General features: G+C 67.5%; 44 protein-coding genes (1 of these 44 running past the window's edge). 20 read left to right on the top strand and 24 right to left on the bottom strand.

The window, feature by feature from the left end; genetic code table 11:
• On the top strand, positions 1–188 hold the 3' end of the coding sequence (locus tag EET13_RS06390; RefSeq protein WP_122441485.1) for an acetyl/propionyl/methylcrotonyl-CoA carboxylase subunit alpha. Its footprint begins 1,609 nt before the window's first position; the window shows 188 of its 1,797 coding nt (coding positions 1,610–1,797); its start codon lies off the left edge, out of view; the stop codon is at positions 186–188.
• 231 nt (positions 189–419) lie between these two features.
• Complete coding sequence (locus EET13_RS06385; protein ID WP_425294008.1) at positions 420–815, top strand: STAS domain-containing protein; 396 nt, start codon at positions 420–422, stop codon at positions 813–815.
• On the opposite strand, the gene EET13_RS06380 is transcribed toward EET13_RS06385, so the two are convergent.
• On the bottom strand, positions 786–1,574 hold the full coding sequence (locus EET13_RS06380) for an RNA polymerase sigma factor SigF (RefSeq protein WP_122441483.1): 789 nt from the start codon (positions 1,572–1,574) through the stop codon (positions 786–788). The genes EET13_RS06385 and EET13_RS06380 overlap by 30 nt on opposite strands.
• Positions 1,571–2,008, bottom strand: a complete 438-nt coding sequence (locus tag EET13_RS06375; RefSeq protein ID WP_122441482.1) for an anti-sigma factor — start codon at positions 2,006–2,008, stop codon at positions 1,571–1,573. The genes EET13_RS06380 and EET13_RS06375 overlap by 4 nt, the downstream gene beginning before the upstream one ends.
• Positions 2,009–2,166: 158 nt before the next feature.
• Here EET13_RS06375 and EET13_RS30220 point away from each other — a divergent pair, with 158 nt between their 5' ends.
• Entirely contained in the window at positions 2,167–2,316 is a 150-nt protein-coding gene (locus EET13_RS30220; protein ID WP_168991240.1) for a hypothetical protein, read from the top strand.
• Positions 2,317–2,470: 154 nt separating this feature from the next.
• On the opposite strand, the gene usfY is transcribed toward EET13_RS30220, so the two are convergent.
• The 4 genes from usfY to EET13_RS06355 all read right to left on the bottom strand — a co-directional run bounded on the left by usfY (position 2,471) and on the right by EET13_RS06355 (position 5,163).
• A complete protein-coding gene (gene usfY, locus EET13_RS06370) occupies positions 2,471–2,782 on the bottom strand; it encodes a protein UsfY (protein WP_122441481.1) in 312 nt (103 codons plus the stop codon).
• A gap of 50 nt (positions 2,783–2,832) precedes the next feature.
• Positions 2,833–3,225 (bottom strand): hypothetical protein, encoded by a 393-nt coding sequence (locus EET13_RS06365; protein WP_122441480.1) that lies wholly within the window; start codon positions 3,223–3,225, stop codon positions 2,833–2,835.
• Between the two features lie 83 nt (positions 3,226–3,308).
• On the bottom strand, positions 3,309–4,658 hold the full coding sequence (lat, locus tag EET13_RS06360) for an L-lysine 6-transaminase (protein ID WP_122441479.1): 1,350 nt from the start codon (positions 4,656–4,658) through the stop codon (positions 3,309–3,311).
• Between the two features lie 52 nt (positions 4,659–4,710).
• A complete protein-coding gene (locus EET13_RS06355) occupies positions 4,711–5,163 on the bottom strand; it encodes an Lrp/AsnC family transcriptional regulator (protein WP_122441478.1) in 453 nt (150 codons plus the stop codon).
• Between the two features lie 30 nt (positions 5,164–5,193).
• On the opposite strand from EET13_RS06355, the gene hglS reads away from it, so the two are divergent.
• From hglS to nei2, 5 genes are read left to right on the top strand one after another with little or no spacing between them, the layout of a single operon-like run.
• On the top strand, positions 5,194–6,444 hold the full coding sequence (hglS, locus tag EET13_RS06350) for a 2-oxoadipate dioxygenase/decarboxylase (protein WP_122441477.1): 1,251 nt from the start codon (positions 5,194–5,196) through the stop codon (positions 6,442–6,444).
• Positions 6,441–7,955, top strand: a complete 1,515-nt coding sequence (gene amaB / locus EET13_RS06345) for an L-piperidine-6-carboxylate dehydrogenase (protein WP_122441476.1) — start codon at positions 6,441–6,443, stop codon at positions 7,953–7,955. The genes hglS and amaB overlap by 4 nt, the downstream gene beginning before the upstream one ends.
• A 48-nt stretch (positions 7,956–8,003) precedes the next feature.
• Complete coding sequence (locus EET13_RS06340; protein WP_122441475.1) at positions 8,004–8,681, top strand: TetR/AcrR family transcriptional regulator; 678 nt, start codon at positions 8,004–8,006, stop codon at positions 8,679–8,681.
• 30 nt (positions 8,682–8,711) lie between these two features.
• The gene (locus EET13_RS06335; protein WP_122441474.1) at positions 8,712–13,265 is read left to right on the top strand and encodes an ATP-dependent helicase; all 4,554 of its coding nucleotides are present in this window, start codon (positions 8,712–8,714) and stop codon (positions 13,263–13,265) included.
• 3 nt (positions 13,266–13,268) lie between these two features.
• Positions 13,269–14,033, top strand: coding sequence for an endonuclease VIII Nei2 (gene nei2, locus EET13_RS06330; RefSeq protein ID WP_122441473.1), 765 nt, complete (start codon positions 13,269–13,271; stop codon positions 14,031–14,033).
• Positions 14,034–14,113: 80 nt separating this feature from the next.
• On the opposite strand, the gene EET13_RS06325 is transcribed toward nei2, so the two are convergent.
• The 4 genes from EET13_RS06325 to pstS form a co-directional block, all read right to left on the bottom strand.
• Positions 14,114–15,031: a CE1 family esterase gene (locus EET13_RS06325; protein WP_122441472.1), complete on the bottom strand. Its 918-nt coding sequence runs from the start codon at positions 15,029–15,031 to the stop codon at positions 14,114–14,116.
• Between the two features lie 64 nt (positions 15,032–15,095).
• Positions 15,096–15,902, bottom strand: a complete 807-nt coding sequence (locus tag EET13_RS06320; protein WP_122441511.1) for an MBL fold metallo-hydrolase — start codon at positions 15,900–15,902, stop codon at positions 15,096–15,098.
• Positions 15,903–16,134: 232 nt separating this feature from the next.
• Positions 16,135–17,262 (bottom strand): PPE family protein, encoded by a 1,128-nt coding sequence (locus EET13_RS06315; RefSeq protein ID WP_122441471.1) that lies wholly within the window; start codon positions 17,260–17,262, stop codon positions 16,135–16,137.
• Between the two features lie 130 nt (positions 17,263–17,392).
• Positions 17,393–18,475 carry a phosphate ABC transporter substrate-binding protein PstS gene (gene pstS, locus EET13_RS06310; protein WP_244603793.1) on the bottom strand — a complete coding sequence of 361 codons (1,083 nt, stop codon included), beginning with the start codon at positions 18,473–18,475 and terminating at the stop codon, positions 17,393–17,395.
• A gap of 433 nt (positions 18,476–18,908) precedes the next feature.
• On the opposite strand from pstS, the gene EET13_RS06305 reads away from it, so the two are divergent.
• Positions 18,909–19,262 carry a DUF732 domain-containing protein gene (locus tag EET13_RS06305; protein ID WP_122441469.1) on the top strand — a complete coding sequence of 118 codons (354 nt, stop codon included), beginning with the start codon at positions 18,909–18,911 and terminating at the stop codon, positions 19,260–19,262.
• Between the two features lie 30 nt (positions 19,263–19,292).
• Here the strand turns inward: EET13_RS06305 and EET13_RS06300 are convergent, their stop codons facing one another.
• From EET13_RS06300 to EET13_RS06290, 3 genes are all read right to left on the bottom strand, one after another.
• On the bottom strand, positions 19,293–22,196 hold the full coding sequence (locus tag EET13_RS06300; protein ID WP_122441468.1) for a sulfatase-like hydrolase/transferase: 2,904 nt from the start codon (positions 22,194–22,196) through the stop codon (positions 19,293–19,295).
• Positions 22,193–23,047, bottom strand: coding sequence for an RluA family pseudouridine synthase (locus EET13_RS06295; protein ID WP_122441467.1), 855 nt, complete (start codon positions 23,045–23,047; stop codon positions 22,193–22,195). Before EET13_RS06295 ends, EET13_RS06300 begins: the two co-directional genes overlap by 4 nt.
• A gap of 78 nt (positions 23,048–23,125) precedes the next feature.
• Positions 23,126–24,148 carry a magnesium transporter CorA family protein gene (locus tag EET13_RS06290; RefSeq protein ID WP_425294227.1) on the bottom strand — a complete coding sequence of 341 codons (1,023 nt, stop codon included), beginning with the start codon at positions 24,146–24,148 and terminating at the stop codon, positions 23,126–23,128.
• A gap of 225 nt (positions 24,149–24,373) precedes the next feature.
• Here EET13_RS06290 and EET13_RS06285 point away from each other — a divergent pair, with 225 nt between their 5' ends.
• Together EET13_RS06285 and EET13_RS06280 are read left to right on the top strand one after the other, a co-directional pair.
• Positions 24,374–28,864, top strand: coding sequence for a cation-translocating P-type ATPase (locus EET13_RS06285; RefSeq protein ID WP_425294226.1), 4,491 nt, complete (start codon positions 24,374–24,376; stop codon positions 28,862–28,864).
• A gap of 78 nt (positions 28,865–28,942) precedes the next feature.
• Entirely contained in the window at positions 28,943–29,551 is a 609-nt protein-coding gene (locus EET13_RS06280) for a DUF5994 family protein (protein WP_122441466.1), read from the top strand.
• Between the two features lie 68 nt (positions 29,552–29,619).
• Here the strand turns inward: EET13_RS06280 and EET13_RS06275 are convergent, their stop codons facing one another.
• From EET13_RS06275 to EET13_RS06265, 3 genes are all read right to left on the bottom strand, one after another.
• Positions 29,620–31,083: an FMN-binding glutamate synthase family protein gene (locus tag EET13_RS06275; protein ID WP_122441508.1), complete on the bottom strand. Its 1,464-nt coding sequence runs from the start codon at positions 31,081–31,083 to the stop codon at positions 29,620–29,622.
• A gap of 68 nt (positions 31,084–31,151) precedes the next feature.
• Positions 31,152–32,903 (bottom strand): glycerol-3-phosphate dehydrogenase/oxidase, encoded by a 1,752-nt coding sequence (locus EET13_RS06270; protein WP_122441465.1) that lies wholly within the window; start codon positions 32,901–32,903, stop codon positions 31,152–31,154.
• A 78-nt stretch (positions 32,904–32,981) separates the two neighbouring features.
• A complete protein-coding gene (locus tag EET13_RS06265) occupies positions 32,982–34,412 on the bottom strand; it encodes an NAD(P)H-quinone dehydrogenase (protein ID WP_122441464.1) in 1,431 nt (476 codons plus the stop codon).
• Between the two features lie 154 nt (positions 34,413–34,566).
• On the opposite strand from EET13_RS06265, the gene EET13_RS06260 reads away from it, so the two are divergent.
• Positions 34,567–35,046: a gamma-glutamylcyclotransferase family protein gene (locus EET13_RS06260; protein ID WP_122441463.1), complete on the top strand. Its 480-nt coding sequence runs from the start codon at positions 34,567–34,569 to the stop codon at positions 35,044–35,046.
• 60 nt (positions 35,047–35,106) lie between these two features.
• Here the strand turns inward: EET13_RS06260 and EET13_RS06255 are convergent, their stop codons facing one another.
• Complete coding sequence (locus EET13_RS06255; RefSeq protein ID WP_168991069.1) at positions 35,107–35,751, bottom strand: DUF5134 domain-containing protein; 645 nt, start codon at positions 35,749–35,751, stop codon at positions 35,107–35,109.
• Positions 35,752–35,876: 125 nt separating this feature from the next.
• On the opposite strand from EET13_RS06255, the gene EET13_RS06250 reads away from it, so the two are divergent.
• Positions 35,877–36,176 carry a DUF1490 family protein gene (locus EET13_RS06250; RefSeq protein WP_122441461.1) on the top strand — a complete coding sequence of 100 codons (300 nt, stop codon included), beginning with the start codon at positions 35,877–35,879 and terminating at the stop codon, positions 36,174–36,176.
• Between the two features lie 55 nt (positions 36,177–36,231).
• Entirely contained in the window at positions 36,232–38,550 is a 2,319-nt protein-coding gene (locus tag EET13_RS06245; protein ID WP_122441507.1) for a copper-translocating P-type ATPase, read from the top strand.
• 287 nt (positions 38,551–38,837) lie between these two features.
• Here EET13_RS06245 and EET13_RS06240 read toward each other — a convergent pair whose 3' ends face one another.
• The 4 genes from EET13_RS06240 to EET13_RS06225 form a co-directional block, all read right to left on the bottom strand.
• Positions 38,838–39,746, bottom strand: a complete 909-nt coding sequence (locus EET13_RS06240) for a hypothetical protein (protein WP_136623121.1) — start codon at positions 39,744–39,746, stop codon at positions 38,838–38,840.
• Between the two features lie 815 nt (positions 39,747–40,561).
• Positions 40,562–41,227 carry a hypothetical protein gene (locus EET13_RS06235; protein WP_122441459.1) on the bottom strand — a complete coding sequence of 222 codons (666 nt, stop codon included), beginning with the start codon at positions 41,225–41,227 and terminating at the stop codon, positions 40,562–40,564.
• A gap of 785 nt (positions 41,228–42,012) precedes the next feature.
• On the bottom strand, positions 42,013–43,182 hold the full coding sequence (locus EET13_RS06230) for an amidohydrolase (protein WP_122441506.1): 1,170 nt from the start codon (positions 43,180–43,182) through the stop codon (positions 42,013–42,015).
• A complete protein-coding gene (locus EET13_RS06225) occupies positions 43,179–44,366 on the bottom strand; it encodes an amidohydrolase (RefSeq protein ID WP_122441458.1) in 1,188 nt (395 codons plus the stop codon). Before EET13_RS06225 ends, EET13_RS06230 begins: the two co-directional genes overlap by 4 nt.
• 127 nt (positions 44,367–44,493) lie before the next feature.
• On the opposite strand from EET13_RS06225, the gene EET13_RS06220 reads away from it, so the two are divergent.
• Positions 44,494–45,309: a purine-nucleoside phosphorylase gene (locus EET13_RS06220; RefSeq protein ID WP_122441457.1), complete on the top strand. Its 816-nt coding sequence runs from the start codon at positions 44,494–44,496 to the stop codon at positions 45,307–45,309.
• Positions 45,310–45,339: 30 nt separating this feature from the next.
• Positions 45,340–46,917, top strand: a complete 1,578-nt coding sequence (locus EET13_RS06215; protein ID WP_122441505.1) for a phospho-sugar mutase — start codon at positions 45,340–45,342, stop codon at positions 46,915–46,917.
• A gap of 1 nt (position 46,918) precedes the next feature.
• On the opposite strand, the gene upp is transcribed toward EET13_RS06215, so the two are convergent.
• A complete protein-coding gene (gene upp / locus EET13_RS06210) occupies positions 46,919–47,542 on the bottom strand; it encodes a uracil phosphoribosyltransferase (protein ID WP_122441456.1) in 624 nt (207 codons plus the stop codon).
• 88 nt (positions 47,543–47,630) lie between these two features.
• Between upp and EET13_RS06205 the strand changes: the two genes are divergently transcribed.
• The 3 genes from EET13_RS06205 (at position 47,631) to EET13_RS06195 (ending at position 53,618) form a co-directional block, all read left to right on the top strand.
• Entirely contained in the window at positions 47,631–48,515 is an 885-nt protein-coding gene (locus EET13_RS06205; RefSeq protein ID WP_122441455.1) for an alkaline phosphatase family protein, read from the top strand.
• Positions 48,516–48,563: 48 nt separating this feature from the next.
• Entirely contained in the window at positions 48,564–49,943 is a 1,380-nt protein-coding gene (locus tag EET13_RS06200) for a primosomal protein (RefSeq protein ID WP_122441454.1), read from the top strand.
• A 414-nt stretch (positions 49,944–50,357) separates the two neighbouring features.
• Positions 50,358–53,618, top strand: coding sequence for a helix-turn-helix transcriptional regulator (locus EET13_RS06195; RefSeq protein ID WP_122441504.1), 3,261 nt, complete (start codon positions 50,358–50,360; stop codon positions 53,616–53,618).
• 34 nt (positions 53,619–53,652) lie between these two features.
• On the opposite strand, the gene EET13_RS06190 is transcribed toward EET13_RS06195, so the two are convergent.
• Positions 53,653–55,002, bottom strand: a complete 1,350-nt coding sequence (locus EET13_RS06190) for an APC family permease (protein WP_122441453.1) — start codon at positions 55,000–55,002, stop codon at positions 53,653–53,655.
• Entirely contained in the window at positions 55,002–56,105 is a 1,104-nt protein-coding gene (locus EET13_RS06185) for a TauD/TfdA family dioxygenase (RefSeq protein ID WP_122441452.1), read from the bottom strand. The genes EET13_RS06190 and EET13_RS06185 overlap by 1 nt, the downstream gene beginning before the upstream one ends.
• Before the next feature lie 164 nt (positions 56,106–56,269).
• Here EET13_RS06185 and EET13_RS06180 point away from each other — a divergent pair.
• The coding region (locus tag EET13_RS06180; RefSeq protein ID WP_136623120.1) for a PE family protein at positions 56,270–57,671 on the top strand (1,402 nt) is incomplete at its 3' end.

Here is a 57,671-nt window from a genome sequence, read left to right as displayed (position 1 = left end):
AGGGCACCGTGGTGAAGGTCGCTGTCGAAGAAGGACAAGAAGTCGTCACCGGCGATCTTGTGGTGGTCCTTGAGGCGATGAAGATGGAAAACCCGGTCACCGCCCACAAGGACGGCGTCATCACCGGCCTGGCGGTCGAGGCCGGGGCAGCCATCACGCAGGGCACGGTGCTCGCCGAGATCAAGTAGCCGATCACCGAGCCAAACCCCGTCTGACCAGCGATTCTCTGAGTCAGATCGGAGAACGTTGTCGCCCCGGCACCCGCCGGGTAGCCTCGAAACAGGTTGAGTTCACAGCCGCCCGGAGCTACGTCCTGTCAGTGCGTCAGGGTCGCCAGGAAGGCAAACTCCCTGTATAGCGGTCCCGCGCAGACGCGGCGTGGTCGACAGCAACAAACGCTCGATGGATGGAGTCCACGATTGTCTGTGATCCAATCCTGGCAGAAATGCGGAACCGCTGACTTCACTGCCAGCTATGGGCCGTCGGCCGGCGTGATCACCGTGGAAGGTGAGCTCGACGCCGCCAATGCCGATCAGCTCACCGGATACGTGCAGCAGTGCGTGCGGTCTTGCCGGTGGCTGACCCTGGACCTACGCCACCTGGAATTCATTGGTACTGCCGGGTTTTCCGCTCTTCACCGAATCAACGTGGTCTGCTCGGCGGCAGACATCCGGTGGGCGCTGGTGCCCAGCCGGGTCGTGTCGCGGTTATTGGAGATTTGCGATCCCGACGGCGCGCTGCCCGTCATAGAGGCGGTGAACGGTGCACCGGAGGGGGACCTGCGCCTACTCGAGCTGGTCGCGGAGCCGCGCTAGCGACTTGGCCAGCAACCGCGATACGTGCATCTGCGAGATGCCGACCCGCTCGGCGATCTGTGTTTGCGTCATCGACTCGAAAAACCTGAGTATCAACACCGTTCGCTCGCGCTCGGGCAGCGCTTCGAGCAATGGGCGCAGCGACTCCCGATCTTCGATGCGGTCCAGGCCGGTGTCCATGTCACCGAGCGTGTCCGCGATGGCACGGGCGTCGTCGTCTTCATTACCGCCACCGCTGTCAATGGACAAGGTGTTGTAGGAGCTGCCCGCCACCAGCCCTTCGACAACTTCGGTGCGATCCATACCAAGTTCGGCGGCAAGTTCGGTGGCGGTGGGCGCCCTGCCGAGCCGTTGCGACAGGTCTGCGGTGGCGGTGCCCAACCGCAGGTGCAGTTCCTTGAGCCGGCGGGGAACCTTGACCGACCAACTGTTGTCTCGAAAGTGCCGGCGGACTTCGCCCATGATGGTGGGCACGGCGAACGAGACGAAATCCGACCCGGTCTCGACATCGAAGCGGACGACGGCATTGACCAGTCCGACCCGGGCGACCTGGATCAGGTCGTCGCGCGGTTCGCCACGGCCCTCGAACCGCCGGGCGATGTGATCGGCCAGCGGCAGGCAACGCTCCACGATCTTGTCGCGGTGGCGCTGGAAGTCCGGTGAGTCGGCCTCGAATCCGGCCAACTCACGAAACATCTCCGGCACATCGGCGTATTCGTTCGGCCGTGAAGCAGAACCGCCGCCAGGTCGCGGCGTCACCTGCCAGAGGCCGCCCGTCGGGCCGTCAACACAATGCCGAACACACTGCCGGCGGCGTCGGGCAAGCGACCATCGTGAAACGTCTGGACGTCGTCGGCCAGCGAGGTCAGGACATGCCAGCTGAAGCTGCCCGGCGCCACGACGTCATGGGTGTCGCAGATCGCCGACGCCTCGACGACGAGTTCGTCGTCGCGCGGATCGACTACCAGCGTCAGGGTCGCGTTCGGCGTGGCTGAGCGGATCAACCGGGTGCACACTTCGTCGACCGCCAGCCTCAGGTCGGCGACGGCATCGAAATCCAAGTCCTCGAAGGTGCCGATGGCACCGACCAGGGTGCGCAGGATGGCCAGATTCTCCAAGCGCGCAGCAACGTTGAGCTCGACGGCGCGGTCGCCGCGTTGGTGCCTGTTGAGACGCGCGTCGGCATCGCTCATGTGGCCTCCCGGCAATTTTTGACCGACACTACTACTACTGATGTGGGTCCCGATTTGGCTGTCGATTTCGGTCCCTTCTCGATTGCCTTCCGGAGGCCCGGTGTGGGCCGCGCGTTCTAACCGGTTGGTCACGGCTGGCACCGGGTATTCAACCAGCTATGCACGAACGCGACGTGACGGACACCATCCAGGCACGCCGGCTCAGGCGCATCGCGGTGATCGCCGGCATCAGCCTGGTGGTGTTGATCGCTGTCGCGGCAGCAATCTATGTCGGTGCTTACGTGATTCTGTCCCCCATGATGGGGTAACAGCGCCGACGCGGCACAGCCAGTACTCGTCATGGTTCACACCTGATACCCCGTCGGCGCCACCGGTAAAACAAACTGCCGACTCGGGTTTGTGGTGACGCGGCAGCCGGTGCCGCCCGGCCAGGATCAGCGGCCGGTGCCGTACCTGTCACTGCTAGCTGGCCAACCGTTGGCGCGGTACCTCGGGGTGTTCGGCGTACCACCGCTCGGCGATCCTGCGTACCCGGCGGTGCTCGACGGCCAGCCACACCAGCCCGGCCACGGCGACCACGAGCGCCGCGACGCCGGCGATCATGCCCTGCACGTCATGCCCGGTGCCGAAGGCGGCCAGAGAGCCGACGATGCCGATCACGCCGGCCACCACCAGCAGGTACCCGGGCCAGTGCAGCACGTCGATCAGTGACTCGCCGGCCAGGGGCCGCGTTGTATGCAGATGGTCGACGGGGTCGCGGTAGGTGTCGCCCATGGCTTCTCCTCGTTCGTCAGCGGCCGGACTCGCGGGACAGGATGGAGCGATCAGAGCCAACTCACCGCCAGGGCCGGGCCGGCGATGGGAGACACCCCCATGGATACGGCCACCACCATCAGCGTCAACAAGAACCATCCGGCGCCGTGCCACCCCCACCAGGTGCCACGGGCACGCCAGACCTGATAGGTGCGGACAAAGGCCCAGACTCCACCGGCCAACAGAATCAGCGGTCCGCCGAAGGCCAGCAGGGTCCGTTCCGGTGGGCCACAGGCCACCGTGTCCAGGCCCGCTTCCCCGCACGTGCTGACCCACAGGGCCGCCATGATGACGAACCCCACACCGGCGCCGGCGGCCAGGACCGCGAACCGGATGGCGGCGCGAACTTCGGCGTCGTCCTGTCCAAGTCGATCACCATGTGACCGTTCGCGTGTCTTCTGCATTCCTGAACCCCAATCCCGCGTTCGCGGAGTACAACGCTTTCATACCCCGCGGTCAGCCCAGGTAAACGGTGCACCGGGTCCGACTAGGTCACAGCCGTCAACGCGGCACGCACACCGGCGATCGCGGCGTCGATCTCGGCGCGCGTGACGGTCAACGCCGGACGGAAACGCACGCCGTCGTCACCCGCTGGCAACACGATCACCGCACGTTGCCACAGCCGACGGATCACCTCGTCACGGTCCGCGGTGGTCGGCAGGCTGAAGGCACACATCAGCCCCCGGCCGCGCGGATGCAGAACCAGGCCCGGGAAATCCTCGGCCAGCTCGTCGAGCCGGGCGCGCAGATGGCGGCCCTGGCGGGCCGCGTGTTCGAATAGTCCTCCGCCTTCGATCACCTCCAGAATGCGGCGCGCCCGCACCATGTCGACCAGGTTTCCGCCCCACGTCGAGTTGAGCCGGGACGTGACCGCGAACACGTTGTCGGCGACCTCGTCGACCCGCCGACCCGCCATCACCCCGCACACCTGCGTCTTTTTGCCGAATGCCACGACGTCGGGCGCCGCACCCAATTGCTGGTAGGCCCACGCGGTTCCGGTGATCCCACAGCCGGTCTGTACCTCGTCGAAAATCAGCAGCGCGTCGTGTTGGTCACACAGCCGGCGCATTGCGGTGAAGAACTCGGGCCGGAAGTGGCGGTCGCCGCCTTCGCCCTGAATGGGCTCGGCGATGAAGCAGGCGATGTCATGCCGGTGCGCCTCGAACGCCGCGCGGGCCTGCCGCAACGCCTCGGCTTCCAGCGCATCCATGGCCGACTCGCTTGAACCCGGCCGGATATAGGGTGCCTCGATGCGCGGCCAGTCGAATTTCGGGAAGCGGTCCACCGTAACGGATTTGGTGTTGGTTAGCGACAGGGTGTAGCCGCTGCGGCCGTGAAATGCCCCGCACAAGTGCAGCACCCGGGTGCCCAGTGCCGGATCGATGCCGCGCGCCTGGTTGTGGCGGCTCTTCCAGTCGAATGCGACCTTGAGCGCATTCTCGACCGCCAACGCGCCGCCCTCGACGAAGAACAGGTGCGGCAGCGCCGGGTCGCCCAGGACCCGTACGAAGGTCTCGACGAAGCCTGCCATGGCCACTGAGTACACATCGGAGTTGCTGGGTTTGTTCAGCGCGGCTTCGGTGAGTTCGGCACGGAATTCCTCGTCGCCGGTCAGCGCCGGATGGTTCATGCCCAACGCCGAAGAGGCGACGAAGGTGAACATGTCGAGGTAGCGGCGACCGGTTCGGGCGTCGACCAGATAGGAGCCGGCCGATCGGGACAGGTCGAGCACCAGATCGAGCCCGTCGACCAAAAGGCTGCGGGCGAGCACTTCCTGGACCTGGTCTGGCGCTACCTGCCGGCCGGTGCGCGCAAACGATCTCACGGCGGCAGTCATCCCACCATGCTAGCCGTAGATTTCCGGAGATAGTGGACTTATGCAGGAAAGATTATGGTATGAACTGGCGGTCGCTGTAAAAAGTGTTCAGGATGATGGTGCTTCGAGTGCGCACGTTGGCGGCGGTCCGGATGCGCTGCAGCAGGTCTTCCAGTGCCCGGGCGGACTCGACGCGCACCACCAGGACGTAACTTTCTTCGCCCGCCACGGAGTGACAAGCTTCGATTTCCTCGATGTGCTCCAGCCGCGCGGGCGCATCATCGGGCTGGGAAGGATCCAAAGGAGTGATGGCCACGAATGCCGACAACAGATGCCCGACGGCCTCCGGATTGATCCGCGCCGAATACCCGGTCACCACGCCGCGCGATTCCAGTCTGCGCACCCGAGACTGGACCGCGGAGACCGAGAGGCCCGCGCTGGCAGCCAGCTGCGAGAGGGTGGCACGCCCATCGGCGACCAGCTCACGCAACAGGATCCGGTCGATGTCGTCGAGCCTGTCACCCATGCGCGGAGACTATCCCAGGCACGGCGCCCGATGAGCCCGGTCACGAGGCTGGACACCTGGCAACTTCGGGCCCGCTTCGCGGCCGGCTTGTCGGCCAGCTATGCCGCCCAAGTTCCCGCCTACACCACGCTGGTGCAGGTGAGCACTCAGGTCAACGCCGACTACGCGGCGCGCCATGGCGACGCGCAACGGTTGGGCTCGCTGCGGCGGGTTACCGCCGAACGCCACGGCGCCATCCGGGTGGGCACCCCGGCCGAGCTCGCCGCCGTCGCCGAGTTGTTCGCCGCGTTCGGCATGGAACCGGTCGGCTTTTACGACCTGCGCTCGGCACCGTCGCCGATTCCCGTGGTCTCCACCGCGTTTCGCCCGATTCAAGCAAATGAACTAGCGCGCAACCCGTTTCGGGTGTTCACGTCGATGCTGGCCACCGGCGACAGCCGGTTCTTCGAGGCCGGGCTGCGCAACCGCGTGCAGAACTTCCTGGCGCAGCGGCAGTTGTTCGATCCCGCGCTGCTGACCCGGGCGCGGGCGATCGCGGCCGACGGCGGCTGCGACGCCGCGGAAGCGCAGGTTTTCGTCGCAGACGCAGTGGCCGCATTCGCGCTGTCGCGGGAACCGATCGACAAGTCCTGGTACGAGGAGCTGTCCCAGGTGTCGGCGGTGGCGGCCGACATCGCCGGGGTCGGCACCACCCACCTCAATCACCTGACGCCGCGGGTCCTGGACATCGACGAGCTGTACCGGCGCATGACCGCGCGCGGGATCACCATGATCGACACCATTCAGGGCCCGCCGCGCACCGACGGACCCGCGGTGCTGTTGCGGCAGACCTCTTTTCGCGCGCTGGCCGAACCGCGGTGGTTTCGCTGTGCCGACGGCCGCATCACCGAGGGCAGCCTGCGGGTACGGTTCGGCGAAGTCGAGGCGCGCGGTGTCGCGCTCACCCCGCGCGGGCGCGAACGCTACGACGCCGCCATGGCGCAGGCGGACCCGGCCGCCGTGTGGGGCAACTACTTCCCGTCCACCGACGCGGAGCTGGCCGCGCAGGGCCTGGCCTATTATCGCGGCGGCGACCCGGCGGCGCCCATCGTCTACGAGGACTTCCTGCCCGCCTCGGCGGCCGGCATCTTCCGCTCCAACCTGGACCGCGACAGCCGCACTGGTGTGGATGTCGGCGATGATTCCGGCTACGACAGGCAGTGGCTGGCCGGGGCCCTCGGACGCGATATCCACGACCCGTACCCGCTGTACGAAGCACAGGCCAAGGAGGCTGCCGCATGACCAGCACCAGCGAGCTACGCGACCGGGTCGTGGCGGCTTTCGACGCGATCGGAGTGACCGCCGCCCTCGGCGAGCCGGGCGGAGCAGGGACGCCGGTCAGCACCCCGATCACGGGCGAGGCGTTGTGCACCCTCGCCTACACCACGCCCGAGCAGGCCCGCCGGACGATCGCCGAAGCGGCACAAGCGTTTTCGACGTGGCGCGAGACACCCGCCCCGGTGCGCGGCGCGCTGGTAGCCCGCCTCGGCGAGCTGCTCACCGCGCACCAGGATGACCTCGCCACGCTGGTGACCGTAGAAGTCGGCAAGATCACCGCCGAAGCGCTGGGCGAGGTCCAGGAAATGATCGACATCTGCCAGTTCGCGGTCGGGTTGTCGCGCCAGCTCTACGGGCGCACCATCGCCTCGGAGCGGCCGGGACATCGATTGATGGAGACCTGGCATCCGCTCGGCGTGGTCGGGGTGATCACCGCGTTCAATTTCCCGGTTGCGGTGTGGGCGTGGAATAGCGCGGTGGCGCTGGTGTGCGGAGACACGGTGGTGTGGAAGCCCTCGGAATTGACGCCATTGACGGCGCTGGCCTGTCAGGCGTTGCTGACCCGCGCAGCCGCCGACGCCGGCGCCCCGCCCGCGGTGAGCGGCCTGCTGCTGGGTGAGGCCGACGTGGGCGAGCTGCTCGTCGACGACCCGCTGGTGGCGCTGGTCTCGGCGACCGGTTCGGTGCGGATGGGCCGGCAGGTCGGTCCCCGGGTCGCCGCACGCTTCGGCCGGGCGTTGCTGGAGCTCGGCGGCAACAACGCGGCCGTCGTGACTCCCTCGGCCGACCTCGAGCTGGCGGTCCGGGCCATCGTCTTCGCCGCGGCGGGCACTACGGGTCAGCGCTGTACCACCCTGCGCCGGCTGATCGTGCACCGCTCGATCGCCGACGACGTGGTGGCCCGGGTCGCCGCCGCCTTCGAGCAGCTGCCCCTCGGCGACCCCTCGGCGCCGGGCACCCTGGTCGGCCCGCTCATCCACGAGACCGCCTACCGCGACATGCTGGGCGCGCTCGAACAGGCGCGAGCCGACGGCGGCGAGGTCGTCGGCGGTCAGCGTCACCAGGATGAGCACCCGAGCGCCTACTACGTCGCCCCCGCCATGGTCCGGATGCCGTCGCAGACGGCCATCGTGGCGGCCGAGACGTTCGCGCCGATCCTCTACGTGCTGGCTTACGACGACCTCGACGAGGCTATCGCACTCAATAACGCTGTACCACAAGGGCTTTCATCGGCAATCTTCACCAATGACCTGCGCGAAGCGGAGCGCTTCCTCAACGACTCCGACTGCGGAATCGCCAACGTGAACATCGGCACCTCGGGCGCGGAGATCGGCGGCGCGTTCGGCGGCGAGAAGCAGACCGGAGGCGGCCGGGAGTCCGGTTCGGACGCCTGGAAGGCCTACATGCGCCGCGCCACCAACACGATCAACTACTCACACGAGTTGCCGCTGGCGCAAGGAGTGCGGTTCGGCTGAAAATCGGGTCTAGCGGAGCCCATAGTCGAGATGAGTAGTATCGTCCCCATGGCGACAGCCAGGAGGCGGTTATCCCCTGAGGACCGACGCGCCGAACTGCTGGCCCTGGGGGCGGAAGTTTTCGGAAAGCGACCTTACGACGAGGTCCGCATCGACGAGATCGCGGAGCGCGCCGGGGTGTCGCGCGCGCTGATGTACCACTACTTCCCGGACAAGCGAGCATTCTTTGCCGCCGTCGTCAAGGACGAGGCGGATCGGCTGTACGCGGCCACCAACAAGCCGCCCGCCTCGGGCCTGACGATGTTCGAAGAGATCCGCATCGGCGTGCTGGCCTACATGGCCTATCACCAACAGAACCCGGAAGCCGCATGGGCGGCCTACGTCGGCCTCGGCCGCTCGGACCCGGTTCTGCTGGGCATCGACGACGAGGCCAAGAACCGCCAGATGGAACACATCATGACCCGTATCGGCGAGGTTGTGAGCGGCATTCCGGGCAGCAACGCGCTGGAACCGGAGGTCGAGCGCGACCTGAGGGTGATCATTTTCGGCTGGATCGCGTTCACCTTCGAGATATGTCGTCAGCGCATCATTGACCCCACCACCGACGCCGAACGCCTTGCCGACGCCTGTGCGCACACGCTGCTGGACGCGATAGCCCGGGTACCGCAGATTCCCGAGGAACTGGCCCATGCGATGGCGACCGCACGAGACTTGCCGCAGTCGTAATTTGTCGGTGCCCCTTGGCACGATGGTCCGGTGAGCTTTGACCCGCTGGGCCGATTCAGCGCTATCACCCGCGACTGGTTCGCCAGCACCTTCGCCGCGCCGACCACCGCACAGGCGCAGGCCTGGGCCGCTATTGCCGACGGCGACGACACCCTGGTCATCGCCCCGACCGGCTCCGGTAAGACGCTGGCCGCTTTCCTCTGGGCGCTCGACAGCCTGGCCGGCGCGCCGGATCGACACCCGGGCACTCGGGTCCTGTATGTCTCTCCGCTCAAGGCGCTGGCGGTCGATGTCGAGCGCAACCTGCGCACCCCGCTGGCGGGGCTGACCCGGCTCGCCGAGCGCCGGGGTCTGCCCGCGCCCGACATCGGCGTCGGGGTCCGCTCCGGTGACACCCCGCCCGCACAGCGCCGCCAGCTCATCGCACGGCCCCCCGACGTGCTGATCACCACCCCCGAGTCGCTGTTCTTGATGCTGACCTCGGCCGCGCGTGAGACGCTGGCCCGCGTCGAGACCGTCATCGTCGACGAGATCCACGCCATCGCCGCCACCAAGCGGGGCGCTCATCTGACCCTGTCGCTGGAGCGCCTCGACGACTTGGCGCAACGGCTACCTGGAAGGCGGCGCGCACAGCGCATCGGGCTGTCGGCGACCGTGCGCCCGCCCGAGGAACTCGCCCGGTTTCTGTCGGGTCAGTCCCGGACCACCATCGTGGCTCCACCCGCGGCCAAAACGGTGGAGCTGTCGGTGCAGGTGCCGGTGCCCGACATGGCCAACCTGGCCAACAACTCGATCTGGCCCGATGTCGAGGCGCGGCTGGCCGACCTGATCGAAGCACACAATTCGACCATCGTGTTCGCCAACTCGCGCCGTCTTGCCGAACGACTTACCGCCCGGCTCAACGAAATTCACGCCGAGCGGGGTGGGGTGGAGCTCGCCGGCGCGCCGGATCAGAAGACCAACCCGCTGGTGGCCGGCGGCGCCCCCGCCCACATCATGGCAAGCGGTCAGAGCTTCGGCGCTCCACCAGTGCTGGCCCGGGCCCATCACGGCTCGGTCAGCAAGGAGCAGCGCGCCCTGGTTGAGGAGGACCTCAAGCGCGGGCTGCTCAAGGCCGTGGTGGCCACCTCGAGCCTGGAGCTGGGCATCGACATGGGCGCGGTCGACCTGGTCATCCAGGTGGAGGCGCCGCCGTCGGTGGCCAGCGGCATGCAACGCATCGGACGGGCCGGTCACCAGGTCGGCGAGATCTCGCGGGGGGTGCTGTTTCCCAAGCATCGCACCGACCTGCTCGGTTGCGCGGTCACCGTGCAACGCATGCTCGCCGGTCAGATCGAGACCATGCGGGTGCCGGCCAATCCGCTGGACATCCTGGCCCAGCACACCGTGGCGGCGGCCGCGCTCGAGCCGCTCAACGCCGACCGCTGGTTCGACACCGTGCGTCGCAGTGCCCCGTTTGCGACCCTGCCGCGCAGCGCGTTCGAGACCACCCTGGATCTGCTGTCCGGCAAGTACCCGTCCACCGAGTTCGCCGAGCTGCGGCCGCGGCTGATCTACGACCGTGATACGGGCACGCTGACCGCCCGGCCGGGCGCACAGCGGCTGGCCGTCACCTCCGGGGGCGCCATCCCCGACCGCGGGCTGTTCACCGTGTGGCTGGCTACCGAAAAGCCTTCGCGGGTCGGCGAACTCGACGAAGAGATGGTGTACGAGTCACGCCCGGGTGATGTGATCTCGCTGGGGGCCACCAGCTGGCGGATCACCGAGATCACCCACGATCGGGTGCTGGTGATCCCGGCGCCGGGCCAGCCGGCCCGGTTGCCGTTTTGGCGCGGCGACGACGTGGGCCGTCCGGCCGAGCTCGGCGCCGCGCTGGGCGCGCTGACCGGCGAGCTGGCCCGCCTGGACCGCGACCAATTCGGCAAGCGTTGTGCTGCTTTGGGTTTCGACGAATACGCAACCGACAACCTGTGGGGCTTGCTGGAGGACCAGGGGGTCGCCACCCGGGTGGTGCCCACCGACACCACCCTGCTGGTCGAGCGGTTCCGCGACGAATTGGGCGATTGGCGGGTGATCCTGCATTCGCCCTACGGGTTGCGGGTGCACGGGCCGCTGGCACTGGCAGTGGGCCGGCGGTTGCGGGAGCGCTACGGCCTCGACGAGAAGCCGACCGCGTCCGACGACGGCATCGTGGTGCGACTGCCCGATTCCGGGGACCCCCCGCCGGGGGCCGAACTGTTCGTTTTCGATGCCGACGAGATCGACGCCATCGTGACCGCCGAAGTGGGCGAGTCGGCGCTGTTCGCCTCCCGGTTCCGGGAATCAGCTGCGCGCGCACTACTGCTGCCCCGCCGCCACCCCGGCCGCCGCTCGCCGCTATGGCACCAACGCCAGCGCGCCGCCCAGTTGCTGGAGGTGGCCCGCAAGTACCCCGACTTCCCGATCGTGCTGGAAACCGTCCGCGAGTGCCTGCAGGACGTCTATGACGTCCCGACGTTGATCGGGCTGATGACCGATATCGCCCAGCGCCGGGTGCGGGTCGCCGAGACCGATACCGCCACGCCCTCTCCGTTCGCAGCGTCGCTGCTGTTCGGATACGTCGGCGCCTTCATGTATGAGGGCGATGTCCCGCTGGCCGAACGCCGCGCCGCGGCGTTGTCGCTGGACAGCACACTGCTGGCCGAACTGCTCGGCCGCGTCGAGCTGCGTGAGCTGCTGGACCCTCAGGTGATCACCACGACCGGTCGCCAGCTGCAGCATCTGTCGGCCGACCGGGCGGCCCGCGACGCCGAAGGCGTCGCGGACCTGCTGCGGCTGCTGGGTCCACTCACCGACGACGAAGTTGCCGCCCGTGCCAGCGCGCCCGACGTCGGCGGCTGGCTGGAGGGCTTGCGGGCCGCCCGCCGCGCCCTGCCGGTGTCCTTCGCCGGCCGTCACTGGTGGGTGGCCGTGGAAGACATCGGCCGGCTGCGTGACGGCGTCGGCGCGGCGGTTCCGGTGGGGCTGCCGGCGACGTTCACCGAGGAAGTGGCCGATCCGCTGGGCGAGCTGCTGGGCCGCTACGCGCGCACCCGCACCCCGTTCACCACCGCCGAGGCCGCGGCCCGGTTCGGCCTGGGCCTGCGGGTGACCGCCGATGTGCTGGGCCGGCTGGCCGGAGACGGCCGGCTGGTGCGCGGCGACTTCGTCGTCGCTGCCGCGCCCGGCGGCGTCGGATCGCAGCAATGGTGCGACGTCGAGGTGCTGCGGATTCTGCGGCGCCGGTCGCTGGCGGCGCTGCGGGCGCAGATCGAGCCGGTCAGCACCGCGGCCTACGGGCGCTTTCTGCCGCAGTGGCACCAGGTGGGCGCCACCGATGCGGGCGGAGTCGACCGACTTTCGGCGGTCATCGAACAGCTTGCCGGCGCGCGGATTCCGGCCTCTGCGCTGGAGCCACTGGTCCTGGCGCCGCGAGTCCGCGACTATTCGCCGGCGATGCTCGACGAGCTGCTCGCCAGCGGCGAGGTGCTCTGGTCGGGCGCCGGGTCGATCTCGGGCAGTGACGGCTGGGTCAGTCTGCACCTCGCCGATTCCGCGCCTTTGACGCTGGCCTTGCCGCCCAACCAGCCCGCCGAGATGGAGCTGACCGATGCCCATCGGGTCATCCTGGACACGCTGGCCGGCGGTGGCGCGTACTTCTTCCGCCAGCTCACCGGAAACGGACATACCGAAACCGAGCTCAAAACCGCTCTCTGGGAATTGATCTGGGCCGGCTGGGTAACCGGCGACACCTTCGCGCCGGTGCGCGCGATCCTCGGGGGCGCACCGGGTGCTCGCAAGCGGTCCGCCCCCGCACACCGGGGACACCGCCCGCCGCGGCTGAGCCGATACAGCGTCGCGCATGCCCAGGCCCGTGCCGCCGACCCCACGGTAGCGGGGCGATGGTCGGCGCTGCCGACTCCCGAACCGGACTCCACCCTGCAGGCCCTCTATCACGCCGAGCTGCTGTTGAACCGCCACGGCGTGTTGACCAAGGGCGCGGCGGCCGCCGAAGGTGTGCCCGGCGGGTTCGCCACCCTGTACAAGGTGCTGAGCGCGTTCGAGGAGGCCGGCCGCTGCCAGCGCGGCTACTTCGTCGAGTCGCTGGGCGGCGCTCAGTTCGCCGTCGCGTCCACCGTGGACCGGCTGCGCGGCTACCTCGACGGAATCGACCCGCAGCGGCCGGAATACCGTGCGGTGGCGCTGGCCGCCGCCGACCCGGCCAACCCGTACGGCGCGGCCCTGCCCTGGCCTACCACCGAACGTGACGGCGCGGCCCGGCCGGGCCGCAAGGCCGGGGCGCTGGTCGTGCTGGTGGACGGCGAATTGGCGTGGTTCCTCGAGCGTGGTGGCCGAACGCTGCTGACCTTCACCGGCGACCCGGGCGCCGGCCACGCGGCGGCCATCGCGGTGGCCAATCTGGTATCGGCCCGGCGGGTGTCCTCGATTCTGGTGGAGCGCGTCAACGGGGCACCGGTCCTGCAACCGGGCGGGCCGGGCGCGGTGACGACCGCCCTGGTCGAGGCCGGGTTCGTCCGCACGCCACGCGGTTTGCGGCTGCGATGAGCCATGCCCGAGGGTGACACCGTCTGGCACACGGCGGCCACGCTGCGCGAGCGGCTGGCCGGCCGCACGCTGACCCGCTGCGATATCCGGGTGCCACGGTTTGCCGCCGTCGACCTCACCGGGCAGGTGGTGGACGAGGTGCTCAGCCGGGGCAAGCACCTGTTCATCAGGATCGGCGGGGTCAGCATTCACTCTCATATGCAGATGGACGGCAGCTGGCGAGTCGCGGACCGGCCGGTCCGGGTAGACCACCGAGCACGAATCATCTTGGAAGCCAGAGACATTCGCGCGGTCGGCGTCGACCTGGCTGTGCTGGAACTCCTCGACCGGGACAACGACGGCGCCGTCGTCGCGCACCTGGGACCAGATCTACTGGGCGCGGAGTGGGATGCTGCGGTTGCGGCCGCCAATCTGGCTGCCGACCCCCAGCGGCCCATCGCCGAGGCGCTGCTCGATCAGCGGGTGCTGGCCGGGATCGGCAACGTCTATTGCAATGAACTGTGTTTTGTCAGCGGACATCTGCCGACCGCACCGGTCAGCGCCATCGCCGACCCGCAGCGGCTGGTCGCTCGCGCGCGAGAGATGCTGTGGCTCAACCGATTTCGGTGGAACCGCTGCACCACCGGCGACACCCGGGCCGGCCGGCGGCTGTGGGTATACGGACGAGTTGGTGAGCCGTGTTGGCGCTGTGGAACCCGCGTCGAATATCTCAGCGCCCGCGACACCGCCGAGCGGGTTCAGTTCTGGTGCCCAGCCTGCCAGCGCTGATCGGGGCCCGCTTGGTAGGTGCACTGCGCGTGGCGCTTGTGAGCGGGGGCGGCGTCCGGTTCCCCCTCAAGCCATCCCAACTAATCCCGGCCGTGCGCCATAAAGAACGCCACGATGGCTTGCGACCCGTCGAAGGCACGCGTGGTCGTACCGACAATTGCCTTGGGCAGGTATTGCTTGCCGCCGGGCCACGTGTGTCCGCCGTTGTCGATCCGATAGAAGACCACCTCGGTGCCCGCCGTACAGGACCGTGAGTCGTACCGGCGCACCACGGTTCCGTCGCCGGCGTTGGGCAGCTCGTCCACCGTGGGTGCGCCTTGGCATCCGTCGACCGCGCGCCAGCGGTCGACCATGCTGGACGCCGAGATGGCTTGGCTCAGACCGCCCCGACCGCGCACCTTCCCGCCGTTGAACGGCACCACCGGATCGGCTGTGCCGTGGGCTTCCATCACCGAAACCGGTCGCGACGGGTTGCAGGCCACACCCACTCCCAGCGTGCCGGCGATCGGCGCGATCGCGGCGAACACGTCGGCACGGTCACAGGCCAACCGGTTGGACATGAAGCCCCCGTTGGACATTCCGGTGGCAAAGACGCGCCCGGCGGGAACGGAAAACTCGCTCCGCAGCTTGCCCACCAGCGCGACCAGAAATCCGACGTCGTCGAGATGGCGGCGATCGGCCGGCGAGGCTCCCCGCCCGTCGGCCCAACTCTTGTCGTAGCCGTCGGGATAGACCACCAGCAGGTTGTGGGCGTCGGCCACCGAGTCGAGGTCCGTCAGCCCTTGCTGACCGACGCCGGTGCCCCCGCCGCCGTGCAAGTTGAGCACCAATCCCGCCGGCGAACCCGGCGGCACATGCACGATGTAGGTCCGCTTCAAACCGCCGAACTGGAACGTTCCGGCCTGATCGCGAGCGCGGGCCGCCGATACGTGCTGCTCCGCGCAGCCGGCCAGGCACGCCGCCAGAATGAGCGGCAACAACCATCGTGCCCACGGCATGACGGCCAAGTTACCGACCGCGGCCCGTCAGCGCTCACAGACCTACCCAATTTCACCCGTTGTTTCACACCGTCACCGCAGCGCCGCGCTCCAACTCGATGATTCGGTCGGCCATACCTCGGCGCTTCATCTCATGGGTGAAATCCGCCAGGGGCGATGCGAAGACACCGTAGTCGTCGAAGTGGATGGGGATGAGCTTCGGCAGCTCCAGCAGCTGCACCAGTCTCGCGCCCTGGCGTCCGTCCATCGTCACGGTGAGCCCGAGGGGCAGTCGCCGGCCGGCCGGCAGTCGAGTCCCGCCCAGGTGCAGCACGCCGAGGTCAATCGCATCGAAGCGACGGGGAATCTCGGCGAGCTCCTCGACGAACAAGGTGTCGCCGGAGACATACAGCCGGCGCGCCACCGAACCGTTCGCCGATGTGAATTCGAGCATGGTGCCCATCACCGGCGGCAGCAGCCGATGAATTCCCAGCGGCGCATGCCGGCCGGGCAGCGACGTCACGGTCAAACCGACACCGGCCGTGCTGATCGTGTGACGTTGCCAGGTCTGCAGGCCAAGTGCGTGGCGGAAACCGCGACGGTGCAGTCTCTTGGCGGCGTGCGGGGTTGTGACGACCGGAATTTCATGGTCGAGCCCCTTTTGCGACACCCGGTCCCAATGATCGCCGTGCATGTGCGACAGGACGATGGCATCGATCGGCGGCAGTTGGTCGATGGTCATAGCCGGTTCCGGCAGTCGTTTGGACACCAGCCCGTAGCCCAGGTAGGCGTGTTGCCCGCGGTGCAGAAAGTTCGGGTCGGTCAGCACGGTCAGGCCGCCGGCGGTGATCAATGTCGTGGCGTTGCCGATGAACGTCACGGTGATTGCCACGGTGTCCGCAGCCTTCCGAGCCGCCACCGCCTTCCCGGATTGCACCGCCTGCCTAGATTCCATAGCCTTGCCAGATTCCATACCGCCGGCTACCCCACTGGGCGCGGTTCAAGCAGCCGAGAAGCCCCCCACACACACAGCGGGTTCTCCCACGCCCTGCAGCCCACGCGGGCACGTCGCGGTCCGCCGGGAACAACCTGGGGCCGAGCCGGCCGCCCGGCCGTACGGTCGATCAGCCCGCCGACGGCGGTCGCGGCATCACAGAGCCCTTGAGCTCCACACCGTATTCGAGGTCCTCGTACTTCGGTTGCTTCCTCTTGCGCCAGCCGCTGCCCGCCGAAATCGGCGGCGGCATCAGCGGCGGCAGCATCGGGAATCCGGAATCCCCCGCGGGCAACGGCGACACCGCCGAAGCCAGCTGCACCGGCGTATGCGAAGCCGTCAACAGCCCGACCACGGCAGGCGGCGCGGTGAGGTTGCCCATCGACACTCCGACACCTAACGCGGCCGCCGGCACTTCTGCCGCGCCGAGGGCTCGGGCCGCGCTGGCCAGGCTACCCGCCGACGCTCCCAGTGCCGATTCCCCTTCGGACAGGCCCTCGGCGATGTCGGGAGCCACCGACTGCAGTGCCTGCGCCGAGGTGTTTTGCGCCAGGTAGCTGAGCAGGTTGATGGGAAACCCGGACGAAATGAACTGGTTGGCATAGGTATTCGCCAACCCGAACCAGCCGCTGTTGGGGTCGAAGGTGACACCGAACGCCTGCAACGCCGCGTCCACCGGAGACGCAGCGGCGGCAGCGGCCGTCGCCAGCTTGGCTTGAGCAGCGGCCGCCCCCGGGGCCGCGATCGCCGGCGGCGAAATGAACTGAGGCAGCGCCAGAGCTTGCGCGGCGGCGGCCTCATACCGACACATCGCCGCCGAATTGTTCACCCACATGGTCTGGTACTGCGCCTCGGTGTCGGCAATTGCCGCAACGTTCCTGCCGAATCCGTTGGTGGCCAATAGGTTCGCCAGCCGGCTCCGGTTGGCACCGACCTCGCCGGGTGGAACCGTCGCTGCCAGCACGGAGCCGAATGCTGCCGCAGCAACCTGGGCCGAGGAGCCCAGTTGCCGGCACTGCTGCGCGGTAGCGCGCAACCAGGCGAGGTAGGGGCCGACGGCCTCGATCATCGCCCGCGAGGATGGACCCCCCCAGACGCCGGTCAGCGCAGACAGTACCGGGGCATGGGCGCCCGCGGATTCTTCCACGTCGCTGCCGAGCCGCTGCCACGCGTCGGCGGCCTCGAGCAGTGACTGCGGGCCAGGCCCCGAGTGGATCAGCGCCGAGGTGACCTCGGGCGGCAGGCTTATGAAATCCATGACATCTCACAGTGACTCAGTGGGGTGACGGCACGGCAACTGGCCAAGACGGGAAAGCCGCTGGCCACTTCCCTATCGCCGTTGTGGGCGGAGCGCAGCGTCAACCCCCGCCGGTAGCAGGGACCACCGATCACGAGATGGCACTGACCGCGGTCGACAGCCGGGTCTTGAACTCGTCGGGAACGGGGACATATCCGCTGTCCTGCAGCTCGGGCTCGCCCACGCCGATTGCGCTCTGCAGGAACGCCTTGACGGCGGCGCCGACCCGAGCATCGGGATACCGCGAGCACACGATCTCGTAGGTCGCCAACACGATCGGGTAGGAGCCGGGCCGGTTCGGCCGGTAGAACGAGATCGTGTCGAATGCCAAGTCGTTGCCTTCTCCGATGAACCAGGCAGCCGAAATCGCCTTGCCTACCGAGTCGGCGCCGATGGCCACCGGATCCGAACCGGCCGACGTGATGATCTTGGCCATGCCCAGGTGTCGTGCCCGCGCGAACGACCACTCCATGTAGCCGATCGATCCTTCGGTGCGGCTCACCGCCGCGGCTGCGCCGTCGTTGCCGTCGACGCCCTCGCCGGCGTCGCCGTTGTACCGCTTGCCCGCACCCCTGCCCCATGCGCCGTTGGAAGCGGTATCGAGGTATCTCTGGAAGTTGTCGGTGGTGCCGGATTCGTCGCTGCGGAACACGACACGAATTGGTTCATCGGGCAACGTGACAGCTGGATTCATCGCGTGGATCGCAGGGTCGTTCCACGTCACGATGCCGCCGTTGAAGATCTTGGCCGCGGTCGGGCCGTCGAGGCTCAACGACGCCAGGCCCGTGACATGGTAGGTAATCGCGATGGGCCCGAATACGACCGGCAAGTTCCACGCGGGCGAGCCGCACCGCTGCTCCGCGCTGGCATACTCGTCTTTGCTCAGCGGTGAATCGGAGCCGCCGAAATCGGTTAGACCGCCCGTAAACTCGCTGATGCCGGCGCCGGAACCGTTAGGCGTGTAATTCACCGACTGCCCCGGGCAGGCGCGTTGGAAATCCTTGGTAAATTTCACCATTGCGTTTTCCTGAGCGGTGGAACCACTTGCCTTCAGCGCCGGCTTACCGCCGCAAGCCACTTTGCTCGACGACGTTACTGTTGTCGCATCTGCCCCTAAAGTGTCGCTGCCACATGCCGTCAATATCACCGCAAAGCCGAGGCTGCCCAGGGCGATCCAGAATCGGCCGCGCTTCGGTGGAGCTTGGGCGGATAGCCCGAAAGGCACAATCGTCACCGACCGATCCGGGGCCCGCCAAACTGCTGTCTTCCTCGCAGCCATGAGGCATGGTAACCACATCGACCATTCCGATTTGGTGTCCAACCATGCCTGGGCACAATATGATTCACGATTTCATCGACAGTTTCCACCCGGTATACGGTCGCGACATGCCGACGCCACCAAAAGTGGTGAGGCTTTGCTCACGCTTTACCAGCAACCGAAGAACAATGGCCATAGCTGCGGACCAACGAGGACGGTCGGGGGCATCGCAAACTTTGGCTAACGGGGCCGCAAGCAGCGAGGGGTTCCCACGTCCGATTACGCCGGGCAATGATCGCAGGCGGGCGGTCTGGCATGCCGTCGGATTTGTCAGCGGGAGGTTCCAGCAATGGCGACCAGCCTATTGCGCCACAGCGAAACCGCCCGATCGCTGCCGGTGCGTCTCATCCTGATAGTCGCGCTGTTTTGTCTGGCCGAGCGGGCCACCCCGACGGCACAAGCCGACGGCGTCGATGACGCGTTCCTGAATGCGGTGAAGGGCAAGGGCATCAACTTCAGTTCCCCACAGGCGGCTATCTTGGCCGGCCACCAGGTGTGCGATGAACTCGATCAGGGCAGGCACAAGGCCGACGTCGCCAATGACCTGGCCAAGGGCGGCAACTTGGACGGCTATCACGCCGGGTACTTTGTCGGCCTGAGCGTCGCCGCGTACTGCCCCAGACATCACCACACCTCGACCTGAGCTGTCCGGTTGTCTCGGGGCCGGCTGGGGTCAGCCCGCTGCGCCCTGCCCGACGGCTTGCACCGAGGCATGCTCGCGCAACGCCTGTTCCGCCTCGGGGTGGACGGGCTTGAGGTCGAAGATCACCTCTTTGACGGTTCCGGTGAACACGTACGGCGCCTTGTCCTCGTAGTCGCGGTCGACCACTAGCCCGTTGTCGCGGCCGATGTCCATACCGGCATACGACGAAAACGACAGGCTCACCGTTTGCGGCAGCCGACCCTCCCCGATCAACCGTTCGTCGGCCCACAGCGTCACCTTGCCGCCTGAACCCACCACCGGCTGGTCGCTCTCGAACAGCATCCGCGCGGTGACGTCGCCGGTGGGCAGCGGCTCCGTCGATACCTGTCGATACGTCTCGACGCCGAGGAAGGAGTAGGTGTGGTGCAGCCGCTGTTGCTCGTCGACCCAGAGCGCGAAGCCGCCCATGAAGTCGGCGTTGGCCACGATCACACCCTGTGCCCCGCCGTCGGGCATGTGCAGCCGCCCCTCGATCGCATACGAGCGGCCGAAGATGCGCGGCACCATGCCGCGCTGGATGTTCTGCACGTCTCCCTTGAAGGCGAAGCGTGTCGTGGTGGGAAGTGGCGGCAAATCACCGAACATCACGGCCAGCCCGCCCAGCAACGGCAGCACCCGGTTGCGTTCGGCTTCCTGCCACCACAGCTGCTGCAGTTCGGCCAGCATGTCCGGATGCTCGGCCGCCAGGTTGTGGGCCTGGGAGAAGTCGTCGGGCAGGTAGTAGAGCTCCCAGACGTCCTGGCCGGGGTCGTAATTCCCGGGCGCGAAGCGCTGCATGGTCTGCGGCGACAGGTCCCACGGCGCCCGGTCCAGCCGAGCGCACGCCCACCAGCCGTCCCGGTAAATGGCGCGGCTGCCGAAGTTTTCGAAGTACTGCACGGTGTGGCGCTCTTCGGCGGCCGGGGCGTCGAAGGTGTGTAGGAAACTGGTCCCGTCCATCGGCTCCTGTTCGACACCGTCGACACTGGTCGGCTCCGGTAAACCGATGGCCGCCAACACCGTTGGTGCGATGTCAATACAGTGGGTGAACTGGCCGCGAACCTGGCCGTCGGGCCGGATCCGGGCCGGCCAGGCCACCACCATCGGATCGCGGGTACCGCCGAGGTGGCTGGCCATCTGCTTGCCCCACTGGAACGGCGTGTTGTTGGCGTGCGCCCAGCCGCTCGCGAAATGCGGTGCGGTGAATTCGTCGCCGAGAGCTTCGATGCCGCCGTATTGCTCGATGAGCGCCAGCTGCTGATCGGCGTCGAGATCCAGGCCGTTGAGAAACGTCATCTCGTTGAACGAACCGGTGTTGGTGCCCTCCATGCTGGCACCGTTGTCGCCCCAGATGTAGAAGACCAGCGTGTTGTCGGCCTCGCCGAGATCCTCGATGGCATCCAGCAGCCGCCCGACGTTCCAGTCCGCGTTTTCGGAGAACCCGGCGAACACCTCCATCTGCCGTGCATAGAGCTGCTTTTGGGTGTCCGACAGGCTATCCCACGCCGGGAACAGGTCGGGCCGCTCGGTCAGTCCGGTGTCCGCAGGAATGATTCCCAGCTGTTTCTGGCGTTCAAACGTCCTCTGCCGGTACACATCCCAGCCCTCGTCGAACTGCCCGCGGTACTTGTCGGCCCACTCCTTGAACACGTGGTGCGGGGCGTGGGTGGCGCCGGTGGAGTAATACAGCAGCCACGGCTTGGTGGCGTTCTGGGCCCGTACCGTGTGCAACCATTCGACGGCCTTGTCGGTAAGGTCGTCGGGAAAGAAGTAGGGCTTGCCGTGTTGTCCCTCCGGTATGCCGAGGACCGAGTTGTCCTGGGTGATGATCGGATCGTATTGGCCGGCGGCGCCGGTGGGGAAACCCCAGAAATGGTCGAAGCCCCAACCCAGCGGCCAGTTGTCGAACGGCCCGGATGCTCCCTGGACGTTGTCCGGAGTCAGATGCCACTTGCCGAAAGCCGCAGTGACGTAACCGTTGTCACGCAGGATTCGCGGCAGCGCGGCGCAGCTGCGCGGCTTGACCGTCGAATAACCCGGGAACGGACCCGGAAATTCGCACACCGAACCAAACCCCACCCGGTGATGATTGCGCCCGGTCAGCAGTGCCGAACGGGTCGGCGAACACACCGCGGTAACATGAAAACGGTTGTAGGCCAACCCGTTCTGCGCCACCCGAGACAGCGTCGGCGTTCGGATGCCGCCGCCGAAGGTGTCCGGTCCGCCGAACCCGGCGTCGTCGATCAGCACGATCAAGACATTGGGCGCATTGTCCGGCGCGCTCGGGCCGGGGACTATCGTCCAGTCGCCGACGGACTCTGCCATGGTGCGACCGATCGTGCCGCCGAAGCCGCGCTGCGGTATCGGCAGCTTCGTACGGTCGGGATTGAACTTGCCCATCGCTTCTTGCAGTGCTGCGCCCAGGCTTCGCAATGTCGAATGACTCAGTTCGGCAACCGATTTCATCGGCGATCCGGCCAGGGTCTGCTCGACCGGCAGCCGGCCCGGCGCCGGTGTCACGACGATGATGACGGCGCTGCCCGCCGATAGCGCCTGGCCGATCTTGTCGGCCAGGCCGCTCTTGATCCGATGATGGGCGAAGGTGCCGGCCAATGCTCCGGTCGCGGCGCCCAGCAACCCAACGGCCAGCAGCGCCGGTGAGAACAGCCCGACCGCCAAGCCGACACCCGCGCCCCATTTGGCGCCGCGGCGGCCCAGACGATTCCCGGTGTCGAGCAGCACCGGATTGCCCTCGTCGTCCTTGCCGACCAGCACCGCGCCCTGCAGCGGGACCGTCTTGGCGTTGGCCCGGCCGGTGAGGTTCTCGAAATCGCTCCGGGCCGAATCAATGTCCTGATACCCGGCGACGATGACCAGCACGTTGTCTTCACTCATGACCAGATTCCCTCTCGGCGGCTGATGAACTCACGGCGCGAGCCGGTGAGCGGATCGTCGAACTCGATGCGCTTCGCCAGCAGCTGCAGCGGCGAGCTGAAGTCACCGTCAACGTCCTGGAGCACCTTGGGGTACAGGGGATCTCCCGTGATCGGCAGTCCCAGTGACGCCATATGCACCCGCAGCTGGTGGGTACGTCCGGTACGCGGCGTCAGCCGGTACAGGCCCTGCGGTGAGATCAGCTCGACCAACGTCTCCGCGTTCGGCTCGCCAGGTTCGCACACCGCCTGCAGCTGACCGCGACGCTTGACGATGCGGCTGCGGACCACGCGCGGCAGCGCCACGGTGGGGTCGACCGCGGCCCGGGCCAGGTAGGTCTTGTGCACCAAACCGCGCGCGAACAGCGTCTGGTAGCGGCCACGCAACTCGCGGCGGGTGGTGAACAGCAACACCCCGGCGGTGAGCCGGTCCAGCCGATGCGCCGGGCTCAACTCGGGTAACCCGAGTTCACAGCGCAGCCGCACCAGCGCCGTCTGGGCGACGTGGCGCCCGCGCGGCATGGTCGCCAGGAAGTGCGGTTTGTCCGCGACGACGATGTCGTCGTCGCGATACAGCACCGGCATCTCAAAGGGCACGGGAACTTCGTCAGGCAGATCCCGATACAGGTGGACGAAAGACCCCGGCGGCAGGACCGTATCGCGATCGATCACCGCGCCGCGGCTGTCGACCACTTCGCCGGCAAGCACCTTCCGGCCAGCCGCTGTGCCGAACCGTGCGTCAAGTTCGGCCAGCACCGGCCCGCCGTACAGCCGCACCCGCGCGGGCCCGAGCGCGTCACGAACGCCAAGCACGCTCGCAGACTACAGATCTCGGCGGACTTGCGGACCGGACTTACGAACAATAATCACCGAACTGTGCGGCGCGCGCGGTCAGAGCCAGTCGCGCCGCCGGAACGTCACATAGAGCACCACCATCAGGACGACGATCACGCTGGTACTGACAATGAAACCCGAGACGTGGCCGAAACCGGGGTAGGGAATGTTCTGGCCGTAATAGCCCGTGATCGCGGTCGGTACGGCAATGATGGCGGCCCACCCGGTCAGCTTCTTCATGACGGTGTTCAGCCGCGCGTCCTGCAGTGACAGATTGGTTTCGAAAATGGTTGTGATCATGTCACGTAACGACTCGGTCCATTCCGATACCCGAAGCACGTGGTCATACAGGTCGGCGTAGAGCGGGTCGAGTTCTCGGGCCGCCTCGGCCTGCAAGGCGTGTAGGCGATGGTGCTGGATGGAGTTGACGACTTCGCGCATCGGCAACGCAACCCGCCGCAGGTTCACCAGGTCCCTGCGCAATTGAAACGTCCGGCGCTGAAAGCTCGCCTGCCGCGAGTTGCCGTCGAACAACTCGTCCTCGATGTCTTCGATGCAGTCGTCGAGTGCCTCCACCGCCGCGAAATGACTGTCGACGACGACGTCGAGCAAACCGTGCACCAAAGCGCCGACACCGTAGTGCTGCCCCCCGATTTCCTGCCATCGCCGAGCAACCTGCGCCATGTCGAAGTCCGTCGTCAGGCGCACCGTGATCAAACCCCTGGCAAGCACGAACGCCGAAACCCGGCGCATCGCCAGCATCGGCCGGGGATCGGTGCCGGCTTTGGCAACGGGGCAGACGTCGACGGCGTAGACGGTGAAGAAGGTGTGGGTTTCGTATGCGGTGGCTTTGACACGTTCGGCTGCTGCCACGGCGTCTTCGACGGCCCAGGGGTTCAGGCCGAGTTCGGCCGCCAGCTCGCGCAGTATTTCGTGGTCCGGACCGCACAAGTCGACCCACACCAAGGTGTCGTCCTCGCTGAGGTAATCGGAGATGCGGTCGAATTCGAAGTCGTCCTGTGGCTCACCGCAACGCCATACGCGACCCTGGTAACTCGGCGCGACATGCACGACGGCCATCTTGTCAGGCCGCCGCCAATACCACGTGAACCCGGTACGTGAATGTCTCGTCGCGCCGGGTCATGCCGACCATTGCCCATGTCTACCCACATCGGGGCGTCACTACCCGCTACTGCGCCGCCAAGGCGTACCTTGATTCGACATGACGCGCGCGCCGATGTGGTGAGCCCCAACCAAGCGTTTCTTTTCCCGGCCGGCTTATTCGAGAATCGGTGCGAGGTGGGTGTGAACAGACTGATCGGACCCGGTCGTCTACCCGGTTTCGGCCTGGTGGCAGCGCCGCTGCGGGCTGCCTTGGCGGGCACCCGCAGGACCGTTGCCGCCGGCACCGCGGTCGCCGGTGCCGCCGTCGGCACCGTCCTGCTGGGTGGCGACGTGGCAGCGAGCATGGGCAGATCGTTATCCCGTGCAGCGCCGGATATTTCGGCGTTGACCCGCGCGGCGGCGGGGGTTGCGGTCGAGGCGATGGGTGGCCCGCCGGCGCGGCGCATCAGCACCAACGGTCCCCGCCACTGGATCGAGGTGCGCGGCCTCGGCGACAAGCACGGCGCAGCGATCGCCACCGACATACTCGCGGCCGTCCGCGCAACGCCCGGTGTGCGCGAGGCCTTCCTGAACCCCACCATTGCGCGGCTGGTCGCCACCGTCGACCCGGACGGACCCTCGGCGGCGCAGCTCTGCCGGATCGTCGCCGGCGCCGAGCGGCGCCACGGGACCAGCGACACGCACCCGGCCAGTCTGCCCGGCGACGACACGCTGCTGATGGGACGGATGATCGCGGCCGCGGCCGCGGCCGCCACCACCGGCTTCGCCCTGTCGCTGACCGGCAGCCTGCTGCGGCTGCCCAGGTTGCCCGACCTGGTGGCCGTGCCGCCGACCCTGGCCGACCACGTGCCGCGACTGCGCCGCGAGCTGGAACGACGCCTCGGACCCGAGGGCACCGACATGTTCTTCGGCGTCGTCAACGCCACGGCGGCCGCGCTGACGCTGTCGCCGACGGCGGCGGCCGCCGAGGCCGCGACCCGCGCGATGCTGGCGGCCGAGGCCTGGACCGGCCGGCTCACCTGGCGTCGCCATGAACCTGGGCTGGGCAGCCGGCCGGTGCCTGACGACGCCGCGTCGGCACCCAGAAGCGTGCCGACTCCCGCCGACGGTCCGGCGGAACGCTACGCCAACCGCATCGGTGCGATCGGCCTCGGCGCCGCCGCCGTGGCCGGCGTGCTCTCCCGCAACCCCGACACGGCCGGCGCCGCCGCGCTGGCCGCCGTTCCGAAGCCGTTGCGCACGGTGCGGGAGGCATTCGGCTGCGCGATGAGCCGCGGCCTGGCCGCCCGCCACGACGCGCTGGTGCTGCGCCCTGGTGCCTTGCGCACACTCGACCGGGTCGACGCGATCATGATCGACCCGCGGGCGTTCTACGATGACGAGTTGATGGTCAGTCGCATTCTGGGAGTTCAGGATTCGCAACGTACCCGAGCCTGGGAAGCGGTGCGCGCCGCACTGGACAATGGTGAGCTGAGCGCCGGATGGCACGACCTGGCCGATATCCCCGGAGCCGGCGGGGGCACCGGCCAGGCGCTGATCAGCCCGGTGCGCGATCCGTTCGCCGCGGCGGTGCTCACCGAGGCACGCCGCTCGCACCCCCGCGTCTCCTCCCTCGATGACGATGGATTGCGTTCTCTAGCACAAGGATTCGACCAGCTGTATCCGGTGGACGGGTCGGTCGACGACGCGGTGGCAGCGGCTGTCGCCGAGCTGAAGGCGGGTGGCGCCACCGTGGCGTTGCTGACCACCTCACAGCTGAAGGCCGCGCAGCGGGCCGATGTCACGATCGGCGTGCAGCGGCAGCGGCATCCTCCGCCCTGGGGTTCCGACGTTGTCGTTACGGATCTGGCCGGCGCATGGCGGGTGCTGCATGCGCTGCCGGCCGCGCGCGCGGCTACCGACAACGCGGTTCGGCTGTCGGCCTCGGCCTCGGCGATCGGCGCCCTGATGTTGATTCCCGGCGTACCGGGCCGCAGTTCGGTATCGGTCAACATCGGTATGGCCGCCAGCCTGTGGTTCGGATTCCGTTCGGCTGCAAAGGTTTTCCGCGATCCACTGCCCGAACCCGAAACCGTCCACGACTGGCACAGCCTGCCCGTCACCGAAGTGCGGCGGCTGCTGCCTCGCCCCGCCGACGAACACCGGGCCGAAGCAGCGTCCACCTGGTGGCAAAGCCTGCCGCCGATTCGTCTGGCACACAAGGCGAGTGTGGGGTCGTGGCGACTCGTCCGCGACTTCGCCGAAGAGATGCGCTCGGACTTGTCCGACCCGATCACGCCGCTGCTGGCCACGGGCGCGCTGGCCAGCGCGCTGCTCGGCTCGCCGCTGGATGCGGTTCTGGTGGGCGGCGTGCTGCTGGTCAACGCCGGGTTGTCGGCCGAACAGCAGTTGCACGCCGAACGCATCCTCAATCGTCTACTGGCCGTGCAGGATCCGCCCGCGCGCCGGCGGGTCGGCCCGCTCGAGGAGCAGCGCCACGAAAAGGTCGCCGCCAAGCGGCTGCGACCGGGCGACGTCATCGAAATCCATGCCGACGAGGTGGTCCCGGCCGACGCGCGGCTGCTGCACGCATCCGACGTCGAGGTCGACGAATCCATGCTGACCGGCGAATCGCTGCCGGTGGCCAAGCAAACCGAGCCCACACCCGGTGCCCCGCTGGCCGAACGGGACTGCATGCTGTATGCCGGCACCACGGTGGTCGCCGGCACGGCCGTGGCCGTGGTGACGGCGGTGGGTTCGCGCTCGGAGGTCCGCCGCGCACTGGCGATGGCGCCGCGGAAGTCCACGGAGATCGGTCTGCAACGACAGTTGCGGCGCATCACCCGGCGGGCGTTGCCGTTCAGCGTGGCCGGCGGGGCGCTGGTCGGGTTGCTCAGTGTGGCGCGGGGCACGCCGTTGCGCGCGGCGGTGGGAAGCGCGGTCACGCTGATCGTCGCCGCCATTCCTGAGGGGCTGACGCTCGTGGTGACGCTGGCTCAGCTGGCCGCCGCGCGCCGGCTCACCGGAGAGTCGGTGCTGATCCGTAATGCCCACTGCATCGAGGCGCTGGCCCGGCTGAACGTGGTGTGCTTCGACAAGACCGGCACGCTGAGTGAGAACCGGCTCAAGGTCAAGGTCGTGCGCCCGATGACGGGTTTCACCCCCGCGCAGGTGCTGGACGCGGCGCTGAGCACCACCTATTCGAGGCACGCCCACCGCGTTGAGCATGCCACCGACGATGCGATAAACCAGGCCGCCGCCGACCCCGCGCTTCGGGGTTCGCGGCCACAACCGCGGCCGAACCGGGACGCCTTCTTGCCCTTCCAATCGGGTCGCCCGTTCGCGGCCGCTCTGGTCGGTACCCGGCTGACCCTCAAAGGCTCACCCGAGGTCCTCTCATCGGCGCTCGCCGGGCCCAGCGCCCGGATTGGCCCGTTGCGCAAGCAGATCGACGAGTTGGCGGCCAAGGGGTTGCGCGTGCTGGCGGTGGCCGAACGCCGCCTCAGCCGCGAGCAGGCCGCGGCCGCGGCGGCCGATCCCGATCTGCTGGAAAGCCTGTGCACCTCCGAACTGACCCCGATCGGTCTGCTCGGGATGGCCGACACCCCGCGGCCCACCGCCCAGGCCGTGCTGGCGGCACTAGCCGACCGTGAGATCGGTGTGCGGCTGATCACCGGCGACCACCCCACGACCGCGGCCGTGATCGCCCAGGAACTGGGCATCGACGTGACCGTCGAGCAGGTGGTCACCGGGTCCGACTGGGAAGCGATGTCCGCCGACCAGCGCGCCGAGGCGGTCGTGTCGCGGCTGGTCTTCGCACGGATGACCCCGGAGCACAAGATCGAGGTGGTACAGACCCTGGAACGGGCCGGGCTGGTCACGGCGATGGTCGGCGACGGCGTCAACGATGCGGCGGCGATCCGGGCGGCCAGCGTCGGCGTCGGGGTGGGCGCGCGCGGCAGCGACGCGGCCCGCACGGCCGCCGACGTGGTGCTGCTCGACGGCAAGATCGAGGCACTGCTGGACGCCCTCGACGAGGGCGAGCAGCTGTGGCGCCGCGTGCATTCGGCGGTGTCGGTGCTGCTGGGCGGCAACCTCGGCGAGGTGTCCTTCGCGTTGATCACCACGATCCTGACCGGGCGTTCGGTGCTCAACGCCCGCCAGATGCTGTTGGTCAACATGCTGACCGACGCGCTGCCGGCCGCCGCCCTGGCCGTCAGCCCCCAGGCGGGAACCGCCGAGGTCGACCGCGGCGAGGCGGCGATGTGGCGCGCGATCGGCATTCGTGGCGCGTCCACCACGATCGGCGCCATGCTGGCGTGGCTGCTGGCCAGCGCAACCGGCACCCAGCACCGCGCGGCGACGGTGGCGTTGATCGGGCTGGTCGGCACGCAACTGGCCCAGACGCTGGCCGACTCACACGGCGCGCTGGTGGTGCTGACCACCGTCGGGTCCTTCGGCGCGCTGGCGGTGGTGGTGACCACGCCCGGCCTCAGTCAGGTGTTCGGCTGCACCCCCGTGGGTCCGCTGGGCTGGGGTCAGGCGCTGCTGGCGGCCGCGGTGGCCGGCGGGGTCTCGGCGCTGGCTCCCGACCTACTGGTTCGCTCGTCGGAGAACGCCCGGCGGCTCATCGCCGCCGCGGCAGACAGTGCGGCATCGGTGGACGCCGCTGATGCGCAGGCACGCGGGTAGCCAAATGTTCGTTCAGCGGCCACCTGAAGGTGGGGTTTTCCAGTCGCGAGCGGCCCGCAACGCCCGTACCGTAGTCGCGTGAAACGCGAAATACGGTTACAGCTCAAGACATTTCGCCCAGTCTCAGAGCACATCGACGGGGCGTGGTGGCCGCGGTCCAGGAGCCTGGCCGACGAACTGCCGGCGTTGATGGCGGCGGTATCCGAGCGGCTGGGGCCGATCGCGATAGTGGGCTACCGCCACAACGGCTGGGACGAGACGCCGTCTTCGGTGGAGATCGACGGCCGCTGCGTCGAACTGCTGGGCTTCACCAGTGACGAGCCGACCAGTGTGATCCTGATCGGGGAGGACGGGCATCATGTGACGCTGCGCGTCATTTCGCCCGAAGTCAGCGAGCAGAGCGGCCGGCAGGCCCTCGACGACGCGCGATCATGCGCCGACGGCGACGTCGCCTCCGCCAGTCGTTCCCTGGTGGCCCGATCCGTGGCCGACGTGGCAGACAAGTTGGCCCGCCACGAGGGCCGCGCCGACGAGCAGCGAACCGCGCAGATCAGGCGCTGGTCGGAGGAGGCCGCTCAACAGTTCGCCGATGCACCGGTGCAGACCTTCGTCCCCATCCTGGTCGAACACATCGTCCGTAACCGGATGCTGGAATCCCGCGCGGCGACCGCGTCGCCGCTGCACTGAATCTGCCCCACAGACGCGCCCGTCAGGCGCCGAGATCGATGCCAGCGCCGAAAAGCCCTGAGAACAAATCACCCGGCCATGAGCTGGGTGATCGCTTCGACGTCTGCCGGCCCGGGCAAACCCCAGTCGGGCTTGTAGCCGAACATCTCGTCGACCCGCACGGTCTGCAGGTCGATGTCGAGCAACTCGATGGCGTCCAGGGGCACCAACGCCGGGTGCACCTGGCCGCAGGCACGGGCCAGGCAGAGCAGCTCGAAGCGCAGCGTGGCCAGGTAGTTGGCGCAGCGCACCGACTTCAGGGCCGGGTCGAGACCGTGCTGCAGCCATGCCGACTGGGTGGCCACGCCCGACGGGCAACGGCCGGTATGGCAGCGCTGGGCCTGGATGCATCCGATGGCGAACATGGCGGTGCGGCCGACGTTGACCATGTCGCACCCCATGGCCAGGGCCAACAGCGCATTCTCCGGGATGCCGAGCTTGCCCGAGCCGATGAACACCACGTCGTGATGCAAGCCTTCTTCGGCGAAGGCGCGGTAGACCCTGGGAAATGCCCACTTGAAGGGCAGCGCCACGTGGTCGCTGAACACCAGCGGCGCCGCGCCGGTGCCGCCCTCTCCGCCGTCGACGGTCACGAAGTCGACGCCGCGACCGGTGCGGGCCATGCGCGCGGCAAGCTGCCCCCAGAACGACCCTTCGCCGACCGCAGACTTGATGCCCACCGGAAGACCGGTCTGCGCGGCGATGGCCTCCACGAGATCGAGCAGCCCGTCGACGTCACGGAATGCGCTGTGTCCGGCCGGGCTTCGGCAGTCCACCCCGACCGGAATGCCGCGGATGGCCGCGATTTCCGGAGTCACCTTGGCGCCGGGGAGCATGCCGCCGAGGCCCGGCTTGGCGCCCTGGCTGAGCTTGATTTCGATGGCCCGGATCGACGGGGTCGCGGCCACCCGGTCGACCAGCCGGGGCAGGCTGAACGTGCCGTCGTCGTTGCGGCAGCCGAAGTACCCGGTGCCGATCTGCCAGATGAGATCGCCGCCGTTGAGGTGGTACGGCGATATCCCGCCCTCCCCCGTGGTCTGCAGTGCCCCGGCCAGGGCCACGCCCTTGTTCAGTGCGGTGATGGCCGCGCCGCCCAGCGACCCGAAGCTCATCCCGGAGACGTTGACCAATGACGCGGGCCGGAAGGCCTTGGCACGGTCCTGCGCGCCGCCGAGCACCTTGGCCGCCGGCAGTGGCACCGCCGGATCGGGATGGCCCGGGTCGCCGTCCGGGGCCGACACCGGGAACGCCGCGTGCTTGATGATCGGGTAATTCTCGGCGCGTTCGAGATCGTTGTCGCTGCCGAAGCCGAAATACCTGTTGGTCAATTTCGACGACGTGTACACCCAGCGCCGCTGGTCACGGCTGAAGGGCCGTTCCGCATTGTTGTCGGTGACGATGTACTGGCGCAGCTCCGGCCCCACCGCTTCCAGCAGGTAACGCAGGTGCCCGATGATTGGGTAGTTGCGCAAGATGGTGTGGCGGCGCTGCATGAGGTCCCAGCCGACCACCCCGGCCAGGCTCCCACCGACGACAGCGGCCAGGGGTTTTCCGCGCGCTCTCAATTGAGTGGCACCGGTTCGAGGATCTCGGCCCGGGCTTCGGGTGCGCTGGCTCGCAACATGTCCGCCGATACGTCGTCCGGCTGCGCCTGTGACAGCACCTCGGCTTCCACGCGCGCCTTGTAATTGGCGACCTCTCGCCCGATATCCTCGGCGGTCCAGCCCAGCACCGGCGCGATGATGTCGGCCACTTCCCGGGCGCAGTCCACACCGCGGTGCGAATATTCGATGGAGATCCTCATGCGTCGGGCCAGGATGTCCTCCAGATGCAGGGCCGCCTCGGCGGTGACCGCATAGAGCGCTTCGACCCGCAGGTAGCCGGGCGCCTCCTTGATCGGGCTGAGCAGACCCGGATCTTCGGCCGCCAATGCCAGCACGTCGTTGATCAGCGACCCGTAGCGGTCCAGCAGATGCCGCACCCGGTAGGGGTGCAGGCCGTACATCGCGCCGACGTGCTCGACCTGGTTGACCAGAGCGAAGTAGCCGTCGGCCCCCAACAGGCTCACCTTCTGGGTGATCGACGGCGCGACTCGGGCCGGAATGAACTGCACGGCGGTGTCGATCGCGTCGGCGGCCATCACCCGGTAGGTGGTGTACTTGCCGCCCGCGATGGCCACCAGCCCCGCCGCCGGCACCGCGACGGCGTGCTCGCGCGACAGCTTCGAGGTTTCCTCGCTTTCCCCGGCCAGCAGCGGTCGCAGCCCGGCGTACACGCCGTCGATGTCGGCGTGCGTCAACGGGGTGGCCAGCACCGCGTTGACGGTGCCCAGGATGTAGTCGATATCGACCTTGGTGGCCGCGGGATGGGCCAGGTCGAGGTTCCAGTCGGTGTCGGTGGTCCCGATGATCCAGTGGCTGCCCCACGGAATGATGAACATGACCGACTTCTCGGTGCGCAGGATCATCGCGACGTCGCTGACAATCCGGTCCCGGGGCACCACCACGTGTACCCCTTTGGATGCGCGCACCTGGAACCGTCCGCGCTGTTTGGACAACGCCTGGATCTCGTCGGTCCAGACCCCGGTCGCGTTGACCACGACGTGGCCGCGCACCTCGGTGATCGAGCCGTCCTCGGAGTCGCGTACCCGTACGCCGGTTACCCGGTCACCCTCGCGCAGCAGCGCCACCACCTGGGTGGAGCACCGCACGACGGCTCCATAATGGGCCGCGGTGCGCGCGACCGTCATGGTGTGGCGGGCATCGTCGACGACGGTGTCGTAGTAGCGGATACCGCCGATCAACGAGCTCCGTTTGAGGCCCGGGCTTAATCGCAATGCCCCGGCCCGGGTCAGATGCTTTTGCGCCGGAACAGATTTGGCCCCGCCCAGCCGGTCGTAGAGGAAGATCCCCGCGGCGATGTACGGACGTTCCCACCAGCGTTTGGTCAGCGGGAACAGGAATGGCAGCGGCTTGACCAGGTGCGGCGCCAGCGTCGTCAATGACAATTCGCGTTCGTAGAGCGCCTCGCGCACCAGCCCGAACTCGAGTTGTTCGAGGTAGCGCAGCCCGCCGTGGAACATCTTCGACGATCGACTCGACGTGCCCGAGGCCAGATCCCGGGCCTCCACCAGGGCCACCTTGAGGCCGCGGGTGGCAGCATCCAGCGCGCACCCGGAGCCCACCACGCCGCCGCCGATGACGACCACGTCGAATTGCTCGGCACTGAGCCGCTCCCAGGCCAACGCGCGCTGCTGCGGTCCCAGCGTCCCGGCGGGCTGCTCGCCTTGCGGTGCGCTGATTGGGTTGCTCACGGAAGGGGACTCCTGTCCATTACTGATCGGTAGCGTTGCTCAACAAGGCTAGTTCGTGCGGCGTCGCAGGTGTGGCCTTCAGTCGAGATCGTCGTGGGCCATCAGGCGGCGGGCGGCCTCGGTGATCGAGCCCGACAACGACGGGTACACGGCCAGTGTCTGTGCCAACTCGTTGACCGTGATGCGGTTCTGCACGGCCACCGCGATCGGCAGGATCAGCTCCGAGGCGATCGGTGCCACCACCACGCCGCCGATCACCACGCCGGTGGAGCGCCGGCAGAAGATCTTCACGAAGCCTTGCCGCAAACCCGACATCTTCGCCCGGGCGTTGGTCCGCAGCGGCAGCATGATGGTGCGGGCGGTCACCGACCCGTCGTCGATCGCCGACTGCGGCACCCCGACGGCGGCGATCTCGGGATGGGTGAACACCGTCGCTGCGACCGTGCGCAGCCGGATCGGACTGACCCCCTCGCCCAGGGCGTGATACATCGCGATGCGGCCCTGCATCGCGGCGACCGAGGCCAGCGGCAGCAGGCCGGTGCAGTCTCCCGCCGCGTAGATGCCGGGCACCGACGTCCGCGACACCCGGTCCACGGTGAGGTAATTGCCGGGCCCCACCTCGATGCCGACCCGATCCAGCCCCAGGCCGCCGGTGTTGGGCACCGACCCGATGGTCATCAGGGCATGGCTACCCTCGACGGTGCGGCCGTCGGTCATGGTGACCAGGACTCCGGTGTCGGTACGGGTCACCGATTCCGCCCGGGCGTTCTTGACCAGCCGGACGCCGCGTTCGGCGAACGACTCTTCTAGGACCAGCGCGGCGTCGGCGTCCTCGTACGGCAGCACCCGGTCCCGGCTGGCCACCACCGTGACCTGGACACCGAATTCGGTGTAGGCGTGCACGAACTCGGCGCCGGTGACTCCCGATCCCACCACGATCAGGTGCTGCGGCAGCGCCTCGAGGTCGTAGAGCTGGCGCCAGGTCAAGATGCGTTTCCCATCGGGCTGGGCCGACGGCAGCACCCGCGGCCGGGCGCCGGTGGCGATCAGCACCACGTCGGCGTCGTGCTCGCTGGTGACGGGGCCGTTCGGGCCCGAGTCGGAATGGGTGGCTTTGACGCGGTGCCGAGCCAGGCCCGGAGTGGGGTCGACCAACTCGCCGCGGCCGGCGATCACGTGCACGCCCATGCCCAGCAGCTGGGCGGTGATGTCGGCCGACTGCTCGGCGGCCAGCGCCTTGACCCGGGCATGGATCTGCGGCAGCGAGATTTTGGCGTCGTCGATGTCGATGTCGAAGCCCAGGCGCTGCGCCCGGCGCAGCTCGGTGCGCAGGCCGGTGGAGGCGATGAAGGTCTTGGACGGCACGCAGTCGTCCAGCACCGCGGCCCCGCCGATTCCGTCGGAATCGATGACGGTGACTTGGACGGATTCGGGGCGTGCGGTGGCGGCGACGATAGCGGCCTCGTAGCCGGCCGGGCCGCCACCGATGATCACGATGCGGGTCACCACAGGCCTAACCTAGCCCGCTCGCCCGGTGCTTCACGAGCAGGCCGCAGGGCGAGCCCGTCAGGCTACGCCACAACACCGGGTGAGGGCTGCATCACACCCGCCTCAGACCCTCGGGTGGACGCCATCCATCCAGCTGACGTTTAAGCTTTCTCCCGTGCCGCTCTACGCCGCCTACGGGTCGAACATGGATCCCGAGCAGATGCTCAAGCGAGCACCCCACTCACCGATGGCCGGAACCGGCTGGCTCAACGGCTGGCGGCTGACCTTCGGCGGTGAGGATCTCGGCTGGGACGGCGCACTGGCCACCGTGGTGGAGGACCCGGATTCCCGGGTGTTCGTCGTGCTCTACGACATGACGCCCGCGGACGAGAAGAACCTCGATCGCTGGGAGGGGTCCGAGTTCGGCGTCCATACCAAGATTCGCTGCCGGGTGGAGCGGTTGTCCTCCGACACCACCACCGACCCCGTGCTGGCGTGGCTGTACGTGCTGGACGCCTGGGAGGGCGGGTTACCGTCGGCGCGCTATCTGGGGGTGATGGCCGACGCCGCCGAAATCGCGGGGGCACCGGCTGATTATGTGCACGACCTGCGGACCCGTCCGGCCCGCAACATCGGTCCGGGGACGACGACCTGACGGTGCCCGTGTGGGCTGGTCCCGACGGGCCTGGCAGTGCGGCACGCATCGGCGCGGGGGTTACCGCATCGCGCCGAACATGAGGGCCGTACCGGCGGCGGCGAGGGCCTGAGACAGCAGCCCCAACCCGATCAGCGGGCCGGTGCCCGCGCACCGGTCGGCCCGCCGCGCGGCCAAGTACCGCCAGAACCAGTGCACGGCCGCGACCGCGAACGCCACTGCCACAATCCAGTTCGCCGTAGTGACCCACGATTCGGGTCGGGCCTGCGGCATTTGGTGTGCGGGCATCGATGATCCGGCGAGATGGGTGGTCGCCGGACCGGCCATCGCGTGGTCGGGTGGATGGCCGGCGCCGTTCATCAGCGTGTACATCCACGCCATGGCGACCATCATTGTGGCGTTGTAGCAGTTGGCTATTCGGTCGCCCGCAGCACAGTGCCGCCCCGCCATAAGCACGAACCAGCCTGCCGCCAGGAGAAAGAAGACAACCGGCCCCGGGCTGTGCGAGACCGGCCCAACCCGCCAGGCCATGGCGATCATGGCCGCCGACATCGACAGGTGCAGCAGGTGGTCGATCGCCCAGGTCCATCGAAAACCTCTGGCGTCTAACACCGGATCCGAGATCGCCACGATATCCGCTGCCATGCTGATGCCGAAAATCATTGTGGCCGACCAGCGCAGCGCCGAGTCGGTCAGCACAGACATCGCGAACCACCGCAGTCGCATCCTGTGGATTTGCCGTGAAAGAAGCCGACTTCGACCATGCGTATACCCTACCGGGGTATCGTTGTTTTGCAAGTTGGCACGCACGATAGGAAAGGGATCGTTCGATGGTTTCGTGGCATGGAGTCTTGGCGAAATCGGTACCTACGCTGGTGACCGGCGTGGTGGGAGCAGCGGCATATGAGGTGCTGCGTAAGACGGCGGTCAAGCTGCCGCTGCGGGAGGCGACGGTCGCCACCACGGCGTGGGGACTGCGGGGTCTGCGTACCGCCGAACGCAAGGCCCAGCAAAGCTCCGAGCAGGCTCGGCTGACGCTGGCCGATGTGATTGCAGAGGCGAAAGAGCGTATTGGAGAAGATGTTTCACTGTCTTCGGTAGCGGGAGAGTGCCATGACCACGATCACTGATGTTCGCCCTGACGCTGGTGTCCAGCTGACGGTGTTGTCCGATGCGGCGGGGCGGATGCGGGTTCACGTCGGCGGATGTCGCTTCGACGAGGTTCGAGCCGTCGCGACCGAAGAGACCGTTGCCACAGTGGCCGGTGTCCGGGCCGTCCAGGCGTATCCGAGAACCGCGTCGGTGGTGATCTGGTATGCGGCCGAAGACTGCGATACCGCGGCAGTGCGGTCGGCAATCGTTGACGCCCAACAGATCCCAGCAGAGTTGGTGCCCACACGGGCCCTGCATTCAGCCGCCGCGCACAGCGGTGGCGTGGTGCGCACGATCATTGACCGGCTGCTGCGGCGCCCGCACGATGTCCCCGCCGATCGCGGCGGATGTGGCGAGGTCCAGGTCGCTTCGTGCCACGCCTCGCCGGGCGCGGATCCCGCCGCCGAGCGGCGGACGTGGCTGCGCCGGGTCTGGCTGGCCTGGCCGTTGGGGTTGCTGTCGGCCGGGTTGACAATGATGGCCGCCCCGTGGGCGGGCTGGTTGGCACTGGCCGTCACGGTGCCGGTGCAATTCGTGGCCGGCTGGTCGATTCTCAAGGAGGCCGTGGCGCAGGCACGGACGTTGAGCGCCAACATGGATACGCTGATCGCGCTGGGCACGCTGACTGCATTCGGCTACTCCACCTATGAGTTGTTCGCCGGTGGCCCACTGTTTTTCGACACCTCGGCGTTGATCATCGCGTTCGTGGTGCTGGGCCGGTATCTGGAGGCCAGAGCTCGGGGCAAGGCGTCGGAGGCGATCAGCAAGCTGCTTGCCATGGGGGCCAAGGAAGCCCGGCTGCTCATCGACGGCGAGGAGCAGCTCGTCCCGGTCGACCAGGTGCAAGTCGGCGACCTGGTGCGAGTCCGGCCCGGGGAGAAGATCCCGGTCGACGGCGAAGTCGTCGACGGCCGTGCCGCGGTCGACGAGTCGATGCTCACCGGGGAATCGGTTCCGGTCGAGAAGAGCCTGGGTGACCGTGTCGCGGGAGCGACGGTCAACGTCGACGGGTTGCTGACGGTGCGCGCTGTGGCCGTCGGCGCCGACACCGCGCTGGCTCAGATTGTGCGCCTGGTCGAGCAGGCGCAGGGCGGCAAGGCGCCGGTGCAACGGCTGGCCGATCGCGTCTCGGGGGTGTTCGTGCCGGCCGTGGTGGGTATCGCCGCCGCAACGTTCGCCGGCTGGACAATACTGGCCGCCAACCCGGTCGCCGGCATGACCGCGGCGATCGCGGTGCTCATCATCGCCTGCCCATGCGCGCTGGGCCTGGCCACCCCGACGGCCATCATGGTGGGCACCGGCCGCGGCGCGGACCTGGGGATCCTGGTCAAGGGTGGCGAGGTGCTGGAGGCCTCGCAAAAGATCGACACCGTCGTCTTCGACAAGACCGGCACCCTCACTCGCGCCCACATGCGGCTCACCGATGTTGTCGCCGACGAGGCACACCGGCAAGACCTGGTGCTGCAGCTGGCCGCAGCGGTCGAGTGCGGTTCCGAACATCCCATCGGCGCGGCGATCGTCGCGGGTGCGCGTGAGCAGGCGCTGCCGATTCCGGCCGCGACGGAGTTCACAAACCTGGCCGGACACGGCGTACAGGCCGCGATCGACGGCCGGCCCGTGCTGGTCGGTCGGCGCAAGCTGATCGTTGAGCACGATTTACTGCTTCCCGACCGCCTCGCCGACGCGGCGGCCGAACTCGAAGAGCAGGGCCGCACCGCGGTGTTCGTCGGGCAGGGGGACCGGGTGATCGGAGTGGTGGCGGTGGCCGACACGGTCAAGGACGACGCCGCCGAGGTGATCCGCCAGCTGCACGCAATGGGCTTGCAGGTCGCGATGATCACCGGCGACAACGCGCGCACCGCGGCGGCGATCGCCAAGCAGGTCGGCATCGACCGGGTCCTGGCCGAGGTGTTGCCGCAGGACAAGGTCACCGAGGTGCGCCGGCTCCAAGACGAGGGCCGGGTGGTCGCCATGGTCGGCGACGGCGTCAACGATGCCCCCGCGCTGGCGCAGGCCGATCTGGGCATCGCGATCGGCACCGGCACCGACGTGGCCATCGAGGCCTCCGACATCACCTTGATGTCCGGCCGGCTCGACGGCGTCGTGCTGGCGATCCAGCTCTCCCGGCGCACCCTGCGCACGATCTACCAGAACCTCGGGTTCGCGTTTGGCTACAACAGCGCCGCGATACCGCTTGCCGCGCTGGGCATGCTCAACCCCGTCGTGGCGGGTGCGGCGATGGGCCTCTCCTCGGTCAGCGTGGTGACCAACTCCCTGCGGCTGCGTCGCTTCGACCGGCTGGCCTCACCTGATTCGAGCGGCAAGTCCACCGGCACCGTCGACACCACCTAATCAGCGCGCGGGACAACCAGTCGTCGGTCAGTGAGCTGCTCGGGTCTGCCACCCGAGCAGCTCACTTCCACCCCCGCGCGGGCAGCATCAACTCTTGCACGAGGCTCCTACGACTACCTTCTTGTTGGTCGCGTCGCGGCTATCCACGCGCATTCCCGAACTTGTCTTCGACTATCAAGAGTGCGCATCGTCGACGCGTCCTGACCGCGACAAATGATGCGCTGCGAATTCGGTCATGCAAGAAGAACACTCAGGGTGATCGCCAAGTGTTGTCTAGCTCTCGCCAATCACCAAGAGCCGCTGTCACTATCGCTAGCGGTGTCACTGTTGGTGTCATTGTTATTGTTGTTGCTATTGCCGTTGGGCGCGACGGCGGGTCCCGCCGAAACTGCTGGCAAGCCCGTCGAATTATCATTACCCGAGTTGTCATAGTACGGGTTGTCAATGGTGCGATTTCCGTACGTAATGCTGGAATTAAAATCACCCATCGGAGGAAAGTTCAAGTCTATTTCGTCGGCATTATCTGGATATATCGTCGTCCCCGCGTCGTTGCCATAAGCATCTTTTCCTTCAATTCCAAATACCGAGGCTATGAGCGGCGATTTCGGCGGATCCGTGGTCCATCCTTCAGGGACCTGGAACGTCAGATTATTCATTTCGTAGTCATTGTTATTATTGCTGTTGTTGTTATTATCGTTATTGCTAAACGGATTAGTGTAAGTTTCGCTCGCAGAGCTGTCGCTTATGCCATTGTTGGCATTAACAGTTGGGGCGACTTCACCGTTGTAAGTGCCGACAGGAAAGTCGGTGTCGCCCGTTATGTTATACAGTTGCATCTCATTGGGAATATTATTGTTATTATCGTTGCTGGTGTTATTCCTGTCATCCCTTGACGGTTGCCACGGGCTACTAAATCCTTGGTCGTCGCCGTCGCCCGTGCCGAGCTTGAGCCCGTCATGGCCGGTGAGGGTGAGCGCGAGCTGGCCCGGGTTGACCTCGGAACTCTTGGCGGTGGCATCAAGGCCCGCGGTGATGCCGCCGGTTAGCGCCAACGCCCCCAACGCCGCCATGGCGACGCGCTGGCGCCGTAATTTTGCGCGCTGCGATTTGGCGCGCTGCTCTGGTGCGCAAATCTCCTGAGCCTCAACAGCGCATCGGCTGTGTTTCGGATTGGAATCACAAGACGGCTTGGACATAACGAAATTTCCTTCTCATCGACAATTCTTGAAAAAGCACCGGAAACCTAGATCGATCGCGCGCAACAGCGTCAGGAAAGCAACACCTCGCCTTTCACGCCACACTGCTTGACCGCGACGGTCGGCAACCGTCGGGAACCTACGTTCCAGGCGGCCGACGCCGCACGGCAGGCCATGGTGGCCCACCCGCCCTGACCAATCCGCGGTGGAATCACGACTTAGGTGGTCTCCTGCAAACCCGGCAAATAAAATCAGGGCGAGCCTAACGATTGCATCAATGCCGGACCATCCGCTGCTCGGGCGAAAGGATCGTCCCCCGATCGGCGGACATCTCGGGTCGTCTGCTGTTGACTGATTTCGCGGCAAGCCGCTGAATCGTTTCGAATGGAGCTACAGATGCTGTTGAGGCTCCGGTAGAGCGGGTGCGAGACGGCAGCAGTCCAGATACCAATATCGCCGCGCTGATGACGTTGCGCGGCAACCTTTCCGGGACCCTGTGGTCGCAATCGACACCATCCAATAATTTCGCACCTCGGACAACCAGGCGTCGCCGAATGATCTGCCTAGGCCATCAACCCGAGCAGTTCATTTCGATCGTTGCGAGCCAGGGCTCGATCTACTTCCACAAGATGCGCATGCGACGACCGTCGTGCCGGTGACGTCGCCGCTAATCCACAGCGCATTCCTGAACTTTCGCGCTGTGCCGTCAAGCGTGCGCCCGCTCTGATCGCGACAAGAAACCGCAGCTTTATCACGCCAATGCCGCGATGCAAGGAGAACACTCAGGCTTATTGCCGGTGTCACCATGCTAATCATCAAGAGTCGCTGTCGCTATCACTATCGGTATCACTATCACTGTGATAGTAATAATTATTGTTATTATTGTTGACATTAGGATCTACGGGGTCGATGTCGAAACGTGAGCCAAACAAATTGCGGACCTGCGCTTCCATATTGGACTCGTGCGCATAGATGTATTGATAAGGAATGCCAGACTCTGGAGGATAAAGGTCAAAGTAAATTTGATCTCCGCGGTTTCTGACAAAATCTTCATCGTATTTAACCGGCGGTGGAGTGTATGGATAGATTTCGCCCGGGTACATAGCGACGTTGTCCGCTTGCTCACTTAACGCGAAATAGTCAACATAGCCATGATTCTCTAACGCGAAATAGTCAATATAGCCATTTTTGTCGTTGCCCCCGTCGCCAGACGCGGGACTATTGGCCCCGCCATCCCCGGTGCCAAGCTTAAATCCGTCACGCGCAGCCAGGGTGATGGTGAACCTGTCGACGCGGGTGTTGTTAGCGGCGACATCGTTGTCCTTGGCCATCGGTAGGTCAAGAATACCGCCGACAGCAGTGATCAACGCAAGTGCACCTAGCCCGGCGGCGGCGCGTTTGCGCTGCCGCCGCAATTCGGCCGGCTGTGCCGGTTTCGGGGCCGGTTCGAATTCGGCAGCGCCGCCGTAGCGCTCAGGCATCGGGCCGCGGGGCGGTCGAGACATAGGCAGACCAGACTTTCATGAATTCGGTTAATCGACAAACTCGGGGTAGACAATTCACTCACGCAGGGCACATCAGTCACCCAAGACCGCGACCAGTATGCCGGTCTCCTGCACACCCGGCAATAAAATCAGGGCGAGCCTAACGATTGCATCAATGCCGGACCATCCGCTGCTCGGGCGAAAGGATCGTCCCCCGATCGGCGGACATCTCGGGTCGTCTGCTGTTGACTGATTTCGCGGCAAGCCGCTGAATCGTTTCGAATGGAGCTACAGATGCTGTTGAGGCTCCGGTAGAGCGGGTGCGAGACGGCAGCAGTCCAGATGCCAATATCGCCGCGCTGATGACGTTGCGCGGCAACAGATCCCGGTATGCTGGGCTACCAAAACCCGAGATCCCCGGTGGTTCCCGGAAACCAGTGACTACGTTGTCGTCTCCGCCGCCTAATCTCACGACATCAATGTGCGACAGCGTCTATGGGCGCCTTCCGAAATGGTACGTCAAGTCTGTATCTAGCTGCACGAGAAGCCTTTTCGGCCAGAAGAGGGTGTTCATCAGCCTCGTTTGCCCGACAGACAACTGAAGTAGCCGCATCTCCCGGGTACTGCCACGCGCAGGCTGTGTGCTTGAACCTGGCAGATTGCCATGCGATCCGATACCCCTGAGGCTACGCGAAACCTTTGCCGTTGCTCCAGTCACGTGGCGATCACAAGGTTTCTCCGCGCGGCGCAACGGTTTTCACTACCCGCGCGGCGGTTTCGGATTAGAACTCTGCTGCCTGTTCGATGACGTTGACCAGCACCCGTAAACCGATCGCGAGGGCTCGCTCGTCGAGGTCGAATGTCGGCTGATGCAAATCCAGTTGCGGCCCCTCGCCCGACCACACGCCCAACCGCGCCATGGCCCCGGGAACCTCTTCGAGATACCAGGAGAAGTCCTCGCCGCCACCGGACTGCCGGGTATCGGCCAGAACGTCGGGTCCGACGGCTTCGATGGCGTGAGTCAGGATCCGCGTCGAGACGTCCTCGTTGACCACCGGCGGCACCCCGCGGTGGTACTGCAAGGTGTGCTCGATCACCAGCGGCGCCAACAGCGCGTCGACGGCCTGGCGGATGATGTCCTCCAGATCCACCCAGGTCTGCCGGCTGGCGGTGCGGACGGTGCCGGACAGGACGCCGGTTTGTGGAATGGCATTGGCGGCCACGCCCGCATTGACCGCGCCCCACACCAGCACGGTGCTGTTGCGCGGGTCGATACGGCGCGACAGCACTCCGGGCAGGCCGGTGATCAGCGTGCCCAGGCCGTAGACCAGGTCGGCGGTCAAGTGGGGCCGCGACGTGTGCCCACCGGGCGAATACAGTGTGATCTCTATCGAATCGGCTGCCGAGGTGATGGGACCGTGCCGGACGGCGACCTTGCCCACTTCGAGGCGGGGGTCGCAGTGCAAGGCGAAGATGCGCGACACTCCGGTGAGCGCGCCGGCCGCAATGGCGTCGATGGCGCCACCGGGCATCAGCTCTTCGGCGGCCTGGAAGATCAGCCGCACCCCGACCGGCAGCTCGGGCACCGCGGCCAGCGCCAGCGCGGTACCCAGCAGGATCGCGGTGTGCGCATCATGGCCGCAGGCGTGGGCGACATTGGGCATCGTCGAGGCGTACGGCGCGCCGGTGCGTTCGGCCATCGGCAGCGCGTCCATGTCGGCGCGCAGCGCGATCCGCGGCTGATGCTCGGGGCCGAAGTCGCACGTCAGCCCCGTGCCGCCGGGCAGCACTTTGGGGTTCAGACCCGCGTCGGCCAACCGCTCGGCGACAAACTGGGTGGTGGCATACTCTTGGCGGCCCAGCTCCGGGTAGCGGTGGATGTGGCGGCGCCAGGCCACCAGGTCGTCGTAGTGGGCGGCCAGCCACGACTCGGCGCTGTCGACCAGGCTCATCGGGCCGCCGCCCTGCGCTGCCACGCAGCCAGCATCCGGTCCCGCTCTTCGGTGTTCTCGGCGAGGCGAACAACGGTGCGCGCCAACGTGATTGCGCCGTCAACGACCGCACTGTCGGCGCTGGGGCCGGCCGCGGCCGCCGCGAAGGCGCGCTGGTGGACCGTGGCCCCGCCCGCCTCGACACCGATCACCGGATGAATCCCCGGCAGCACCTGCGTCACATTGCCCATATCGGTGCTGCCCATGGGCAGTGCTGCCTCGACGGCGGCGGGCACCGGGTCGCGCCCGAGCCGGCGCATTTCCTCCCGGCACGTGTCGACCAGCCAGGGGTCGGGCCTCAATTCCGCATACGCGGGTGCGGCGGGGTCGATGTTGTATTCACATCCGGCGGCCAGTGCCCCCGCGGCAAAGCACGCATACACCCTGCCCTCCAGGTCGCGCAGCGACCCGGACTCGAGCGCGCGCATCGCGTAGCGCAGGGTGGTGTGCCCGGGAATCACGTTGACCGCCTGCCCGCCCTCGGTGACAATGCCGTGCATCATCTGCCCGGGTGCCAGCTGCTGGCGCAGCAGGCCGATGGCCACCTGCGCGACGGTCGCGGCGTCGGCGGCGTTGACGCCCAGATGCGGGGCAACCGCCGCGTGCGATTCCTTGCCGCGGTACTGCACGCTGACTTCCGACAGCGCCAGCGACCGGGCCCCGGCGATATCCGTGGGGCCCGGGTGCACCATCACCGCCAGCGCCACGTCGTCGAACGTCCCGGCCTGCAGCATCAGCGCCTTGCCGCCTCCGGACTCCTCGGCCGGAGTGCCCAGCAGCGCAACCGTCAGACCCAGCTCGTCGGCCACCTCCGCCAGCGCCAGCGCGGCGCCCACCGCCGATGCCGCGATGATGTTGTGGCCGCAGGCATGCCCGATCTCGGGAAGCGCATCGTATTCGGCGCAGATCCCCGCCACCAGCGGGCCGTGACCGAAGTCGGCCCGAAACGCCGTGTCCAATCCGCCGGCGGCCGCGGTGATCGCGAAACCGCGCTCGGCGACCAGCGTTTGGGCTTTGGCGCAGCTGCGGTGTTCGGCGAACGCCAACTCCGGCTCTGCGTGGATAGCGTGGGAGAGTTCGACCAAGTCACTGCCGCGGCGTCGCACCAGCGCCTCCACGCGGTCGGCGGCGGTGAGTGCGGACATCTTGGCAGTATCTCATCGACGGGCGCCGGTTCAGTGGCGAGCAGACACAGAGTCGCATCGCGAGGCCGGGCGCCGTGCGACTCCATGTCTGCTCGCGGTCTGCTCGCGCTGGGTAGGCTCGCGCAGTGTGACTGTCCCGCAGCCCGATCCGGCCGAACTTGCTCGGCACGCGGCGCACGTCATCGCCGAGCGCACCGGGATCGGTCAGCATGACGTCGCGGTGGTTCTCGGGTCGGGCTGGTCAGCGGCTATTGCCGCGCTCGGCCGGCCGACCGCCGTCATGGCCCAGGCCGACGTGCCTGGGTTCGCGCCGCCACGGGCGGCCGGGCATGTCGGCCAGCTATTGTCCGTGCCGGTCGGTGGTCACCGGGTGCTGCTGCTGGCCGGCCGCATCCACGCCTACGAGGGTCACGACCTGCGCCACGTCGTCCACCCGGTGCGCACGGCGTGCGCGGCGGGGGCACACACCGTCGTGCTGACCAATGCCGCGGGCGGGCTGCGGCCGGATATGCAGGTCGGACAGCCGGTGCTGATCAGCGACCACCTGAACCTGACGGCACGGTCCCCGCTGGTGGGGGCGCAGTTCGTCGACCTCACCGACGCGTATTCCCCGCGGCTGCGCCAGCTCGCCCGCCAGTGCGATCCGGAGCTTACCGATGGCGTGTACGCCGGCCTGCCGGGACCGCACTACGAGACACCCGCCGAGATCCGGATGCTGCAAACGCTGGGCGCCGACCTGGTGGGCATGTCGACGGTCCACGAGACGATTGCCGCTCGCGCCGCAGGCGCCGAGGTGCTGGGCGTCTCACTGGTCACCAACCTGGCGGCCGGCATCACCGGTGAACCGCTCAGCCACGCCGAGGTGCTTGCCGCCGGCGCGGCGTCGGCGGCCCGGATGGGCGCGCTGCTGGCCTCACTGATCGAGCGCCTGGCCCGCGTCTGAGCCGTGACACCCATGACGCCCATGACGCCCATGACGCCCGAGGAATGGATCGCCCACGACCCCGACCCGGCGACCGCGGCCGAACTCGCCGCCTGCAGCGCCGACGAGCTCGCCGCGCGGTTTGTCCGTCCGCTGACGTTCGGCACCGCCGGGCTGCGCGGGCCGGTACGCGGCGGCCCGGACGCGATGAACGTGGCGGTGGTGCTGCGCGCCACCTGGGCGCTGGCCCGGGTACTCGACTCGGCGGGGCCGCGCTCCCGCACGGTGATCGTCGGGCGTGACGCTCGGCACGGCTCCGCGGTTTTCTCCACCGCAGCATCGGAAGTGCTTGCTGCTGAAGGGTTTTCGGTGGTTCTGCTGCCGGAGCCGGTGCCTACGCCGGTCGTCGCGTTTGCGGTGCGCCGCACCGGGGCCGCAGCCGGCATACAAGTCACGGCGTCGCACAACCCGGCGACCGACAACGGCTACAAGGTCTACCTCGACGGCGGCATCCAGATCGTCTCGCCCACCGACCGCCACATCGAAGCGGCCATGGCCGCCGCTCCCCCGGCCGATCAGATCGCCAGAAAACCCGTCGAACCCGCTGACACCGATCTGCTCGACCACTACATGGAGCGGGCGGCCGGCGTTCGCCGCTCAACGGGTTCGGTCCGGGTGGCCTTGACTGCCATGCACGGTGTCGGTGGCGCGGTGGCCGTCAAGACGCTGAGCCGGGCCGGCTTCGCCGACGTGCACACCGTCGCGTCGCAGTTCGCACCCGACCCCAACTTCCCCACCGTGGCGTTCCCCAACCCCGAGGAGCCAGGTGCCACCGATGCGCTGCTGGCGCTGGCTGCCGATATCCAGGCCGATGTCGCGATCGCACTGGATCCCGACGCCGACCGTTGCGCGGTCGGCATTCCCGCCGCAACCGGTTGGCGGATGTTGTCCGGCGACGAAACGGGTTGGTTGCTCGGCGATTACATCCTGTCGCAACCGCAAGACGGCACCAGGATAGTCGCCAGTACGGTGGTGTCGTCGCGGATGCTGGCGGCGATCGCCGCCGATCACGGCGCCGGGCACGTGGAGACCCTGACCGGCTTCAAGTGGTTGGCCCGCGCCGATGTGGAGCGGCCCGGAACCCTGGTGTATGCCTACGAAGAAGCGATCGGGCATTGCGTCGACCCGGCCGCGGTGCGGGACAAGGACGGCATCAGCGCCGCCGTGTTGGTGTGCGACCTGGTCAATGTGCTGAAACGGCAGGGCCGTTCGGTACCGGACAAGCTCGACGAGCTCGCCCGGCGCTACGGCGTCCACGAGGTTGCGGCGATGCCGCGTCGGGTCGCCGATGCCGGCGCGGCCCAGGCATTGATGACGCGGCTTCGTGAGACCCCACCCGCCCGGCTGGCCGGTTTTGCCGCGACCGTCACCGACATCACCGACGCGCTGATTCTTACCGGTGGCGACGGCGACACCACCGTCCGGGTGGTGGTGCGACCCTCGGGCACCGAGCCAAAGCTGAAGTGTTACTTGGAGGTTCGCTGCGCGGTGGCCGGTGACTTGGCCGCTGCCCGGCGCCTCGCAGGGCAGTTGCGTGACGAGCTGGTCGCCTCGGTACGGAACTGGTGATTCAGCGGGGGCCGAACTGACGGTCGCCCGCGTCACCGAGGCCGGGCAGGATGAACGCCGCGTCATCGAGCCCGTCGTCGAGGGCCGCGATGAACAACCGTGCGTCCGGCGCCACTTTTTCCAGCGCCGCAATGCCTTCCGGGGCCGCGCACACGCACAGCGCAGTGATGTCGGTCGCGCCGCGGGCCACCAGCAGGCCGACCGTGTACGTCATCGAACCGCCGGTGGCCAGCATCGGGTCCAGGACCATGACCGGCAGACCATTCAGGTCTTCGGGCACCAGCTCCAAATACGACACCGGCCGATGCGTCTGTTCGTCCCGGCCGACGCAGACAAAGGCGACGTCCGCCTCCGGTAGCGCGGCATGCGCGGCGTCGACCATGCCCAGTCCGGCACGCAGCACGGGCACCAGCAGTGGTGGTTTGGCCAGCCGCACCCCCATCATCTCGGCGAGCGGCGTGCGGACCGTAACCGGCTCGGTGGGCGCGTCGCGGGTCGCCTCGTAGACCAGCGCCAGTGTCAGCTCACGCAACGCGGCCCGGAAGGCGGCGTTGCACGTGCGTTCGTCGCGCAGCACGGTCATCCGGGCCGCCGCCAGTGGGTGGTCGATGACGTGGACGTCCACGGGTGGACCCTATAACGATCGGACTCACGGCGGCTGACACATTGGCTTCGGCGCTGCGGCGGGTCTAGTCCGCCCCTATACTCCGGGCGTGCGCGGGCTTCGGGGATTGTTGGCGGGGGCGGGTCGAGTCGTGGCGGTGTTCGGCGCGGTCGCGGTGGCCGTGTCGGGCCAGGTCAGGGTTCACGACGGGGTGCGGCCGACGGCGGCGCCGTTGCCGGCGTTTGCGCACGTGGTGATCGTGGTGGAGGAGAACCGCTCGCAGACCAACATCATCGGCAACCAGGCGGCGCCCTTCATCAACGCGCTTGCCGCCAACGGCGCGATGATGGCGCAGTCGTTCGCCGAAACCCATCCCAGCGAACCGAACTACCTCGCGCTGTTCGCCGGCAACACATTCGGCCTGACCAAGAACACCTGCCCGGTCGACGCCGGCTCGATGCCCAACTTGGCATCCGAATTGCTCGCCGCCGGGCACACTTTCGTCGGTTTCGCCGAGGACCTGCCCGCGGTGGGCTCGACCGTCTGCAGTGCCGGCAAGTATGCGCGCAAGCACGTACCGTGGGTCAACTTCAGCAACGTCCCGCCGACGCTGTCGGTGCCGTTTACCGCATTTCCACGCCCGGAGAACTTTGCGAGTCTGCCCACGGTGTCCTTCGTCATCCCCAACGCCGACAACAACATGCACGACGGCAGCATCGCCGCCGGCGATGCGTGGCTCAACCGGGAACTGTCGCCGTACGCCAATTGGGCCAAGGCCAACAACAGCCTGCTCATCGTCACGTGGGACGAGGACGACGGCGCCAGCCGCAACCAGATTCCGACGGTGTTCTATGGCGCGCACGTGCAGCCGGGCACTTATGACGAGACCATCAGCCACTACAACCTGCTGTCCACGCTGGAGCAGATGTACGGCTTGCCCAAGACGGGCAATGCGATGAACGCTCCCCCGATCACCGATATTTGGAGCGGGTGAGCGCTACCGGGCCGGGCCCGTCGCCCGGCCGTCGCTATTCTGTGCCGCATGGCTGCTGACCTCGTGCCCATCCGCCTGGGCCTGTCCGACGGTGACCGCTACACGCTGTGGGCACCACGCTGGCGTGATTCCGGCGACGAGTGGGAGGCGTTCCTGGGTAAAGACGAGGACCTGTACGCCTTCGAAAGCGTGGCAGACCTGGTTGCATTCGTCCGCAGCGATACCGACAACGACCTGGCGGACCACCCGGCGTGGCAGACGCTGACCGAGGCGCACGCGCACGCCTTCGAGCCGGCGGCCGACAAGACGTTCGATTTGGTGGTCGTCGAGGAGCTGGTGGCCGAGAAACCGACCGAGGAGTCGGTGACCGCGTTGGCCGCCACGCTGGCGATCGTGTCGTCCATCGGATCGGTGTGCGAGCTGCCGGCGGTGTCGAAGTTCTTCAACGGCAACCCCACGCTGGGCACCGTGTCGGGGGGGATCGAATATTTCACCGGTAAGGCCGGCCAGAAGCGCTGGAATGCGATCGCGGAGATCATCGCGCGCAGCTGGGACGACGTGCTCAAGGCCATCGACGACATCGTCAGCGTTCCCGAGGTCGACGCCGACCTGGCGGAAGGCGCCGCCGACGAATTGGCCGAGGAGCCCGAAGAGGCCGAAGAGGAAGCCGACGGCGACGAGAGTGAGGCGGCTGCCGAGGAGGCGGAATCGGACGACGAGACAGACAGCGACGCCGACCTGGGTGGCCCGGACACCGACGAAGACACCGACGAAGCATCCGACGGGGACACCGACGAAGACACCGACGAAGCATCCGACGGGGACTCTGACGAAGCCTCCGAAGAAGAACAAGCCGCGGCGACCGCGGTTCTGGGTAGCGACGAGGACTTCTGGCTGAAGGTCGGCATCGACCCGGTCCAGATCATGACCGGTGCCGGTACCTTCTACACCCTGCGCTGTTACCTTGACGACCGTCCGATTTTCTTGGGCCGCAACGGCCGGATCAGTGTGTTCAATTCCGAGCGCGCGCTGGCGCGCTACCTTGCCGACGAGCACGACCACGACTTGGCGGACCTGAGCACCTACGACGACATCCGGACCGCGGCCACCGACGGCTCACTGGCGGTGGCCGTCACCGATGACAACGTCTACGTGCTCACCGGACTGGCCGACGACTTTGCCGATGGCCCCGACGCCGTGGATCGGGACCAGCTGGACCTGGCGGTCGAGTTGTTGCGCGACATCGGCGACTACTCGGAGGAAAGCACGGTCGACAAGGCGCTCGACCCGGGTAAGCCGCTGGGCAAGTTGGTGGCCTCTGTGCTCAATCCCGACTCGGTCGGCAAGCCCGCAGCGCCGTATGCCAAGGCGGTCCGCGAGTGGGAGCAGTTGGAGCGGTTCGTCGAGTCGCGGCTACGACGCGAATAGCGCCCCAGCCGCGAGCTGTCGTTCAGAGTCGATACATCGCACGCGACATGCACGAGTCCTCGAGGAACGAATAGCGCTTGGGGGTGTACCGACGCGAGTGTGGCCGTTTGCGGTGGTCGCGTGAGAGGGCGCCAGCCTCGTCGTTCAGGCCACGGTTCGATTTGGTCTGGTTCTTCACCGTCGGGTTCCTTTCGGCTTCTTTCTCGAAACTGGACGATTCGACTGTCCTCTGTGGCGCGGCTGCGGCCATCGGCCGGAATGCGCATCTTTGCCCGGCCGGGGGTCGTAGGTTTGCGGCAGACAACCGCGCCGCGTACGCGTTTTCGCCGAGATTTGCGACTCACGGCTGGTCATGCTGGTTAGCATGAGCGGGGTCGACCCAATGTGCGGGCATGCGTGGCATGGGACTGGAGCGTGGGCGAGTTGCTGCTGACCGGGACCGTGACGTTGCTTCTGGCCGACATCGAAGGATCGACACGGCTGTGGCATACGCAGCCCACGCAGATGGCCGGCGCCATCGCGCTGTTGGATCAAACCGTGGCCGAGGCCGTCGCAGCCCACGGCGGGGTGCGGCCCGTCGAACAGGGTGAAGGCGACAGCTTTGTGGTGGCGTTCGGGCGGGCGGCCGACGCCGTCGCGTGCGCCCTGCAATTGCAGAGCGCACAACTACCCCTGATTCGGCTACGCATCGGCATCCACACCGGTGATGTCCAGCTGCGCGACGACAACAACTATGTCGGCCCGGCGATCAGCCGCACGGCGCGGCTGCGCGACCTGGCCCACGGCGGACAGACGCTGCTGTCCGCCACCACCAGCGACATCGTCATCGATGAGCTGCCGGCGGATGCCTGGCTCGTCGATTTGGGAACGCAACAGCTGCGCGATCTGCCGCGCCCAGAACGGGTGGCGCAGCTGTGCCACCCGCAGCTGCGTAATGAGTTCCCGCCGCTTCGTACACCGAACACCCTTGCGTCCCAACGCCTCCCAGTGCAACTCACCAGTTTCGTGGGTCGCGAGCAGGAACTGGCCGAGGTGGTTCGGCTGACGACCGAGAACCGGTTGGTGACGCTGATCGGCGCGGGCGGCTTCGGCAAGAGCCGCCTGGCTATCCAAGTGGCGTCACAACTGACGGCGGAGCTTCCCGACGGCGTGTGCTACGTCGATCTCGAGCCGATCACCGATCCAGACATGGCGCCCACCTTGCTCGCGCGCGCGTTGGGCCTGTCCGACCAGCTGGGCCGCTCAACGGCCGATACGGTGCTGCGCTATCTCGCCGAGCGGGAGATGCTCATTGTCCTGGACAATTGCGAGCACCTGCTCGACGTGGGCGCCGGCCAGGTCAACGCGTTGCTGCAGACCTGTCCCCGGGTCACGATATTGGCCACCAGCCGAGAACCGATCAAGGTGGCCGGTGAGCTGACCTGGCGGATCCCACCGCTGTGCTTGGACGACGCGGTTGCATTCTTCACCGACCGCGCCCTGCTGGCCAGGCCCGACTTCGTCGTCGACGACGACAGCGCCGCCATGGTGCGCGAAATCTGCAGCAGGCTCGACGGCATGCCGCTGGCGCTCGAACTCGCGGCCGCGCGGGTGCGCTCGCTGTCGCTGTCGGACATCATTGCCGGCCTGGACGACAGCATCCGGCTGCTGACCGGCGGGGCGCGCACCGCGCTGCGCCGCCACCAGACCCTGCGCGCGTCCCTGGATTGGTCGTATGGATTGCTCAGCGAACCGGAACGGATCCTGCTGCGCCGGCTCGGGGTGTTCGTCGGTGGATTCGACCTCGACGCGGCGCTGGCGGTGGCCGGCTTCGGCGACCTGCCGCGTCATCAGGTGCTCGATGAGCTGGCACTGCTGGTGGACAAGTCGCTGATATGGGCGGATAGCTCGCAGGGTCGAACGCGGTATCGCCGGCTGGAGGGAGTGGGCCAGTACGCGATGGAAAAACTCGGTGCAGCCGGGGAAACCGACGCTACCCGTAAGCGATACTGCGACCACTACATGGCGCTGGCCGCGCGGCTCGACAGCCCGGGCCGCACCGACTATCAGCAGCTTCTCGATCAGGCCGAAATTGAGCTGGACAACCTGCGGGTGGCGTTCTTGTGCTGCCACGAATACTCCGACCTGCAGTCCGCGCTGGCGCTGGCGTCGTCGCTGCAGCCAGTGTGGCTCAGCCGGGGCCGGATCCGGGAGGGACGCAGGTGGTTCGAAACGGTACTCGTCGAGCTCGACGCGCACCCTGGACCGGTGAGCGCCGCGGTGCGGGCGCGGGCGCTGGCCGACAAAGCCGTGCTCGATATGTTTTTCGACACCAGCGGCGCGAGCCTGCAGGAGGCCCAACAAGCGTTGACCATCGCTCGCGAAGTCGATGACCCGGCTTTGTCGGCGCGCGCACTGACCGCCTGCGGTTTGACGGCCGGGTTCAGCTATCAATCCGATGCGGCCCGAAAGTACTTCGCAGAGGCGACCGACATTGTGCGGGCGCTGGACGACCAGTGGACCCTCAGCCAGATCCTGAGCTGGCAGAGCAATACCGCCGTGGTGTCGGGCGACACCATGACCGCACGTACTGCGGGCAGCGCGGGACGCGACGTAGCCGACGAGATCGGCGACCGGTTCGGCGCCCGGCGGTGCCGGCTGAGCCTGGCGTTCGCTTTGCTGTGGCAGGGGGAACTGGCCCCAGCCACGGCGCAGTTCAGCGAGCTGGCGGCGCAGTCGGTGGAGGCGGACGCGGACGTCCTCACCCCACTCATCCTGAAGGGGCTGGGGGATGCGCACGCATACCAGGGTGACGTGAGCGCCGCGTGGGCAGCAGGCGAGGCGGCGGTCGAAGCCGCCGGTGAAGGCAGCGAGTACTTCCTGGGACTGGGCTATGCGACGCTGGCGATAGCGGCTTTTGCCGGTGGCGATATCGGCGCGGCGCGGGAGGCGAGCACCAAGGCGTGGCAGAACCTCAAACTACAGCCGCACGTGGCGAATTATCTGCGTCCCACCAAAGCCCGGATCTCATTGGCCAGCGGGGATGTTGCCGCAGCCCGGCGCTTCGCCGACGACGCCGCCGCGGTGCTGTCGGGATGGCATTTGGCGCTGGCGCTGACCAGCCGCGCCCGGGTGGCGATGGCACAGCGTGAACCCGAACAGGCTGAGCGCGACGCTCACGACGCGTTGACTGCTGCGGCTGAAGCCTGCGCGCACAATTGCGTTCCCGACATCCTCGACTGCTTGGCCGGCCTGGCGGTCGAACAGGGCAGCCACCGGGAGGCCGCTCGTCTGTACGGCGCAGCCGATTCGATGCGGCAACGCATGGGGGCACGACGGTTCAAGATCTACGACTCAAGTTACCCTGATTCGGTGAGCTTGTTGCGTAATAAGTTGGGCAACAAGGAGTTTGATCAGGCATTGACCGAGGGGACGGCATTGTCCACCGAGGAGGCCATTGCCTACGCACAACGCGGCCGCGGTGAACGCCGACGGGCAGCCACCGGCTGGAAGTCGCTGACACCGGCGGAGCGTGAGGTGGTAAGCCTGGTCGGCGAGGGTCTTTCCAACAAGGACATCGCCGCACGGCTGTTCGTCTCGCCGCGCACCGTGCAAACCCACCTCACCCACGTCTACACCAAGCTCGACCTGAACTCGCGGGTGCAACTCGCCCAGGAAGCTGCGCGGCATTCCTAGAGTGTGCTTTGGCACCGGAAATCGGGCACCGTTTCTAGGCACCGGCAGGCACCAGTTCAGCGGACAGCAGCGGCACCGCCGGCGGGCAGCTGTGCTGAATCGGCATCTCTTCGAGTAGCTCGGCGGCCACCAGGTCGGCATCGGGGCGACGCCAGGCGACGACGGCGCCGATGGCGACGAGGGCGAGCGGGTAAAGACTGTGCCACCCAACCGTTCCGAGCATCAACAGGCACGGTCCGACGGCGACCACGCCAAGCACCCGACGACCCCACGACCGGACCAGCCGCAAGAAGGCAGCCAAGCACGCCAGGTATAACGCGAAGAACGACTGGCCGGCGAACGAGAACAGCACGGTAATCGGGATCAGTCCGGCCGCGGTCACACCTGCTGTTGCCGCTACCGCCGTGCCGGTCAACAGAACTGCACCGCTGGGCACACCCCGCGCTGAAATGCGGGCCAGTGGCGCCGGCAGCAGGCTCGAGCGAGCCGACGCATAGACCAGCCGGGACAACGCCCAGACCGCTCCGACCAGGTTGGCGAAGACCAGCACCAAACCGATGGCCGAGAACAGCACACGACCCACCGCCCCGGCCGCGACCGATGCCAACGCCGCGATGGGCGCGCTGGCAACACCGGAAGTGGTTGGGGTGAGCGCGAATTGGACGCTGAGCCCGACGAGCAGGTAGAGAATGACTACCAGGACGTAACTGCCCCACACGACGATCGGGAAATCCCGGCGCGCGTTGCGGTATTCGCCGGTAGTGCAGGACACCATCTCCCAGCCGGTAAATGCCTGGAACACCGAACCCAGCGCCGGCAGTACCAGCGGTATCTGGGCGGGCCCGGCAACCACACCGCGATTGCCGGGATCGGCGACGACCATGGCGCCGATGGCGGCCGCCGCGATGGCCGCCACGAAAACACCGGCGGCAATGACCTGTGCCCGGGCGGACACCGATACCCCGAGCAGATTGACCAGCACCGCCGCGGCAAGCAAGCCGAGGCTCCCCAGCAGCGCCACCTCCCGGCTGGAACCGAACAGTTCCTGCGCGTGATAGCCCCCCGCGACGGCCACGGTGCTCAGCCCCGGCAGTACCGTGCCGAGCGCGACGATGGTCGTCGCGGTGCCGGCGCGGGCACCAAAAGCGTTGCGCACGTACCCGGCAACGCCGCCGGAACCCGGATAACGGCGACCCAGCCAGACGAACACCGCCAGCAGTGGCAACACGATCGCCGCGTCGAGTAGCCAGGCGTAGAGCGCGGCCGCGCCGTGCTGGGAATAGGTGACGCCGGGCAGCACCAGCAGACCGCTGCCCACCACGACGCTGATCGCGACAGCCGTCCCGCCCAGCGGACCGACGGCGCGGTGAAGTTCCTGCTCCATCACGCCCGCCCCAACACGTTGGTCACACCGGTGGACGAACCCGTAGAGCTGCCACGGCGCGGGGAGATAACTCGCAGCGGGGCACAGACCTGTGAGCCCGGCACCCGGGCCGCGCGCGAACGACTGAGATCGCTCACGGTGAAGCAACGGCGCAGCCACCGGTCCCGGCCGTCGTAGCGGGGGGCGAACGCGGTACGGGCGTGCACCGCGGCGCGGTTGTCCACGATGATCAGATCTCCGGGTTCGAGCACCGCGCCCGCCATGACCGCCGTCATCGCTTCACGCAACTGATCCAGCGCCCAGGCGGCGTCGTCGCTCAGACCCTCCATGGCGTGGAAATCGACGCACAGCTCCGGCTGGTGCATAGGCCCGGTAAGCACCGGAAGCGCCGGACAGTATCGGCGGTCGCCGGCGGCTCCAAACGACGTGGCGTAGCCGATCCGGTACATCGGCTCGCGCAGCAGATCGATGGCCGCCGACGACAACCTGGGCAGAGCCCGCACGATCGACGCCGTCAGGGTATAGGCAACTCGATCGCGATCCGAGCGTAAACACAACAGGCTCAAGTGATCTGGTTTGAACGGGTGGAAGCCGTCCTCGGTGTGCATTTCCAGGAACACGCTTCCGCTGTTCTCCTGCCGCGACTCGGCACCCGGCTGAGGCACGATGTCTTGCACCAGGGCGCCGTCCTTCTCGTCGGAGTACGCGATGACGTCGCCGAACCAGGACATCACCAACAACTGCGCCAGCGTCGACACCGGAGCACGCTGCCAAGATTCCAGCTTTCCGCGCTCGGGAGTGCCGACCAGATCGTGTTCCAGCGGAAGGTTTTTCAGCATCAGCGTGCCGTAGTCGTTGCTGTTGCGCCGAAAGTCGATCAGCGACTGGGCAATCCGGCGAGGCAACTGGCGTCCTGCGAGTTCGACGGCGGTCAATACGGTCTGCGAATCGAGATCGGAGTCGCGCAGTTCGATGGCCAGCTGCCGGGCGAAGCCGTGCAGCCGCTCCTTCTCGCCGGCGGATAACTCCAGGACTGCCGGCTCGAGGCCGGCAAACCGTGTCGGCATGGCTTGATTCACTTGGTGCGCGGAAAGGTTGCTCATGCGACCAGGCTGGGGACGCGGCCTTGGCGCGCACTCAACGAATCCTTGAGGTAGGTCGGCGAGAGTCTCGGCCGAATGCCGAATGCCGAATGCCGAACGCTGTACGATTCGTTTCCGCCACGTGCTCGCGGCAATTACCGGTTCTCCAATGGCGGAGGTGCGGAATGGCTTTTCTGATCACGGCGCCCGAGGCTCTACTGGCGGCGGCCTCGGACCTAGCGGGGCTCGGGTCAACGATCAACGTGGCCAATGCGGCAGCGGCTGTTCCGACGACCGAGCTGGTGGCCGCCGCCGCCGACGAGGTGTCGACGCAGATCGCAGCATTGTTTGCCGCGCACTCCCGCGAATATCAGGCGCTCAGCGCCCAAGCGGCCGCGTTTCATGGCCAGTTCATGCAGGCCCTGACCACGGGTGCGAGCTGGTATGCCAGCGCCGAGGCCGCCAATGCCTCGCCGCTGGAGATCCTGCAGCAACAAGCGCTCGGCTTGGTCAACGCGCCCACCCAGGCGCTGCTGGGTCGCCCGCTCATCGGCAACGGCACCGACGGACAGACGGTCAACGGGGTAGGACAGCCTGGCGGCGCCGGCGGAATCCTCTACGGCAATGGCGGCAAGGGCGGCAGCAGTACCGCCGCCGGGGTGGCTGGTGGCGCGGGCGGTGCCGCCGGTTTGTGGGGCAACGGCGGCGCCGGCGGCGCCGGGGGTGCCGGCTCGGCCGGCGGCAACGGCGGATCCGGCGGATGGCTCTACGGCAACGGCGGTAATGGCGGGACCGGCGGTGCCGCCCTGGCGGGCAGCAACGGCGGTCACGCAGGGGCCGGCGGCAACGGCGGCAACGCCATCGGACTGTTCGGCGACGGCGGTGCCGGTGGGACCGGTGGGACCGGACTGACCGGCACAAACGGCGTCAACCCCACTCCTGGTCCGGTGGCCCCCACCGGTGCCAACGGCGCCGTGCAAGCCGTGACGATCAGCGCCACCGGCGGCGATGGCGCCGCGGGTGGCAATGCCGGTCCCGCCGGCACCGGCGGCACCGGCGGCCTTGGCGGTAACGGGCAGGTACTTGTCGGCGGGACCGGTGACGCCGTCGGCGGCGCCGGCGGTCACGGAGGCGCCGGGGGAACCGGAGGTAGCGGCGGCAACGGCGGCAGCGGCACCACCCTCAGTGGCAACGGCGCCGGCGGTGCGGGCGGCGATGGCGCCGATGGCGGAGTCCCCGGCGGGAACGGCGGGAACGGCGGCTCCGGCGGATTCGCCTTCGGAGCCGCCGCGACGGGCGGCGCGGGCGGAAACGGGGGCAACGGCGCGGACGGCGCAGCCGGTGGTGCGGGTGGCACCGGTGGTGCCGGAGGCAACGGTGGAGCGGGCGGAATCTTTGCGGGTAACGGTGGTGCCGGCGGGACGGGCGGCAACGGCGGGAACGGCGGAACCGGCGGTAACGGCGGCGGCGGCGGCAACGGCGGCGGCCCGACCTCACCTAACGGCACGACCGCTGCCGGAAACACTCTCGTTCATGGCAGCGCGGGCGGTGACGGCGGCGAAGGTGGCGGTGGGGGGTTCGGTGGTG

Source organism: Mycobacterium attenuatum (assembly GCF_900566085.1).
Taxonomy (GTDB): domain Bacteria; phylum Actinomycetota; class Actinomycetes; order Mycobacteriales; family Mycobacteriaceae; genus Mycobacterium; species Mycobacterium attenuatum.
This window is presented reverse-complemented; position numbering and strand designations above follow the sequence as displayed.

Excerpts from the sequence above, each read along its gene's own strand:
- EET13_RS06200 (WP_122441454.1), top strand. The coding sequence starts at position 48,564 with ATGGCTGCTGACCTCGTGCCCATCCGCCTGGGCCTGTCCGACGGTGAC.
- lat (WP_122441479.1), bottom strand. The coding sequence starts at position 4,658 with ATGACTGCCGCCGTGAGATCGTTTGCGCGCACCGGCCGGCAGGTAGCG.
- EET13_RS06290 (WP_425294227.1), bottom strand. The coding sequence starts at position 24,148 with ATGGCCGTCGTGCATGTCGCGCCGAGTTACCAGGGTCGCGTATGGCGT.
- amaB (WP_122441476.1), top strand. The coding sequence starts at position 6,441 with ATGACCAGCACCAGCGAGCTACGCGACCGGGTCGTGGCGGCTTTCGAC.
- EET13_RS06255 (WP_168991069.1), bottom strand. The coding sequence starts at position 35,751 with ATGTCTGTGCTGACCGACTCGGCGCTGCGCTGGTCGGCCACAATGATT.
- EET13_RS06325 (WP_122441472.1), bottom strand. The coding sequence starts at position 15,031 with ATGCCGTGGGCACGATGGTTGTTGCCGCTCATTCTGGCGGCGTGCCTG.
- EET13_RS06275 (WP_122441508.1), bottom strand. The coding sequence starts at position 31,083 with ATGCAGCGCCGCCACACCATCTTGCGCAACTACCCAATCATCGGGCAC.
- EET13_RS06305 (WP_122441469.1), top strand. The coding sequence starts at position 18,909 with ATGGCGACCAGCCTATTGCGCCACAGCGAAACCGCCCGATCGCTGCCG.
- EET13_RS06190 (WP_122441453.1), bottom strand. The coding sequence starts at position 55,002 with ATGGAGCAGGAACTTCACCGCGCCGTCGGTCCGCTGGGCGGGACGGCT.
- EET13_RS06230 (WP_122441506.1), bottom strand. The coding sequence starts at position 43,182 with ATGAGCCTGGTCGACAGCGCCGAGTCGTGGCTGGCCGCCCACTACGAC.
- EET13_RS06250 (WP_122441461.1), top strand. The coding sequence starts at position 35,877 with ATGGTTTCGTGGCATGGAGTCTTGGCGAAATCGGTACCTACGCTGGTG.
- EET13_RS06235 (WP_122441459.1), bottom strand. The coding sequence starts at position 41,227 with ATGCCTGAGCGCTACGGCGGCGCTGCCGAATTCGAACCGGCCCCGAAA.
- EET13_RS06315 (WP_122441471.1), bottom strand. The coding sequence starts at position 17,262 with ATGGATTTCATAAGCCTGCCGCCCGAGGTCACCTCGGCGCTGATCCAC.
- EET13_RS30220 (WP_168991240.1), top strand. The coding sequence starts at position 2,167 with ATGCACGAACGCGACGTGACGGACACCATCCAGGCACGCCGGCTCAGG.
- EET13_RS06355 (WP_122441478.1), bottom strand. The coding sequence starts at position 5,163 with ATGGGTGACAGGCTCGACGACATCGACCGGATCCTGTTGCGTGAGCTG.
- EET13_RS06225 (WP_122441458.1), bottom strand. The coding sequence starts at position 44,366 with ATGTCCGCACTCACCGCCGCCGACCGCGTGGAGGCGCTGGTGCGACGC.
- EET13_RS06215 (WP_122441505.1), top strand. The coding sequence starts at position 45,340 with ATGACGCCCGAGGAATGGATCGCCCACGACCCCGACCCGGCGACCGCG.
- hglS (WP_122441477.1), top strand. The coding sequence starts at position 5,194 with ATGAGCCCGGTCACGAGGCTGGACACCTGGCAACTTCGGGCCCGCTTC.
- EET13_RS06240 (WP_136623121.1), bottom strand. The coding sequence starts at position 39,746 with ATGTCCAAGCCGTCTTGTGATTCCAATCCGAAACACAGCCGATGCGCT.
- usfY (WP_122441481.1), bottom strand. The coding sequence starts at position 2,782 with ATGGGCGACACCTACCGCGACCCCGTCGACCATCTGCATACAACGCGG.
- EET13_RS06375 (WP_122441482.1), bottom strand. The coding sequence starts at position 2,008 with ATGAGCGATGCCGACGCGCGTCTCAACAGGCACCAACGCGGCGACCGC.
- EET13_RS06340 (WP_122441475.1), top strand. The coding sequence starts at position 8,004 with ATGGCGACAGCCAGGAGGCGGTTATCCCCTGAGGACCGACGCGCCGAA.
- nei2 (WP_122441473.1), top strand. The coding sequence starts at position 13,269 with ATGCCCGAGGGTGACACCGTCTGGCACACGGCGGCCACGCTGCGCGAG.
- EET13_RS06300 (WP_122441468.1), bottom strand. The coding sequence starts at position 22,196 with ATGAGTGAAGACAACGTGCTGGTCATCGTCGCCGGGTATCAGGACATT.
- EET13_RS06245 (WP_122441507.1), top strand. The coding sequence starts at position 36,232 with ATGCGGGTTCACGTCGGCGGATGTCGCTTCGACGAGGTTCGAGCCGTC.
- EET13_RS06365 (WP_122441480.1), bottom strand. The coding sequence starts at position 3,225 with ATGCAGAAGACACGCGAACGGTCACATGGTGATCGACTTGGACAGGAC.
- EET13_RS06185 (WP_122441452.1), bottom strand. The coding sequence starts at position 56,105 with ATGAGCAACCTTTCCGCGCACCAAGTGAATCAAGCCATGCCGACACGG.